51 protein-coding genes (2 of these 51 running past the window's edge) are annotated in these 57365 nt (G+C 68.4%); 28 read left to right on the plus strand and 23 right to left on the minus strand.

What is annotated here, in order from left to right:
- Together NNI01S_RS06885 and NNI01S_RS06890 are read left to right on the plus strand one after the other, a co-directional pair.
- A protein-coding gene (locus NNI01S_RS06885) for a hypothetical protein (protein WP_063018538.1) crosses the window boundary here: on the plus strand, positions 1-164 show its final stretch. 361 nt of this gene lie to the left of the window's left edge; only the last 164 of its 525 coding nucleotides appear in the window; its start codon lies off the left edge, out of view; its stop codon occupies positions 162-164.
- 511 nt (positions 165-675) lie between these two features.
- Entirely contained in the window at positions 676-2235 is a 1560-nt protein-coding gene (locus NNI01S_RS06890; RefSeq protein WP_063917331.1) for a flavin-containing monooxygenase, read from the plus strand.
- A 32-nt stretch (positions 2236-2267) separates the two neighbouring features.
- Here NNI01S_RS06890 and NNI01S_RS06895 read toward each other — a convergent pair whose 3' ends face one another.
- The 4 genes from NNI01S_RS06895 to NNI01S_RS06910 are packed head-to-tail and all read right to left on the minus strand — an operon-like array spanning position 2268 to position 5531.
- Positions 2268-2621, minus strand: a complete 354-nt coding sequence (locus tag NNI01S_RS06895) for a VOC family protein (RefSeq protein ID WP_063917333.1) — start codon at positions 2619-2621, stop codon at positions 2268-2270.
- A gap of 25 nt (positions 2622-2646) precedes the next feature.
- On the minus strand, positions 2647-3594 hold the full coding sequence (lipP1, locus tag NNI01S_RS06900; protein ID WP_063018540.1) for a LipP1 family hormone-sensitive lipase: 948 nt from the start codon (positions 3592-3594) through the stop codon (positions 2647-2649).
- A 17-nt stretch (positions 3595-3611) separates the two neighbouring features.
- Positions 3612-4370, minus strand: coding sequence for an SDR family NAD(P)-dependent oxidoreductase (locus tag NNI01S_RS06905; RefSeq protein ID WP_063018542.1), 759 nt, complete (start codon positions 4368-4370; stop codon positions 3612-3614).
- Positions 4371-4403: 33 nt separating this feature from the next.
- Complete coding sequence (locus NNI01S_RS06910) at positions 4404-5531, minus strand: LLM class flavin-dependent oxidoreductase (RefSeq protein WP_063018544.1); 1128 nt, start codon at positions 5529-5531, stop codon at positions 4404-4406.
- Positions 5532-5696: 165 nt separating this feature from the next.
- Here NNI01S_RS06910 and NNI01S_RS06915 point away from each other — a divergent pair, with 165 nt between their 5' ends.
- From NNI01S_RS06915 to NNI01S_RS06930, 4 genes are read left to right on the plus strand one after another with little or no spacing between them, the layout of a single operon-like run.
- Positions 5697-6503, plus strand: a complete 807-nt coding sequence (locus NNI01S_RS06915; protein ID WP_218019164.1) for a glucose 1-dehydrogenase — start codon at positions 5697-5699, stop codon at positions 6501-6503.
- Positions 6504-6516: 13 nt separating this feature from the next.
- On the plus strand, positions 6517-8208 hold the full coding sequence (gene kstD / locus NNI01S_RS06920) for a 3-oxosteroid 1-dehydrogenase (RefSeq protein ID WP_063018548.1): 1692 nt from the start codon (positions 6517-6519) through the stop codon (positions 8206-8208).
- Entirely contained in the window at positions 8208-8939 is a 732-nt protein-coding gene (locus NNI01S_RS06925) for a glucose 1-dehydrogenase (RefSeq protein ID WP_063018549.1), read from the plus strand. The genes kstD and NNI01S_RS06925 overlap by 1 nt, the downstream gene beginning before the upstream one ends.
- Before the next feature lie 58 nt (positions 8940-8997).
- Entirely contained in the window at positions 8998-9816 is an 819-nt protein-coding gene (locus tag NNI01S_RS06930; RefSeq protein WP_063018550.1) for an SDR family NAD(P)-dependent oxidoreductase, read from the plus strand.
- Between the two features lie 163 nt (positions 9817-9979).
- Here NNI01S_RS06930 and NNI01S_RS35240 read toward each other — a convergent pair whose 3' ends face one another.
- Complete coding sequence (locus tag NNI01S_RS35240) at positions 9980-10132, minus strand: hypothetical protein (RefSeq protein WP_169812930.1); 153 nt, start codon at positions 10130-10132, stop codon at positions 9980-9982.
- A gap of 147 nt (positions 10133-10279) precedes the next feature.
- Entirely contained in the window at positions 10280-11926 is a 1647-nt protein-coding gene (locus tag NNI01S_RS06935) for a FadD3 family acyl-CoA ligase (protein WP_063018822.1), read from the minus strand.
- Between the two features lie 434 nt (positions 11927-12360).
- On the opposite strand from NNI01S_RS06935, the gene NNI01S_RS06940 reads away from it, so the two are divergent.
- The 3 genes from NNI01S_RS06940 to NNI01S_RS06950 all read left to right on the plus strand — a co-directional run bounded on the left by NNI01S_RS06940 (position 12361) and on the right by NNI01S_RS06950 (position 17012).
- The gene (locus tag NNI01S_RS06940) at positions 12361-14517 is read left to right on the plus strand and encodes a pyruvate, phosphate dikinase (RefSeq protein WP_084488578.1); all 2157 of its coding nucleotides are present in this window, start codon (positions 12361-12363) and stop codon (positions 14515-14517) included.
- The gene (locus NNI01S_RS06945; RefSeq protein ID WP_169812931.1) at positions 14507-15292 is read left to right on the plus strand and encodes a tyrosine-protein phosphatase; all 786 of its coding nucleotides are present in this window, start codon (positions 14507-14509) and stop codon (positions 15290-15292) included. The genes NNI01S_RS06940 and NNI01S_RS06945 overlap by 11 nt, the downstream gene beginning before the upstream one ends.
- A gap of 652 nt (positions 15293-15944) precedes the next feature.
- Entirely contained in the window at positions 15945-17012 is a 1068-nt protein-coding gene (locus NNI01S_RS06950) for a hypothetical protein (protein ID WP_063018552.1), read from the plus strand.
- A 124-nt stretch (positions 17013-17136) separates the two neighbouring features.
- On the opposite strand, the gene NNI01S_RS06955 is transcribed toward NNI01S_RS06950, so the two are convergent.
- Together NNI01S_RS06955 and NNI01S_RS06960 are read right to left on the minus strand one after the other, a co-directional pair.
- The gene (locus NNI01S_RS06955) at positions 17137-18042 is read right to left on the minus strand and encodes a tyrosine-protein phosphatase (RefSeq protein ID WP_063917338.1); all 906 of its coding nucleotides are present in this window, start codon (positions 18040-18042) and stop codon (positions 17137-17139) included.
- 79 nt (positions 18043-18121) lie between these two features.
- Positions 18122-20524 (minus strand): PEP-utilizing enzyme, encoded by a 2403-nt coding sequence (locus tag NNI01S_RS06960; RefSeq protein WP_169812932.1) that lies wholly within the window; start codon positions 20522-20524, stop codon positions 18122-18124.
- Positions 20525-20686: 162 nt separating this feature from the next.
- Between NNI01S_RS06960 and NNI01S_RS06965 the strand changes: the two genes are divergently transcribed.
- From NNI01S_RS06965 to NNI01S_RS06975, 3 genes are all read left to right on the plus strand, one after another.
- Positions 20687-22168 carry an FAD-dependent oxidoreductase gene (locus NNI01S_RS06965; RefSeq protein ID WP_063018557.1) on the plus strand — a complete coding sequence of 494 codons (1482 nt, stop codon included), beginning with the start codon at positions 20687-20689 and terminating at the stop codon, positions 22166-22168.
- Between the two features lie 97 nt (positions 22169-22265).
- Positions 22266-23429 carry a 3-hydroxy-9,10-secoandrosta-1,3,5(10)-triene-9,17-dione monooxygenase oxygenase subunit gene (gene hsaA / locus NNI01S_RS06970; protein ID WP_063018559.1) on the plus strand — a complete coding sequence of 388 codons (1164 nt, stop codon included), beginning with the start codon at positions 22266-22268 and terminating at the stop codon, positions 23427-23429.
- Positions 23429-24283 carry an alpha/beta fold hydrolase gene (locus tag NNI01S_RS06975; RefSeq protein WP_063018561.1) on the plus strand — a complete coding sequence of 285 codons (855 nt, stop codon included), beginning with the start codon at positions 23429-23431 and terminating at the stop codon, positions 24281-24283. Before hsaA ends, NNI01S_RS06975 begins: the two co-directional genes overlap by 1 nt.
- 16 nt (positions 24284-24299) lie before the next feature.
- Here the strand turns inward: NNI01S_RS06975 and NNI01S_RS36315 are convergent, their stop codons facing one another.
- The 4 genes from NNI01S_RS36315 to NNI01S_RS06995 all read right to left on the minus strand — a co-directional run bounded on the left by NNI01S_RS36315 (position 24300) and on the right by NNI01S_RS06995 (position 29455).
- Positions 24300-26579, minus strand: a complete 2280-nt coding sequence (locus NNI01S_RS36315) for an ATP-binding protein (protein ID WP_063018563.1) — start codon at positions 26577-26579, stop codon at positions 24300-24302.
- A gap of 141 nt (positions 26580-26720) precedes the next feature.
- Positions 26721-27950, minus strand: a complete 1230-nt coding sequence (locus tag NNI01S_RS06985) for a bifunctional 3,4-dihydroxy-2-butanone-4-phosphate synthase/GTP cyclohydrolase II (RefSeq protein WP_063018565.1) — start codon at positions 27948-27950, stop codon at positions 26721-26723.
- A 61-nt stretch (positions 27951-28011) separates the two neighbouring features.
- Positions 28012-28587 carry a PadR family transcriptional regulator gene (locus NNI01S_RS06990; protein ID WP_063018567.1) on the minus strand — a complete coding sequence of 192 codons (576 nt, stop codon included), beginning with the start codon at positions 28585-28587 and terminating at the stop codon, positions 28012-28014.
- 37 nt (positions 28588-28624) lie between these two features.
- Positions 28625-29455 (minus strand): IclR family transcriptional regulator, encoded by an 831-nt coding sequence (locus tag NNI01S_RS06995; RefSeq protein WP_063018569.1) that lies wholly within the window; start codon positions 29453-29455, stop codon positions 28625-28627.
- 223 nt (positions 29456-29678) lie between these two features.
- On the opposite strand from NNI01S_RS06995, the gene NNI01S_RS07000 reads away from it, so the two are divergent.
- The 6 genes from NNI01S_RS07000 (at position 29679) to NNI01S_RS33040 (ending at position 33885) form a co-directional block, all read left to right on the plus strand.
- Positions 29679-30185, plus strand: coding sequence for a flavin reductase family protein (locus NNI01S_RS07000; protein WP_063018571.1), 507 nt, complete (start codon positions 29679-29681; stop codon positions 30183-30185).
- Between the two features lie 92 nt (positions 30186-30277).
- Positions 30278-31420, plus strand: a complete 1143-nt coding sequence (locus NNI01S_RS07005; protein ID WP_063018824.1) for a 3-ketosteroid-9-alpha-monooxygenase, oxygenase component — start codon at positions 30278-30280, stop codon at positions 31418-31420.
- A gap of 11 nt (positions 31421-31431) precedes the next feature.
- The gene (locus tag NNI01S_RS07010) at positions 31432-31659 is read left to right on the plus strand and encodes a hypothetical protein (RefSeq protein WP_063018574.1); all 228 of its coding nucleotides are present in this window, start codon (positions 31432-31434) and stop codon (positions 31657-31659) included.
- A 71-nt stretch (positions 31660-31730) separates the two neighbouring features.
- Positions 31731-32774: a ferredoxin--NADP reductase gene (locus NNI01S_RS07015; RefSeq protein ID WP_063018826.1), complete on the plus strand. Its 1044-nt coding sequence runs from the start codon at positions 31731-31733 to the stop codon at positions 32772-32774.
- Positions 32775-32790: 16 nt separating this feature from the next.
- The gene (locus tag NNI01S_RS07020) at positions 32791-33678 is read left to right on the plus strand and encodes a VOC family protein (RefSeq protein ID WP_063018576.1); all 888 of its coding nucleotides are present in this window, start codon (positions 32791-32793) and stop codon (positions 33676-33678) included.
- Between the two features lie 60 nt (positions 33679-33738).
- Entirely contained in the window at positions 33739-33885 is a 147-nt protein-coding gene (locus tag NNI01S_RS33040; RefSeq protein ID WP_063917340.1) for a DUF1059 domain-containing protein, read from the plus strand.
- A gap of 22 nt (positions 33886-33907) precedes the next feature.
- Here the strand turns inward: NNI01S_RS33040 and NNI01S_RS07025 are convergent, their stop codons facing one another.
- On the minus strand, positions 33908-34507 hold the full coding sequence (locus NNI01S_RS07025) for a TetR/AcrR family transcriptional regulator (protein WP_063018578.1): 600 nt from the start codon (positions 34505-34507) through the stop codon (positions 33908-33910).
- 65 nt (positions 34508-34572) lie between these two features.
- On the opposite strand from NNI01S_RS07025, the gene NNI01S_RS07030 reads away from it, so the two are divergent.
- The 4 genes from NNI01S_RS07030 to NNI01S_RS07045 all read left to right on the plus strand — a co-directional run bounded on the left by NNI01S_RS07030 (position 34573) and on the right by NNI01S_RS07045 (position 42095).
- A complete protein-coding gene (locus NNI01S_RS07030; RefSeq protein WP_063018580.1) occupies positions 34573-35871 on the plus strand; it encodes a YhgE/Pip domain-containing protein in 1299 nt (432 codons plus the stop codon).
- A 274-nt stretch (positions 35872-36145) separates the two neighbouring features.
- Positions 36146-36904 carry an AfsR/SARP family transcriptional regulator gene (locus NNI01S_RS07035; protein WP_063018582.1) on the plus strand — a complete coding sequence of 253 codons (759 nt, stop codon included), beginning with the start codon at positions 36146-36148 and terminating at the stop codon, positions 36902-36904.
- 112 nt (positions 36905-37016) lie between these two features.
- Positions 37017-39071: a trypsin-like peptidase domain-containing protein gene (locus NNI01S_RS07040; protein WP_063018585.1), complete on the plus strand. Its 2055-nt coding sequence runs from the start codon at positions 37017-37019 to the stop codon at positions 39069-39071.
- Between the two features lie 120 nt (positions 39072-39191).
- Positions 39192-42095, plus strand: coding sequence for a UPF0182 family protein (locus NNI01S_RS07045; protein WP_063018586.1), 2904 nt, complete (start codon positions 39192-39194; stop codon positions 42093-42095).
- A gap of 17 nt (positions 42096-42112) precedes the next feature.
- On the opposite strand, the gene NNI01S_RS07050 is transcribed toward NNI01S_RS07045, so the two are convergent.
- From NNI01S_RS07050 to NNI01S_RS07070, 5 genes are all read right to left on the minus strand, one after another.
- Positions 42113-42694 (minus strand): DUF2165 domain-containing protein, encoded by a 582-nt coding sequence (locus NNI01S_RS07050; protein WP_063018588.1) that lies wholly within the window; start codon positions 42692-42694, stop codon positions 42113-42115.
- Between the two features lie 338 nt (positions 42695-43032).
- The gene (gene msrA, locus NNI01S_RS07055) at positions 43033-43500 is read right to left on the minus strand and encodes a peptide-methionine (S)-S-oxide reductase MsrA (protein WP_439956118.1); all 468 of its coding nucleotides are present in this window, start codon (positions 43498-43500) and stop codon (positions 43033-43035) included.
- 44 nt (positions 43501-43544) lie between these two features.
- Complete coding sequence (gene msrB / locus NNI01S_RS07060; protein ID WP_063018592.1) at positions 43545-44000, minus strand: peptide-methionine (R)-S-oxide reductase MsrB; 456 nt, start codon at positions 43998-44000, stop codon at positions 43545-43547.
- A gap of 113 nt (positions 44001-44113) precedes the next feature.
- Entirely contained in the window at positions 44114-45274 is a 1161-nt protein-coding gene (locus NNI01S_RS07065; RefSeq protein ID WP_063018594.1) for a DUF7802 domain-containing protein, read from the minus strand.
- Between the two features lie 11 nt (positions 45275-45285).
- Entirely contained in the window at positions 45286-46212 is a 927-nt protein-coding gene (locus tag NNI01S_RS07070; RefSeq protein WP_063018596.1) for a metal-dependent hydrolase, read from the minus strand.
- Between the two features lie 233 nt (positions 46213-46445).
- Between NNI01S_RS07070 and NNI01S_RS07075 the strand changes: the two genes are divergently transcribed.
- A complete protein-coding gene (locus NNI01S_RS07075) occupies positions 46446-47066 on the plus strand; it encodes a TetR/AcrR family transcriptional regulator (protein WP_063018598.1) in 621 nt (206 codons plus the stop codon).
- A 49-nt stretch (positions 47067-47115) separates the two neighbouring features.
- Here NNI01S_RS07075 and NNI01S_RS34325 read toward each other — a convergent pair whose 3' ends face one another.
- Positions 47116-47274 (minus strand): hypothetical protein, encoded by a 159-nt coding sequence (locus NNI01S_RS34325; protein WP_157114623.1) that lies wholly within the window; start codon positions 47272-47274, stop codon positions 47116-47118.
- A gap of 86 nt (positions 47275-47360) precedes the next feature.
- The gene (locus NNI01S_RS07080; protein ID WP_084488603.1) at positions 47361-47717 is read right to left on the minus strand and encodes a PNPOx family protein; all 357 of its coding nucleotides are present in this window, start codon (positions 47715-47717) and stop codon (positions 47361-47363) included.
- Positions 47718-47940: 223 nt separating this feature from the next.
- Here NNI01S_RS07080 and NNI01S_RS07085 point away from each other — a divergent pair, with 223 nt between their 5' ends.
- The 5 genes from NNI01S_RS07085 to NNI01S_RS07105 all read left to right on the plus strand — a co-directional run bounded on the left by NNI01S_RS07085 (position 47941) and on the right by NNI01S_RS07105 (position 54444).
- Complete coding sequence (locus tag NNI01S_RS07085) at positions 47941-49164, plus strand: cytochrome P450 family protein (RefSeq protein WP_084488579.1); 1224 nt, start codon at positions 47941-47943, stop codon at positions 49162-49164.
- Positions 49165-49975: 811 nt separating this feature from the next.
- Entirely contained in the window at positions 49976-51787 is a 1812-nt protein-coding gene (locus NNI01S_RS07090) for a CocE/NonD family hydrolase (protein ID WP_063018602.1), read from the plus strand.
- A gap of 138 nt (positions 51788-51925) precedes the next feature.
- On the plus strand, positions 51926-52609 hold the full coding sequence (locus NNI01S_RS07095) for a TetR/AcrR family transcriptional regulator (protein WP_063018604.1): 684 nt from the start codon (positions 51926-51928) through the stop codon (positions 52607-52609).
- Positions 52610-52770: 161 nt separating this feature from the next.
- Positions 52771-54081 (plus strand): FAD-binding domain-containing protein, encoded by a 1311-nt coding sequence (locus tag NNI01S_RS07100; RefSeq protein ID WP_063018606.1) that lies wholly within the window; start codon positions 52771-52773, stop codon positions 54079-54081.
- Between the two features lie 96 nt (positions 54082-54177).
- A complete protein-coding gene (locus NNI01S_RS07105; RefSeq protein WP_063018608.1) occupies positions 54178-54444 on the plus strand; it encodes a hypothetical protein in 267 nt (88 codons plus the stop codon).
- A 104-nt stretch (positions 54445-54548) separates the two neighbouring features.
- Here the strand turns inward: NNI01S_RS07105 and NNI01S_RS07110 are convergent, their stop codons facing one another.
- From NNI01S_RS07110 to NNI01S_RS07120, 3 genes are all read right to left on the minus strand, one after another.
- Positions 54549-55439: a manganese catalase family protein gene (locus tag NNI01S_RS07110; protein WP_063018610.1), complete on the minus strand. Its 891-nt coding sequence runs from the start codon at positions 55437-55439 to the stop codon at positions 54549-54551.
- A 165-nt stretch (positions 55440-55604) separates the two neighbouring features.
- Positions 55605-56675, minus strand: coding sequence for an NAD-dependent epimerase/dehydratase family protein (locus NNI01S_RS07115; protein ID WP_063018612.1), 1071 nt, complete (start codon positions 56673-56675; stop codon positions 55605-55607).
- Between the two features lie 52 nt (positions 56676-56727).
- Positions 56728-57365, minus strand: the 3' portion of a protein-coding gene (locus tag NNI01S_RS07120; protein WP_063917342.1) for a glycoside hydrolase family 13 protein. It continues 1051 nt past the right edge of the window; only the last 638 of its 1689 coding nucleotides appear in the window; its start codon lies beyond the right edge, outside the window; its stop codon occupies positions 56728-56730.

The raw sequence follows: 57365 nt of genomic DNA on the forward strand, positions 1-57365 counted from the left end.
GCGTCTCCGCGACCGGCGAATGGCGGCGTCTCGGACACGAACCGGCCGAGCCCGTGGTCGACGGCGAACTCGTCGCTGTGACGATCCGGCTCACCCAGGTGGTGAAGCGGGAAGGGGAGGTCATGATCCTGCTCGACGACCTGACCGCCCGCACCACGGGCTGAGTGAACGATTGGGATCCGGCAGGCTGCTTCCCGGCGGTCCGCGCTCACTTGTGAAGATGGTGTCCTTCTTTTCCGCAGTGCACTAGCGGATTTCGGATCGGTGGGCCGTTGCCGAGCGCCCCGGCGAATCCGTCAGCACACGCACGCCCTCGTCGGCGGAACGCTTCGTGTGCCTGCGGCGCTCGGCATCTGGGAGCTTCCCGCCTGGAATTCGGCCGTGCGTACGGGTCGTCCGCGCAGGCAAGGCGCAGCCGGGTAACCGCTGAATAGCGAAAAGTGTGCTGTTCGCAGCGGCCTCGGCTGGACATGCCAGGTAGCCGGGTGCTCCGAACGGGTCGCCGGACAATGTCCCGCTGATCACGTCACGGACGTAGTTCCGTGTGGCAACTGACTTCTGGTGGCAGTGTGCCTCGAGCGGGCAGCTCGAAGATCTTGCCATCCGAAACGCTCCAGCTAACGAAGAGTTCAGGTAGCTGAACGTTGACTGTGTGCTGAGCGTGAAGGAGGAGGGGTGGCGAACGCGATGACCTGCAAGGTGGCTGTCGTCGGCGCGGGCTTCGGCGGTATCGGGATGGGAGTCCGACTGCGACGAGCGGGGATCACCGATTTCGTGATCTTCGAGCGCGGCGGCGACGTCGGCGGCGTCTGGCGGGACAACACCTATCCGGGGTGCTCCTGTGACGTGCCGTCGCATCTGTATTCGTTCTCGTTCGCGCCCTACCGCAGCCGGCGCGTCCGATTTCCGCGCCAGGCGGAGATTCTGGAATACCTGCGCGGAGTTGTCTCCGACCACGGGTTGGCCCCGCATCTGAGACTGGGTACCGCGATCAGCGAGGCCACCTACCGGGAAGGCGAGGCGATCTGGGAACTGGTCACCTCCGATGGGCAGTGCGTACACGCCGAGGTGGTGGTCTTCGCCGTGGGCCAATTGCACCGGCCCAACGTTCCCGACTTTCCCGGCAGGGAGGACTTCGCGGGACCGTCCTTCCACTCCGCGCGATGGGACCACGAACAAGACCTATGCGGACTGGAGGTGGCCGTGATCGGCACCGGTTCGAGCGCGGCCCAGATGCTGCCGGAACTGGCCGCGACCGCGCGCCGCGTCCGCGTCTTCCAGCGCACGCCGCACTGGGTCCTGCCCAAACCGCCCGCCGATTTCGGGCCGCTCGCCCGAGCGGCGCTGCGGCTGCCCGGCGCTCACCGTCTGTACCGCCGGGCCCTGTACTACGGCGCCGATGCCGTGCTCGCTCCGATCATGCACCGGGGCTGGTCGGCGCGCCCCGCCGAGTGGGCCGCCCGGCGATATCTGCACAGCCGGATCGCAGACCCGGGCCTGCGCGCGAAACTCACTCCCGACTATCCGATCGGGGGTAAGCGCATCATCTTCGACAGCCGCTTCTACGCGGCGTTGACCCGCGAGAACGTCGAGTTGATCACCGCTCCCATCACCCGGATCACCCGGGACGGACTGCTCACCGCCGACGGCGCACGCCATCGGGCCGACGTCATCGTCTACGCCACCGGCTTCCGCGCTCCGGAATTCCTGGTCCCGGTCACCGTGCGTGGGCGCGGGGGAGCGCTCCTGCACAACGAATGGCGCTCGGGCGCGGCAGCTCTGCTGGGCGTGGCGGTTCCGGGCTATCCGAACGCGTTCCTGATCGCCGGACCGAACAGTTTCAATCCCGCAGGCAGCAACCCGGGCATGAAGGAATGCCAGATCGACTACATCATCCGATGCCTGCGGTGGCGCGACCGGATCGGCGCTGCCGCCGTCGAAGTCCGGGCAGGCGCCATGCGCGCACACCAGCAGTGGATCGCGGCAGCCCTCGCGAAGACGGTGTGGCCCGGCGTGGGGCCGAGCTGGTACAAGCACGACAGTGGGCGTGTCACCAACCCGTGGCCCGCCTCGGCTCGCGCGTTCGACCGCGCGTTGCGGCGACCGCCTTCCGAATCGTTCCGCGCTGTCCCTGATCCGGCGACTTCGGACGGGAAACTCCCGAAGCGGAGGAAGAATCGAGCCGCGCCGCTGCCATCGACACCCGAGCCGGCCGCAGGGATCGGCACCGAATGAGCGGGCTCGATCCTTCCCTTCGCTAGGTCACGTCACGGCTTCGTCGCGACCGGTTCGTAGAGAGCGATGTGCCAGGCCGAGGCGGGCGCAGGCCGGATGACGGCCCGGCGTTCGTGCGGTCCGATGACCGGCTGTGCGACCTCGAATCCTTTGCCGCGCAGCCGGATCAGTAGGGCATCCAGGTCGTGGACCTTGATCGCGAGGAACGGTGTGTCGTCGTCGCGGTCGGTGCCCGCGAGCATGACGCGGACGCCGTTGCTGTCGAATTGGGCCCAGCGGTCGCCGTCCACGACGGTGGGTCCGGCGCCGAACACCGCGGTCAGCAGTGCGACGGTGGTGGGCAGATCGTCGGTGGGGTAGGCCGGTCCGATTCGCTGGATGGTCATGGAGTACTCCGTAACAGTGGCTCGTTCAGCAACGGCGCTCGGTGTGGGCGGCGCGAACGGCCGCGTAGGCGGCGGTGTTCGCGCGTATCGCCTCGGGCAGGTGGTCGGCCATGCTCATGAAGCCGTGGAACATGCCGTCGTAGCGGTGGATTTCGGCGGCGACACCGGCTTCCCGCAACCGCCGCCCGTAGTCCTCGCCCTCGTCGCGCAACGGATCGAATTCGGCGGTGACGATGTGGGCCGGCGGAAGTCCGGACAGCTCGGCGTTCAACGGGTTGACATACGGGTCGGTGCCGTCGCCCCGGCCCAGGTACTGACGCCAGAACCAGCGCAGGTGCGCGGCGGTGGTGAAGTAGCCGTCGGCGTTCTCCCGGTAGGACGCGGTGGCGCAGGCCGGGTCGAGCATGGGATACAGCAGCAGTTGCCCGGCGATCCCGGGCCCGCCCCGATCTCGTGCCAGCAACGCCGTCACGGCGGCGAGGTTGCCGCCCGCGCTGTCCCCGGCCACGACGAGGCGGGACGGGTCGCCGCCAAGCGCTGCGGCGTGGGCGGCGACCCAGCACAGCGCCGCGTACGCGTCCTCGGCCGCTGCGGGAAACCGGTGCTCGGGCGCTTGCCGGTAATCCACCGAGACCACGATCGCGTCCGCTCCGACGGCCATGGCCCGGCAGAACCGATCGTGGCTGTCGAGGCTGCAGATCACGAATCCGCCGCCATGGCAGAACAGCACGATCGGGGCCGCCTGCGTCGCGCTCGCGGGCCGGTAGATCCGGACCCGGACTTCGGGCGCGCCGGCCTGGCCTGGGATCCGCCGCTCCCACACCTGCGCGACGGGAATCGGCTCGACGGGCGGTGCGGCGCGTGCGGCGAGCAGCCGCCGCGCCTCGGTGGCGTCGAGGACCACGGTGCCCAACTCGGGGAACGCGGCGCCTGCGGCATCGACGATCGCCTGCGCCTCGGGGGTCAGCGGCATCCGGCTGGCTCCTTCGCCTAGTGCTGCGCGTCCGGCGGCAGGAACTTGCCCGCCGCCAAGCCGCCATCGATCGTCACCTCGGCGCCGGTGATGTAGGCCGAGGCATCGGAGGCCAGGAAGGCCACCAGTTCGGCGACCTCCTCCGGCGCACCGGTGCGTTGCAGCGGCAAGGAGGGGAAGCTGCCCGGTCCGGTGGTCAGATACGGGACCATCGGCGTCGCGATCGGCCCCGGATGCACCGAGTTGACCCGGATTCCGGTGGGGCCCAGCTCGAGTGCGGCGGTTTTGGTCAGACCACGCAGGCCCCATTTCGACGAGCCGTAGGCGGAGTGGCCCATCAACCCCTCGAGACCGGCCTGCGAGGAGATGTTGACGATCGAGCCGCCGCCCGCCCGGGTCATCGGCCCGGCCACCGCCTGGATGCCACGGAACGCGCCGATCAGATTGACCTGCAGAATGCGCTCGAATTCCGCCGGCGTGGTCTCGGTGAGCGGTTTCGCGGTGTAGATGGCGGCGTTGTTCACCAGGACGTCCAGCTTGCCGAACGCCGAAACCGCCTCGGACACGGCGGCTTCCCAGTCCGCCTCGCTGCCGACGTCGTGCCGGACGAAACGGGCCGCCGCGCCGAGCGCCTCGGCCAACTGCGTTCCTTCGGCTTCCAGAACGTCGGTGATCACCACGCGGGCGCCGCGCTCCACGAACAACCGCGCTTCGGCGGCGCCCTGTCCCCGGGCGGCGCCGGTGATCACAGCGACCTTTCCCTTCAGGTCGACCATGTCGAACTCCTCTTGTTCTCGGCGATCGCCGGGTCAGCTGTTGCGGAAGTGGGGGATGACCTTCTCGCCCCAGTGCCGGATGGTCTCCAGGCATGCCTCCTGCGGCACGGTCCCCATCTGGATGAGGCACAGGATCTCGTCGGCGCCCGCGGCCTGCAGGCGCTCGACGTAGGCGATGGCGTCCTCGGGGCTGCCGTAGGCGTGCTCGACATTGAAGACCGAGGTGGCGCCGGTCTTCACCGGGATCTTCGCCTCGTGCAGGTAGGCCACGTGCTCGTCGGCGGCCTGCTTGATCGCGGCGACCTCGTCGGCATTCGGGTCGACGGCCTCGTCGGGGGCCGGGCCCGCGCCGTAGTAGTGCTTGATGGACTGCGCGAAGAACCGCTGGCCGCGGGCGCCGATCTGCTGGGCCTTCTCCCGGTCGTCGAGGACGATGGTGGGGCACAGCGCCGCGAAATGATCGTTGACGACGGTCGAGACGAAACGCTCACCCGTGCGTGCGGCGATCGCCTCGTCGTAGGTGCGCCGCAGTTCCGCGATCTCCTCCACACCCGCGAAACCCAGGACCAGCGCGCCGATTCCGTAGTCGGCGGCCATCTTCAGCGTGTCCTTCTTGGTGCAGGCCATGAACAGCGGAGGATGCGGCAACTGCTCCGGCCGCGGCAGCAGCGAATGCGGCGAGACCTGCAGAAGTTCACCGTTGTACTCGAACTCGGCTTCCGGATCCTGCCACGCCTTGCCGATCATCCGCAGCGACTCCTCCACCTCCTGATAGGTGCGCTCGGGATCGACACCGCACATGGAGGTCTCCACCGGGGTCGCGCCGCGGCCCGCGCCGAGATTGAGCCGTCCGCCGGACAGCACGTCGAGCATCGCGGCGCGTTCGGCGGCCCGTACGGGGTGGTTGAAGTTGAACGGCATGCACACCACGCCGTGCCCGATCCGGATCCGTTCGGTCTTGGCGGCCACCCAGGTCAGGAAGACCTCCGGGGCGCTCATGTGCGCGTACCACTTCAGTCCGTGGTGTTCGACCGCCCATACGGTGTCGAATCCCATCTGATCGGCGAGCACCGCCTGTTCGACGCAGTCGCGCAGCACCTGGTGCTCGTGCTCGCGCGACGGGTCGGCCATCTGGGCCTCGAAGATCATCGAGAACTTCATCCGGTCTCCTTCTCGATCGCCCGCTCGGGCGTTCGCGGTTTCGTCGGGGGTGGCTCGTCCCGGTCGGGACGGCCGGAGCTGTATGCCTAATCGAAATATGACCGGTGGAATTTCTCAGGTCAGGCGCAAGTCCCGCTGGCCGGGACGATCCGGTGCCGCGGCCGGATGGGCGTCCTAGCGTCGGTGCGAAGCGACGGTCAGAGAGGACGGGAATCGGTGGGACAACTCGACGGCAAGGTGGCGCTGGTCACCGGCGGGGCGCGGGGGATGGGCGCCGAGCACGTGCGGCAGTTCGTGGCCGAAGGCGCGCGGGTGGTGTTCGGTGACGTACTCGACCACGAGGGCGCGGCGCTGGCCGCCGAACTGGGCGATGCCGCGCGATACGTGCACCACGACGTGACGAGCGAAACCGACTGGACCGCCGCGGTGTCCGAGGCGGTCACCCACTACGGGCGGTTGGACGCGGTGGTGAACAACGCGGGCATTCTGCGGTTCGACCCGATCGCCGAGATGGCCCTGGCGGACTTCACCACGATCATGACGGTCAATGTGACCGGTACCTGGCTGGGCATCAAGGCCGCCGCGCCCGCGCTCGCGGAGACCGGAGGCGGCTCGGTCGTGAACGTCTCCTCGGTGGAAGGCTTCGTCGGCGCGGCAGGTCTGTCCGCCTACAGTGCGAGCAAGTTCGCCATCCGCGGCATCACCAAGTCGGCCGCTCGCGAGCTGGGTCATCTGGGCATCCGGGTCAACTCGCTGCATCCGGGCGGGATCGCCACACCCATGACGGCGGCGGTGTCCGGGGCGTCCGGTGTCGACGGCGAGGGCTTCTTCGCGAGTCTGCCGATCCCGCGCTGGGGACAGCCCGTCGAGGTCTCCCACGTGGCGGTGTTCCTGGCTTCGGACGCGGCGAGTTATTGCACCGGAGGCGAATTCGTCGTCGACGGCGGCATGCTGACCGGTTGCGGCTACTGACGGAAGCGATGCGATGACTCAGGAATTCGAATTCGACGTAGTGGTCGTCGGCTCCGGCGCCGCGGGCATGACCGCCGCCCTGACGGCCGCCTACCGCGGGCTGTCGGTGACGGTGATCGAGAAGAGCCGCTCCTTCGGCGGCTCCACCGCGCGGTCCGGCGGTGGCATCTGGATCCCCAACAACCCGGTGCTCCAGCGCGAAGGCGTGCCCGACAGCCCGGAACTGGCCCGCACCTATCTGAAGGCGGTGGTCGGCGATCGGGTGCCGGAGGCCAAGCAGCGGGCCTTCCTCGATCGCGGACCCGAGATGATGCGCTACCTCGGCGCGCGCAGCGAATACTGGGAATTCGTCTACGACCGCGGTTATTCCGACTACCACCCGGAATTCCCCGGTGGCCTGGCCCAAGGGCGCAGCATCGAGCCCGCGCCGCTGGACGGGCGGCTGCTCGGCGGTGATCTGCACAAGATCAATCAGCCGACCATGTCCGGGCCCAAGGGAATAGCGTTCACCGTCAGCGATTTTCACGATCTGAACATGATCGCCCGCACGTGGGCAGGCAAGCGCACCGCGATCAAGGTGGGCATGCAGGCGGTCGGGAACAAGCTGCGGGGGCGGCTGCCGCTGAGCCTGGGCAAGGCGCTCGCGGCCCGGCTGTGGCTGTCGCTGCGCGACGCCGGGGTCCCGGTGTGGCTGAACACGCCGCTGACCGAACTGATCACGGAGGCCGACGCGGTGGTCGGCGTGCGCGCCGAGCACGACGGCACGCCGGTGGTGATCAAGGCGCGCCGCGGCGTAGTGCTGGCGGCGGGCGGCTTCGAGCACAACTTGCCGATGCGCGAGCAGTACATGAGCGGTCCCCAGTCCACCGAGTGGACGGTGGGCGCCACCGAGAACGTCGGAGAAGGCATCGTCGCGGGCCAGAAGGCCGGCGGCGCCGTGGATCTCATGGGCGACGCCTGGTGGGGTCCGTCCGTGCGCAACCCCGACGGGCCACCGTTCTTCTGTCTGGCCGAGCGCTCCCAGCCCGGCGGCATCATGGTGAACCACGCGGGCGAGCGATTCGTCAACGAATCCGCCCCGTACGTGAACGTGGTGCACAAGATGTACGAGCAGGAAGCGGCGGGCGTCGGGCACATTCCGGCGTACTTCATCATGGACCAGCGTTTCCGGGACCGGTACCTGTTCCTGGGGAACTTCCCCAAGCGTCCCCTTCCGCAGAAGTACCTGGATGCCGGGATCATCAAGCAGGCCGAGACGTTGGCCGACCTCGCCGGGCAGATCGGTGTGCCGCCCGCGGCGCTCTCCGCGACGGTCGAGCGATTCAACCGCTTCGCACTCGCCGGTCGCGACGAGGACTTCCGGCGCGGCGATTCCGCGTACGACCGCTACTACGGCGACCCGACCGTGCGGCCGAATCCGTGCCTGGCCCCGCTCGAGCAGGGCCCGTTCTACGCCGTCGAGATGGTGCCGGGAGATCTGGGCACCAAGGGCGGTTTGGTCACCGACGAACACGCTCGCGTCCTCGACAGCGACGACCGGCCGATCCCGGGCCTGTACGCGGCGGGCAACAACTCGGCCTCGGTGATGGGCAACGACTACGCGGGCGCGGGCGCGACCATCGGACCCGCGATGGTGTTCGGCTACATCGCGGCCGGTCACATCGCCGACAGCAGGCCCGGCACGGCAGTGGAAGGAGAGCGTTGATGGGACGAGTGGACGGCAAGAACGTCATCGTGACCGGCGGAGCCAGGGGGATGGGCGCGGCGTTCGCGCGGCGGCTGGTCGCCGAGGGCGCCACGGTGGCGATCACCGACGTTCTGGTGGACGAAGGTGTGGCGCTGGCTGCCGAGCTCGGCGCCGCCGCGACCTTTCTTCCGCTCGACGTCACCGACGAGTCGGCGTGGAACGACGTGGTCGCGTACACCGAGAAGGTGTTCGGGCCGGTCTCGGGTCTGGTCAACAACGCGGGCATCGTGCACGTCGATCCGATCGAAAAGCTGTCGGAAGCCGACTTCCGCAAGGTGATCGACGTCAACCAGGTCGGGGTGTTCCTCGGCATGAAGGCGGTGCTGGGGTCGATGCGCCGGGCCGGTGGCGGCTCCATCGTCAACATCTCCTCGATCGGCGGCATCATCGCCTTCTCCGCCATCCTCGGCTACACCGCGTCCAAATGGGCGGTGCGCGGCATGACCAAGACCGCTGCGCAGGAGTTCGGCGCCGACGACATCCGGGTCAACTCGGTGCATCCCGGTGTGGTGGCCACGGAGATGACGGCGGACTCCGCGCGCTCGCAGGGCATGTCGGGCAACCAGCCGATCCGCAGGCCCGGCCGCCCGGAGGAACTGGCGAACCTGGTGCTGTTCCTGATCAGCGACGAGTCGAGCTTCAGCACCGGCTCGGAATTCGTCGCCGACGGCGGCTACACGTCCCTGTGACGACATCCGGCAGGGCAACCCGGCGGATCGACCGCCGAGCGAGACAAGGAAATCAACCGTGAAGAACTTCGAGGGCAGAACCGCCGTGATCACCGGCGCGGGAGCGGGCATCGGCCGGGCGGTGGCGATCGAACTCGCCCGCCGCGGCGCCCGGCTGGCACTGTCGGGCCGCAACGTGGACAACGTCGCCGAGACCGCGGCGCTGTGTGGCAAGGAGGGCGCCCAAGCCCGCGCCTACAAGCTGGACGTGACCGACCGGGACGCGGTCTATCGGCACGCCGACGAGGTGGCCGAGGACTTCGGCCGGATCAACCTGGTCGTCAACAACGCCGGTGTCTCGCTGACCGCGAACGTGGAAGAACTCAGCTGGGCCGACTTCGAATGGATCGTCGGCATCAACTTCTGGGGCGTCGCGTACGGCACGAAGGCGTTCCTGCCGCACGTCATCGCCTCCGGCGACGGGCACATCGCGAACGTGTCGAGCATGTTCGGCCTGGCGGCGTGCCCCAGCCAGGGCGCCTACAGTGCGACGAAATTCGCCATCCGGGCTTTCACCGACGCGCTGCGCCAGGAGATGACCATCGCCGGCCACGCGGTCGGCGTCAGCAGCGTGCACCCGGGCATGATCAAGACTGACATCGCCTGGAAGGCGCGCGCGGGCGGCGACCGCGACCGCGACGCCTTGGCCGCCAACTTCGACCGCCTGGCCAAGACCACTCCCGAGCACGCCGCCCGGGTCATCGTCCACGGCATCCGCAAGAACAAGGCGAAGATTCTGATCGGCACGGATGCTCGCGTAATCGATTGGCTTCCTCGACTTTTCGGAGCCGGTTACCAGAAGATCCTCACCGCGCAGATGAAGAACGAGGTCGCCTGAGGGGGTCGTCCGGGCGGTCGCGGAAATCGAACCCTTCCCACCGAGCAAGGTGGTCCTACCCGAACCGGGTCTTTCGGCATTCGGGACGATAGGACCACCGTTCACACTCGGAAGGTCTTCGCTGGTGCCGCGCTGCGCGCCAGTCTGATGTGCGACAGTGCACTCAATTGTCGTCTTCCATCAGCATCAGCCATGCCGCCCCCAGGTGGACGATGCACTCGTCCGGTCGGTGCTTGCGGTGGATGCGCCGAAGCTCGCGAGCGCGTTCCGAAGTCAGCTCCAGTAAGTGCACCTGACACATGGACTCCGCGAGCATGCCGTCCGCCTGGACAAATGTTCTGTGCTGCGGTTGATTGCGGCGGAAATCCCGCTGGCCGGCGGGTAGGAGCTATGGCTCAGCCGGCCAGAGACCACGTCAACGCCGCAATGATCAGGAGCACTGCGAATTTCATATGCCTCATGGTTACACCCAACGGTCACCCTCGAAGGTTTGGGCGGGTGTGGCGAAGTGCTCGGGATTGGGCACGAGCGAGCGCAGGACGCGTTTGAGTACCTTGCCGCTGGCGTTTCGGGGTAGTGCCGCTACGACCTCGAAGCGACGCGGGGTCTTGTATCCGGCCATACGAGTCCGAGCCCAGGCAATCAACCCTGCGGGGTCGAGTTCGGCGATGCCGTCAGGGACGACGAAGGCGTGGCCGACTTCGCCGAGACGGGCGTCGGGGACGCCGATTACCGCGGCTTCTGTGATGTCGGGGTGGGTACGGAGGATGCGCTCGATTTCGGCGGGGTAGACGTTGAATCCGCCGACGATGAACATGTCCGTGCGGCGGTCGGTGATGCGCAGATAGCCGTCGGCGTCCAAGGTGCCGATGTCGCCGGTATGCAGCCAGCCGCCCCCATCGATGGCGGTCGTAGTCGCTGTGGGGTCGTCGAGGTAGCCCTGCATCACATTCGGGCCGCGAACCGCTATCTCGCCGGGCTGACCGACCGGGACCGGCTGCCCGCAATTGTCCACGACGCGAATCTCTACGCCTGGCAGTGCTTTTCCTACGGTGCTCGCCAGGAGACGCGCAGGGGCATCTGGTGGGCAGACCGTGGCGACGCCGGCTGACTCGGTCAGTCCGTAGCCGGTGAAGACTTTCTCGGCCCCCAGTTCACAGCGGATTCGCTCCACCAACTCGGGCGGCACGCTGGAACCACCGGTGCCGGCCAGGCGTAGTGAGTTCAGGTCACAGGCGCGCCGGTCGTGGGCGAGCAGGTCGTGGAAGAGCGTCGGCGGACCGGTCAGTACGGTGATCCGCTCGCGCTCGATGACGCTGAACACCCGCTCGGGATGGAAGTGGTCCACCGGCACCATGGTGGCGCCGCGCAGCAGGCTGGCGATGATCCCGGCCTTGAAGCCGAAGGTGTGGGAGAACGGGTTGACCAGCAGGTATCTGTCGTCGCCGGAGAGCGTGACCGCGTCGGCCCAGTGGGTGAATGCCTCGATCGTCTGCCGGTGGGTGATCGGCACGCCTTTCGGTTCGCCCGTGGTGCCGGAGGTGAACAGGATGTCGGAGATCGACTCCGGGGCCACGGACGCACCGCGCGCGTCGGCTTCCGCGACGGTTATCACCTCGCCGAGGGCGAGAAAGCGAGCCCACGGGAGATCCTCGGACCTGTGCTCGCGGGACTCGTCGAGGGATACGACGGTCCGCAGCTCCGGCAGCGCGCACTCGGATTCCCGCAGCATCCCCGGGTAGTCGTTGCCGAGGAAGTCGCCCACGGTGAGCAACATCCGGCACCGGCTGCGAACGAGGATGTCCGCTGCCTCCGGGCCGCGCAGTCGAGTGCCGAGGGGAACCAGCGTCGCGCCCGCACCGAGCACGCCGAGGGCGGCGATCACCCAACGCGCGGTGTTGGGCGCCCAGAGCGCCACTCGCTCGCCGGGCCGCACCGATCGTGCCATCACCGCCCGTGTGACACACCGTGCTGCCGCAGCGAGTTCGGCGTAGGTGAGCTGCCCCTCCGGTGATACCACCGCGATCCGCGCGCCGTCCCGCCGTGCCCGGTCGGCCAGCACCGCTGGAATCGTCGCGAGCTCACCGGTCGCTGCACCGCATCGATCCATGTCGCGATCGTGCCGCATCGACTGGTCGACGCGGTGGGATCGCGGCCGAACATCCCGATGACCGGGAATTCTTTCCCGGTCATGCGTTCGTAGGTGCCGTGCGCCGCCGCACGCGGGTACAGGCGCGGCAAACCGATCGAGCGACGGTGGCGACGACGAGCGCCATCGTCGCCGGGTCCGCTCCCGGCCTTTGCGAGGGGTTCGCTCTGTCAGCGGTAGAGGACGTCGACCAGCACAGTCGGGCGGCACGCCCCTCGGCTCATCGGAGCCGTCCTGCTCAGCGGGACCGCAGGTACGGCAGGTGACCGAGGGCACGGCAGGCTCGAAACGAGCGACAGGTGTGTGCGCCGCGGTTCGAGCCCGGGCATGGCCCGGTACACGAGGATCCGAACCGCCCTGGGGCGCGGAATGTTCAGTGAGTGCTAAGGAGTGACATGACGGCCGGAGCAGAGCTAGTGGAGCGAAACGACGAGGCGCCGGGCGCGGGGCCGGTCGTCGAACTCGACGGCGCCTGTTCGCTGTCCCGGGAACGTATCGGCGGGAAGGCGTGGAGCGTCAACCGCATGCGCGCACTCGGCCTCTCGGTGCCGCCCGCGTTCGTCATCACCATCGAGGGCTGGGCGGACTTCTCGACGCGCGGCGAGATCGGCGAGGACGTCTGGCACGGGGTTCGGGCGGGCATCGCCGCCCTGGAACGCGGTACCGGGAGGAGCTTCGGAGCCGGCGCCCGTCCGCTGCTGGTGTCGGTTCGCTCGGGCGCCGCGGTGAGCATGCCGGGAATGATGGACACGGTGCTCAACCTGGGCATGAACGAGGCGGTCGCGCGGGCGCTGGCGGCGGAGACCGGAAATCCGCGCTACGCGGCCGATACCCGGGAGCGATTCCGGACCCAATATCGTGAAACCGTCTTGGGTGATCCCGCCGGCGCGGTGCCGGAAGACCCGTGGGAGCAGTTGCGGGCGGCGATCAGCGCGGTGTTCCGGTCCTGGGATTCGCCTCGGGCGCAGACGTATCGGCGCAATCGCGGCGTCTCCGGAACCCTCGGCACGGCCGTGACGGTACAAGCCATGGTCTTCGGCAATCTCGACGAGACATCCGGCACCGGAGTGCTGTTCAGCCGCAACCCGAACACCGGAGAGCGCTCGATATTCGGCGAATGGTTGGTGGGCGGCCAAGGAGAGGACGTGGTGTCCGGCCGGGCCACCCCGCGCCCGCTCGACGAACTCGCGACCCTGCTGCCGCAGGTGCACGGCGAACTCGTCGCGGCGGCCGACCTGCTGGAACGCGATGGCCGCGATATCCAGGACATCGAATTCACCGTCGAAGCCGGCGCCCTGTGGCTGTTGCAGTCCCGCCCTGCCAAGCGCTCGGCGCGAGCGGCGGTGCGCGCCGCGGTGGCGATGGCGGAGGAGGGACTCATCGGCGCCGAGGAAGCGCTGAGCCGGGTCACCGCCGAGCAGGTGCGAGCCGTGCTGCGTCCGTCCACCGGCGAGTATTCGGGGACGCCGCTGGCCCGCGGCGAAGCCGCGTGTCCCGGACTGGCGTCCGGCGTCGTGGTCAGCGATCCGCACGAAGCGGAGCGCCGCGCGGAAGCCGGTGCGGACGTGATCCTGGTGCGCCCGACCACCAGCCCCGACGACCTGCACGGCATGATCGCCGCCCGGGCCGTCGTCACCGGCCTGGGCGGCGCCACCTCACACGCCGCGCTGGTCAGCCGCGAGATCGGCAGGCCGTGTGTGGTCGGTTGCGGTCCCGGCGTCGTCGCGGCACTGGCCGGTCGGGTGGTGACCGTGGACGGCGGCGCGGGCACGGTCTGGCCGGGGCGGATCGAAGGCAAACCCGTCGACGTGGACACCCTGGCGGACGTGGGTCGATTGGCCGGGTGGGCGGGCACCGACCCGGACGGGCTGGCGGCGTTGCTGGACGCGCGGGCGACTCACGCCGAGACGGAGGTGGACGCGGCGGCCACGGTGACGGAAGTCGCCGACCTCGACTTGCTGCGGCTGATCGGAATCAAAGGCCGGGCCGCGCACGACGCGCTGGCCGCCGGTGTAGGCGCCCCGGCCGAAATCGTCGCTGCTCGCTGCGAGCAGCTGGTGGCCGAAGGCTGGTGCGCCGCGACTGCGATCGGTGTGCGGCTCACGCCGGAGGGCAGACAGCACTTGGATGGTCTGCTGGCCACGGAACGACGAAGTGTCGACCGCGCCGCGATCGCTTCGATCTATGCCGAATTCTGTGATTTCAACGGACTTTTCAAGGAAATCGTCACCTCGTGGCAGATGAAGGATCCGGCCACCGTCAACGATCATGCCGATGCCGACTACGACGGTGCGGTACTCGCCCGGTTGACCGACCTGCACCGCGCCGCGCAGCCGCTGCTGCGGCGGATCGGCGAGGTGGCGCCGCGGCTGGCACGGTACACCGACCGGTTCGCGAAAGCGGTCGAGCGGATCGCGGCCGGTGATCACGCCTGGGTCGCCCGGCCCGTGCTGGACAGCTATCACACCGTGTGGTTCGAGTTGCACGAGGATCTGATCGGACTGTGCGGTCTGAGCCGTGCCGACGAGGCGGCGGCCGGCCGTGCCCACTGACATCACGGGGGAGTCGACGGCGCCCGGTGACCGCTGGGTCGAGTTCGCCCAGATCGATAATGTGCGCGATCTGGGTGGACTACCGGTACAGGGCGGGGGCACAACCCGATTCGGCGTGGTCTACCGTTCCAGCACGCCGCAGAATCTCACCCGGTCCGACATGGCGAAACTGCTCGGACCGATCCGTCTGCGCACCCTGATCGACCTGCGGCTGCCCGACGAAGTGGAGCGCGAAGGATACGGCCTGCTGGCCGCCGCCGACGTGCGGCGGATCTGTCTCCCGGTGCGGAAGTCGCCGCAATCCTCGCTGGCGGCACGCGATCTGGTGCCGGACTCCAGCCGGGTCGATCTGGTCGACCTGTACGAGAAGCTGCTGGCGGGCAGCGCCGACTCCATCGTCGCGGCGGTCCGGCTCGTTGTCGACGCGGACCGTCACTCGGTGCTGTTCCACTGCGCCGCGGGCAAGGACCGCACCGGCGTGCTGGCAGCGGTGCTGCTGGACGCGGTGGGCGTACCGCCGGAGGCGATCGCGGCCGACTACGCGCTGACCGGCGAACGCATGCACCGAGTTCGCGACCGTCTCGACGCGCTCCCGTCCTACTCGGGACTGCCCCCGGTCAGCACCGGCATTCTGGGCGTCGAGGCCGAGGTGATGAAGCGTTTCCTCGCGACCCTGTGGGCCGAACACGGCGGCGCCGCCGACTGGTTGCTGACCAGCGGATTGACCACTGCGGAGCTGGCGCAACTGCGTGAAGTGCTGATCGCACCGGCATAACCGCTCCCGCCGCCTCTGCCGGAGGCCGGCCTCCCACAACATCGCCGCGTCGCGCCTGACCCACTACTGCGTGGGTTCGCCGGTATCACGATGATCACTTGATTCGACTGATCTGTCGTCGAGAGCTGGAGATCCTTCAAGGCCCCGTAGCCACGGCCGGTTCGAGGGACGTGGAACTGGGCAGGGCACCCGCAGGTTGCTGCAGCCGATCCTGCAGCTTCTTCCGTGTCGCTCTCGGTCCGGGTCGGGGCAGCATCCACGGCGTGGAGCGTTCAGATGTCATCGACCGGTGTACGCGCCGCCATGAGCCGATCAGCCGGAATTGTCCGAACAGCCCCCGCAGAGCAGGGCGCCACCGCGATTGGTGAGGAGAGATTGATGATTGGCGCTACCGCGGATACCGGGCCTGAACTGGTGGTGTGGTCCGGCGGCCGGGATGTCCCCGAGAAGAACTCGAGCGGCGGCGGCCACAGAAGCGAGAAGAACCGAACATGAGGAAAGCCGGCAACGGCCCGCGCACGTTTCGAGGAGACCGGCGCGACCGACGAGGTGTCGGTGGTGGGTGCCCCGAAGACAACCTGGCGAGGTTTCCGTGAACACGTTAGGACCCGCGGAATTGTTCTGTCGAGCGACCTCACGACTGGCATCGGACATGTTGGATACCGGGCGAACATATGGCGATCTCATCCGTGAAGTCGCGAACGCATACCGCGACCGGGCCCGCCGTATCGTCGAAGCGGACGGTCTCGGCAGCGAAGCGGTCAGACAGGCTGCCTCGCTCTCTGCAGCGAACGCCGTTTGGCTCCAGGGTCGAGTCTGGGTTCCCAAATCCGAACGCGACGCACGCATGGCCCGCGGCGAGACCCAGGTGCCGCTCACAGTCCTGAGATTTCGCACGGACTCCGTTCGCTACAGCCTGCTGCACGACGCCGGGGGTAACCCGATCGGGCTGTCGCTGGACTCGAAGTCCGACGACGCCGGCAAGCGGACGGCGTGGGCCAGGGCAGCAGACCGCAGAGGCGAGCGCGAATACGAGATCGCCTCCGATGCCGATCAACGAAGCTGGGTAGGCGACCGGGGGTGGATCGACCGCTCGAACGTCGCGCGAGTACCCGCGCCGTGGTATCACCCGGACCGGCATGGCGAACCCATTTTTCTTGGCGGACATTCCGGCCCGCACAGGTTCGTCATGCGGGCCGACGAGACCTACACCATGTCCGGCGAACCGATGGGCAGTCAGATCATTTCCGTCAACGGGCAGACACTGGGGATCCATCTGGTCACGAACCCGGACTTCTGGCTGATCTCCGAATCGCGTGGTGGCGATATCACCTTCCACTCCGCCTGCAATCCGGGAGGATACGGCGATCACGTGTCCAGTAGTACCCGTCATGACGGCGAATTCGGTAGCGATTTCGGGCCGCGTGACCGCAGTGGCACAACGCTCCGGCTCGCGGCGAGCGTTCTGCATGAGCACGGTGTGGACGTCCCAGTCCACGGTGCTACCAGCACCACCTGGACATACGCGAATCATCCCGACGGCATGCCACAGGGAGAACCAACGCCGGGATCGACCAGGGATGTCGACTGGGACCCGGAACCCACCCTTTCCTCGATCGTTGTCATGCCGGGAAAGGACGCGGACGGGGACTCCGCTCCGGGCACATTCGTCACGATCCCCCCTCCCTCGGCAGGCGGCACAATCCAACACGAACGGTAGCGTTCGGCCTGCGGGATAGCCGGTCGAGGCAAGTGGCATCGGACGGCCACGCATACCCGGTGGGCTCAGACGAGTGAGCGGGCCGGTGGTTTACGATCCGCTCCGACCCGCTCTTCGCCGTCGATTATCGAGAAAGCAGTTTCGATTTCAGCGCCTCGAGCGTCGCACTGTCCACGCCCAGCCCCTCGGTGACGAACCGGTCGAACGACCCGAAGGACGCGCCGGCCTGGTCGAACGCGGCGTCGAGGAAGTCGCGCTGCACGCCGAGGATCGGATCGAACAGCGCCGGGTCGGTGACCAGCCCCTTGGCGACCAGCCCGTCCATCAGCGCTTTGTTGCCCGCGGCGAGATTGTCGTTCGATTCCAGATAGTCCTTGTACACCTGGCCCTTCGGCACGCCGAGCGCCGTCATCAGGATCGCGGTCATCCAGCCGGTGCGGTCTTTGCCCGCGGTGCAGTGGAACAACACCGGTCCGGTCGCGGAAGCGACATCCCGGATGGCGGCGGCGAACTGAGCGCGCGCCGTGGCGTCGGTGACCATCCAGCGATAGTAGTCGCGCATGATGCCCGCGGCCTTGCCGTCGCCGAACATCTGTTGTTGCACGGCCGGACCGCCCTGTACCGCCTTGCCCACCATCAGGTAGAAGTCGTTGGCCGGGTCGTACACCGGACGCGCCAGCGAGGGAATCGACGCCGGAAGCTTGTCGGGGTTGGCTCCCGACTCGTTCGGGCTGCGGAAATCGATCACCGCGGTGATGCCCGCCGCGACCAGCTTCTGCTGGTCGGTGGTGGTGAGCTTGTCCAGGGCATCGGTGCGGAAGACCACGCCCGTCCGCAGTTTGCCGTTGCCTTGGGTGGGATAGTCGCCGATATCCCTGGCATTGGGCGCCGTCGACAGCTGCATGGAACGCTCGTGCACCGTATGCACGAGCGCCGGACCCGCGAAAGCGGTGGTCGTGGACGGGAATACGGCGATCAATGCGGCGGCGACACCGGTCATCGCCCCGCGAAGAGCACGCGAAATCGTCACTGAATCATTCCTTCCATTCGATCGCGGCCCGGCGACGCCGAACCGGAAAGGGGCCGGGGTGCGTGACCCCGTCCCCGGCTCAGGCGTCGACGAGCAGGGTGATCGTGCCGGCCGACCCGTCGACGCGCACCCGCTGCCCGTCGGCCAGCCGACTGCTGGCGGTCTTGGTGTCGACGACGCAGGGAATGCCGAACTCCCGCGCCACGATGGCGGCGTGTGAGGCGGAACCGCCGATGTCGGTGACCACTGCCGCGGCGTAGGCGAACATCGCGGTGTGCCCCGTGTCGGTCACCGAAGCCACCAGGATGTCGCCCGGTTCGATGTCGTCGTCGAGGGACAGGACACGCTTCACCGTGCCCTCCACGACGCCGGGGCAAACTCCGATGCCGGTGAGGCTGTCGCCGGGCGTCAACGCGTCCGCGTCCGGCAGCGGTTCCCAGTCACCCGCGATGACGTCCGGCATGCGGACGCCCTGCAACCGGGTCAGTTCCGCTCGTCGGCGCGCTACCCGTTCGGTCAGGTCCGCGGGGGCCCACAAGATCTCGTCGAGCGTGAGGAAACAGGCGTCCTCGGCCTGGTGCAGCAACCCTTGCCGGATCAGCCGTTCCGCCCGCTCTCGCACGACGAGGCGCAGGCAGTGGGTGTACCGGACGACGGCGTCGCGGACGCGTTCGCGCGCCATGGTCGCTCCCGCCGCCATCCGCGCGGTGCGGCTCGGTGACGGATCGACCGGTTCCCGTTCGGGCGCGGGCATCTGGGCGGCGCGGGCCGCGGCGGTCACCAGCAGCTCGGGCCGGTCACCGAAGGTCGGGTTGATCAACTCGCACTCGCCCGGTCCGCGATGCCCGATCCTGCGCAGTTCCTCGTCCAGCGCGGCGGAGAACGTCGCGGAGACAGCTCGCGCCGCGGCGACGTCACCCGAGTGAGCCGCGTCGTGCAACGCGGCATCGGCCCGGCACAACGCGGCGAGGCGTTCGACGGCGAGCATCGTCCTGGCCGACTCCAACCGCTCCAGGTCGATGGGCACGACGGCGGATCCCTTGCCGCGGGAGTGGATGGCGGTGGCCGCGCCGGTCATCATCACGCCGATGGACGCCGCCGCCCAGGACTGGTTCAGCCGGTCGCGCCACAGCAGGGCCCGCGCGTGCAGTTGCTCGTCGGTGAGGTCGCGAATCGCGGTGGCGCCCAGAGATTCCTGATGCGCGGCGGCGTTGATGTCGTCGGTGGTCTCGCGATAACGCAGCGCGGTGCGCAGGACCCGTCCGGCCGCACGCCAGGTGGCGCGGGTGCTGGCGAAACCCGTCGGGGTGGGCGGCTTGCCGTGCGGAGTCAGCGAGATCTCGGCAGGAATGTTGCCGTAGACGTCGCGGCGGATGCTCTGCTCGTCCCAGCCCGGCATGTTCTCCGCGGCCAGCACTCCGATGGAGGCGTTGATATAGATGTGGTGCCCGAGCACGGTGGTGACCCGGCTGGTCCAGTGCTCCAGCGCGATCCCGTCCAGCGCGATCATCCTGCCCATCGCGGCGTTGGCCAGCCGGATCGCGCCCGCCTGCAGATCCACGGTCAGCGGTGTGAGCGGTCCGGGCAGCGCCTCGGACGTATTCGTCGCGGTGTGCACCGGGTAGGCCGGGTCGACACGATCGTCGAATTCGCCCTCGAGACCTTCCGGCGCCACCGACACCAGGGCGTGGCCGTCGGAGGTGGCCGCGCGGGTGGGAATCACAGAGCCGGGCAGCGGAATCGCGCCGGTGCGTGCGACGAGTTCGTCACCGTCGGCCTTGCGGCCGGCCAGTCCGCGGACGACGTCCGCCGCCACTTCGGACGCGGTCCACCCACAGCGGAACCCCCATTCCTGCTCGGCCGCGTTCGTATCCATCTCCGCCGCAGTCCGATCACGTGCCATCCGCCGGACCGATCGCGTTCCCGTCGCCGCGCGGATGCGGCGCACGTCCTCGCCGGAGACCACGCCGGGCGCGGCCAGTTCGACCACGCCGACGCGCGCGGACGCCGCGGCCAGGACCAGGAAGCGTTCGAAGTCGTCGGTGTGCAGCAACTGGAATCCGCCCGCTCGACGGGAACCGATGAGTCGCCGCAGGATTCGCCAGCTCTCGCGGTCGACGCGTCTGCCCGCGACCGGGGCGGTGCGCACGATCAGAGCCCGCGCCCCGCTGGAGCGCACGACATCCTCGACGGCCGAATCCGTCCCCGCGACCGTGGGAACCACGAGTCGCGCCCCGGCTGCCCGGGCTGCCGTCGCGATCGCGGCGAGCGAACCGCCCAGATGCACCACCGCCGCGCACTCGGCGACGGCCCGCGCGCAGCTCGCCGCCTCGTCCGGGTCACCGGTGATCACTTGGACCCGGGGATCGACGTACCGGTGCCGCGTACGGTCCGACCCGACCACGTCGTGGCCCGCGGCCAGCAGCATGCGCGCCACCGCGCGGCCGGTCGGATCGGACACTCCGGTGACCAGGACCCGCATGAATTCTTCCTCCTCGCTGGCGCCCACGCAGACGTGACGCCGTTCACACACCATCGCCACCCGGCGTCCCCGCGACGGCCCGCAGTCCCGCTGAACGGGACCGGAAGGTCGCTCACCAAGATGGGCGTCCGGCCACCGAGCGCGGAGCGGGAAGGTCGACTCATGAGTGATCGGAATTCGGTCGTGCCCAGGGCGGCGGCCGAGGTGCGCGCCTACGACATCGAGACCGATGTGCTGGTGGTCGGTTATGGATGTGCGGGGGCGGCCGCGGCGTTCGAGGCTGCAGCGGGCGGCGCGCAGGTGTTGATCCTCGATCGGATGAGCGGTCCGGGCGGCGCCTCGGCGCTGTCGGGCGGCGAGATCTATCTCGGCGGCGGCACACCGATCCAAAAGGCGTGCGGGTTCGACGACGACCCGGCGGCGATGGCCGCGTTCCTGTCCGCCGCGCTCGGCCCGGGCGCCGACCCGGCCAAGATCGCGCGCTACAGCGAGGACAGCGTCGCGCATTTCCACTGGCTCGCCGACCGCGGTGTGCCGTTCGAACCCACCCTGTGGGATGCGCCCGCCTGGGTGCCGCCGACGGATGACGGTCTGATGTGGCTTGGGGAGAACAGCAGGCCGTTCACCGACCTCGCCGCGCCCGCGCCCCGTGGCCATCGCCCGGCCGCCGCCGACTTCGGCGGCAAGCTGCTCATGGACCGCCTCACCGAGGCCGGCCGATCCGCCGGCGCGACAGCGCTTTTCGACACCAGGGCCGCGTGCCTGATCGTGGCCGGTGACGGCACGGTCGTCGGCGTGGTGGCGCGGCGGTACGGCACCGAGCTGACCATCCGCGCTCGCCGCGGCGTCGTACTGACCACCGGCGGATTCGTCGACAACGACGCCATGCTCGCCGCCCACGCACCGCGACTGCTGGGACACACCAAGGTCAGCGCGGGCACCGACGACGGCAGCGGAATCCGGATGGCGCAGGCCCTCGGCGCGGCGGTGCGGCATATGGCCACGGGCCAGGTCGGCATCTCACTCGTTCCCGGCCTTGCCGCGCGCGGCATGGTGGTGAACGAGCACGGGCAGCGGTTCATCAACGAGGACACCTATCCCGGCCGGATCGGCCAGGCCGCGCTGTTCCGGCAGGGTATGCGGACCTGGGTCGTGCTCGATGAACAAGCTTTCGACGAAGTGCCGGAACCACAGCGCTGGGGTGCGCGGCCCACCCATGTGGCGGAGACACCCGAAGAACTCGCCGGGCTGATGGGCGTGCCCGCTGCGGCGCTGGCCGACACCGTCCGCCGCTACAACAGCTTCGCCGCCGACGGCGCGGATCCCGAATTCGGGAAAGCGCCACGCTGGGTGCGGCCGCTCACGCCACCGCTCGCCGCCATCGATGTGCGGGCGGGGGTGCGGCCGCCGGCGGAGGCCGGTGATCGCCGGGGGACCGGCGCGTCCGTCTTCACCCTCGGCGGTCTGCACACCGCGCTCGACGGCGCTGTGCTCGATATCGACGGCGCGCCGATCCCCGGACTGTTCGCCGCGGGCCGTGCCGCGAGCAACCTGCACGGCGAGGGCTACATCAGCGGCACGTCGCTCGGGGACGGCACCTTCTTCGGCCGCCGTGCCGGCGCCGCCGCGGCCCGCCCCAGCTGATCCGGGCGGCGGGTTCCGGTCATCGGGATGGATCGGATCCGACCGCGCCGCACCGGCCTAGCGTCGAAAGACGGCACTACGAGGAGGACTACCGCATATGACCAACAAGGTGCTCGATCGGGTACGGGATCTGCTGCCCGCGATCCGAGAGCGAGCGGCCGACGCCGAGCTGCAGCGCAGAGTGCCCGAGCAGAGCATCCGGGAGCTGACCGAGGCGGGGGTGTTCCGCATGCTGCAGCCGTCCGGTTTCGGCGGCGACGAATCCTCACCGGTCGCGTTCTACGAGGTTATCCGCGCCATCGCCACCGCATGCCCGTCCACGGCATGGGTGTCCTCGGTGCTGGGCGCGCACCCGTGGCAGCTGGCCCTGTTCCCGCTGCGAGCGCAGCAGGACGTATGGGACCCCGATCCGGACACGCTGGTCTCGTCGTCGTACGCGCCGACCGGCAAGCTGATCCCCGTCGAAGGCGGCTTCGAGATCAGTGGTCGCTGGAGCTTCTCCTCCGGCTGTGATCACGCCCGCTGGGCGTTCCTCGGTGCGGTCGTGCCGAACGACGAAGGGGGAGCGGAATACCTGACCGTTCTGGTGCCGCGCACCGACTACCGCATCGAGGACGTCTGGCACGTCTCGGGGTTGTCCGGCACCGGCAGCAACGACATCGTCATCGAGCACGCGTTCGTGCCCGCCCACCGCACCTATAGCGCGAGTGAGCAGGCCGAGCTGCGCGGCCCCGGACAGGCCGTCAATACCGCTCCGCTGTACCGGATCTCGTTCGGCGCGGTGTTCTCCAACACCATCACCGCACCTATCATCGGCGCCGCTCAGGGCGCATACGAAGCGCACATCGAGCGCATGCGCGAGCGGGTGCGGATCTCCTACGGCGGGCAGAAGGCTGCCGAGGATCCGTTCGCGCACGTGCGGGTCGCACGCGCCGCCTCCGAGATCGACGCGGCCGTGCTGCAGATGGAGCGCAACATCAGCGAACAGCTGCGCTACGCCGAGGCGGGGGAGGAAATCCCCTTCGAACTGCGGGTGCGCAGCCGCCGCGACCAGGTGCGCGGCACCGAACGCGCTATCGAAGCCATCGATCTGCTGTTCGACAACTCCGGTGGGCATTCCATCCGCAAACCCAATCCGATCGAACGGCACTGGCGCGACGCGCACGCGGGCAGCGTGCACGTCATCAACGACGTCGAGCGCGCGCTGGTTCTCTACGGCCGGGACGCGTTCGGGTTGCCGGTCACGGATCGGATGATCTGATGACGCTCACCGCCGAGAACACCACGCGCTGGAGTACGACCGGTGGGCTCCGGCTGCGTTATCACGAGGCGGGGTCGGGCGCGCCGCTGGTGCTGCTGCACGGCTCCGGACCGGGCGTCTCGGGCTGGGCCAACTTCGGCGCGAACCTGCCCACCCTGGCCGAGCGCTTCCGCTGCCTGATCGTGGATCAGCCGGGCTTCGGCGGCAGCCGCCGCCCGGCGGTGTACGACCGCAACTACCTGCGCATCTCCGCCGATGCGGTGCTCGAATTGCTCGACGACCTCGGCCTGGAACGTGTACACCTGCTGGGCAATTCGATGGGCGGCGCGGTAGCGACGCTGCTGGCGCTGGAACATCCCGAGCGGGTCGACCGGCTGGTGCTGATGGCGCCCGGCGGTGTCGGGGTGAACGTGCTGGGGCCGGAACCGTCCGAAGGCATCACTCGGTTGCTGGAGTTCAGCGCCGATCCCACCCGGGAGCGCCTCATCCCGTGGCTGCGGACCATGGTGTCGAATCCCGCTACCTTGACCGAAGAACTGGTCGATGCCCGGCTGGCCGCCGCCGCGGATCCGGACGCCATCGCCGCGCTGCGCGACGCCTACGCTACGTTCGCCGATCCCGCTCTCGCCGAACCGGTCCCGCTGTGGGCGCGGTTGCGCGGCCTGCGCCCGGAGACGCAGATCCTGTGGGGGCGCGACGATCGGGTGACACCGGTGGAGGCTGCGCTGTTGCCCACGCGCCAGATCCCGAATGCCGATCTGCGCGTTTTCGCCCGATGTGGTCACTGGGTGCAGATCGAGCGCAAGTCGGCGTTCGAACGCGCCGTCGTCGACTTCCTCACCGGCGGGCTGTAAGCGCCGCCCACGTCGATCACATCTCGTGATCGCGGACCCATCCCGCGATCTGGGTCCGCGAAGTGAAGCCGAGCTTGGTCAGGATGTGCTCGACGTGGGTCTCGGCGGTGCGCACCGAGATCACCAGGTCCGCGGCGATGCGTTTGTTGCTGTGACCCGCGGCCACCAGGCGGGCGACGTCCTTCTCCCGGCGAGTGAGGACGTCGGCCGCCTGCGGCTCGGCGGATGCGGTCTGCGGCGGTCGGGCCGCGGTAGGCGCGCGCCCCAGCGCGTAATCGATCGCCTCGCCCAGCGACAGCGTCGCCCCGCTGTCGAAGATCTCCTGGAACACTTCCTCGCCCAGTGCTTCTCGCACCCGCCCGCGCATCTTGTCGCCCAGGACGCCGGTGATGGCGTGCGCGAGGCGCACCGTGCTGCGTGCGAGGATCTCCGCGGCTCCGAGCAGACGTGCGGCGCGCTCGAAGTCGGCTCGCGCCACCGCCGTCCATGCCAGTCCCTCGAAACCGGAGGCGAGCCAGACGCACCGGTCGAACAGGCTGAACATCTCGACCGACCGGGCGAGATAACCGGTCGCGGCGTCTTGATCGCCGCGTCGCCAATGGTCCAGGCCCATCGACCACTGCGCCAGCCCACCGAGCAGAGACGGTCCCCGTTCGGTGGTGACCGTCAGGAGTCGCTCGGCGAAAACGGTGGAGCGCGCGTCGGAGAGCACCAGCGCGCACACGAAGGCGAAGGCGAGACTGTCCATTTCCATCGCGTAATGCCCGCATTCGGCGGCCAGATGGGTCGCCGTCTCCGCCAATTCGAGGGCGCGGGCGGTGTCGCCGTCGTTGAAGGCCAGCAACGCCGAGTCGAGCATCGCCTCCGCGAGAATGTCGGGCGCGTTGACTCTGCGTGCCAGGGCGACGCATTCGTCCACCAGCTGCCGCGCTGACCCGCGATCCGAGAGCAGCGCCGCGAGTGAGGCCGCCGCGGAGAGCCCGCGTGCGCGCAGCTCGGTCGGTTCGCTCGACTTCGCCAGCGCGTCGGTCAGCCAGCGGTAGCCCTCGGTGAGGAAACGGTTGTGCTCCCAGAACGGCCGCAGCACCGCGGCCATCTCGAGCGCCGACTCCGGTGCGCCGGTGAGGCCGAACTGCAACGCCGCGCGCAGATTCGCGTGCTCGCGGTTCAGCTCACGGAACCAGACGACGTCGTCGGAACTCCAGTACGCGGTCCGGCCGCGCAGCGCCAGCCGCCGGTAGTGGTCGCGGTGGCGCGCTCGGATCGCGGGCTCGTCCCCGCGTTCGGTCAGCCGGTCGTGGGCGAATTGCCGGATCGGCTCCAGCATCGAGTACCGGCCGACGTCACCGTCGTAGCGCAGACTGAGCACCGATTTGTCGACCAGGCCGGTGAGCGCGTCGAACAGGGTCTGCGCCCTGGAAGCCGGTAGGCAGACGGCTTCGGCGGCGTCGATGTCGAAGCCACCGGAGAACACCGACAGCTGCTCCCACAGCCGCTGTTCGGCCGGGGTGCACAGGTCGTAACTCCAGCGGATCGCCCCCTCGATGGTCTGCTGCCGTTCGGGCGCCAAGCGCGGTCCCGCGCTGAGCAGACCCATGGTGTCGTCGAGCCGGGCGAGAATCTGTTCCGGAGTGAACATCCGGAAACGCAAGGCGGCCAGTTCCAGCGCGAGCGGAATTCCGTCCAGCCTGCGGCAGATCGCCGCCAGCGCGCCCCGGTTCGCGGGCGTGGCCGCGAAGTCCGGGTTGGCCGCGCCCGCCCGCTCGGCGAGCAGCCGCATCGCATCGCTGTCCACCGTCTTCTCGTCCGGTAGCGGCAGAGGCGCGACGGGCATGACCTGTTCACCCTGCACACCCAGCACCTCCCGGCTGGTCGCCAGCACCCGCACCTCGGGGGTCGTGGCGACGATCCGGCCGACCAGCTGCGCGCACGCGTCGATCAGGTGCTCGCAGTTGTCCAGGATCAATAGCAACCGTTTGTCCGCGAGGAACTCGGTCAGCCGCCGCAGGGGCGTCGCCGTGTCGTCGCGCAGCGCCAGCGCCTCGGCGACGGTCACCGTCACCAGGTCGGGGTCGTGCACGTCGGCCAGCTCGACCAGCCATACCCCGTCCGGGAACGCGCGCGCGACCGCGACGCCGACCTGGCGGGACAGCCGGGTCTTGCCGACGCCGCCCGGACCGAGCAGCGTCAGCACCCGCGTCGTGGGCAGCAGCCGCTTCGCCGCGGCGAGTTCCTCCCGGCGCCCGACGAAGCTGGTGACCTCGGCAGGGAGGTTGCCGATGGGACGCCGCGCCATGGGTGTCAACCCTAGGTACCGCGCGTGGCGCGCAAGAGCATTCTGGACAAATTCAACTCCGGTGGGCATCCCCGCGTGGTCCGCCGGCGCGGGGCCTGCGAAGACGTCGCCGGGACAGCGGATGGATCGAACAGTTTCCGCTCATCGGACGGCGACGGCGGGGTCGACCTCGGTCAACTGGTGGCGCATGCGGTCGCGCTTGGCGCGCAGATAGCGCACGTTGTGCTCGGTCGGGCTGGTCTGCAGGGGGATTCGCCGTTCGACGGCGATACCGTATTCGGTCAGACCCGCCTGTTTGGCGGGATTGTTGCTGAGCAACCGGACCGACCGCACACCCAGGTCGGCCAGGATCTGGGCGGCGGCGCCGTAGTGGCGGGCGTCGACGGGCAGCCCGAGCAGCAGGTTCGCGTCGACGGTGTCGGCGCCCCCGTCCTGGAGCTCGTATGCGCGCAGTTTGTTCAGCAGCCCGACGCCGCGTCCCTCTTGTCCGCGCAGATAGATCACGACCCCGCGGCCTTCGGCGGCCACGGCCCGCAGGGCGGCGTCGAGCTGCTCGCCGCAGTCGCAGCGCAGCGAACCGAACGCGTCTCCGGTGAGGCATTCCGAGTGCACCCGGGTCAAGACGTCGTGTTCGCCCGGCGCACCGAACACCAGCGCGAGATGCTCGGCGTGGTTCGTCGCGTCCCGATAGCCGATCAGCCGGAACTCGCCGGACGGGGTGGGCAGCCGGGTCTCCACGATCCGGGCGACGCCCGCCTCGCGCCGCAGGCGGTAGTCCACCAGATCGGCGATGGAGATGATCGGGATCCCGTGCACGCGGGCCATGGTCAGCAGTTCCGGCAGGCGGGCCATCGACCCGTCGTCGCGGACCACCTCGGCGATGACGCCGGCGGGGCGCAAGCCCGCCAGCCGCGCCAAATCGACAGCGGCCTCGGTATGCCCTCGCCGGCCGAGTACGCCACGCGGGTGCGCTCGGAGGGGAAACACGTGCCCCGGGCGGGTGAGGTCCCGGGGTGTGGCGGCGGGATCGGCGAGCAGGCGCATGGTGTGCGCCCGGTCGGCGGCCGAGATGCCGGTGCCCACGCCCGCCGCCGCGTCCACCGAGACCGTGTAGGCGGTGCCCTTCGGGTCCTGGTTGACCGCCGTCATCGGCGGCAGTTCCAGGCGGTCGAGATCCTCGCCCGCCATGGGCACGCACAACACGCCACTGGTGTGCCGCACCAGGAATCCGATATTGCGCGGGGTCGCCATCTCCGCGGCGAGTACCAGGTCGCCTTCGTTCTCGCGGTCCTCGTCGTCCACCACGAGCGCCACGCCGCCGCTCGCGATCGCCGCCACCGCGGCAGGCACCGTGTCCAGTTCACCGGTCATCGTCCGCCACCTCCATATGCCTAATCGAAATATGGCGGGCCCGGAACGGCCAGGTGGCGTCTCACTGAGTGAGGCGGTCGATGTCCGCGAGCAGTTCGCGGGCGAAATCGCGCTCCGCCTCGTAGTGCCGGACACACCAGCGCAGCACCAGTTCCGGATAGACCCAGTCCGGATTCGCCTCGGCGCCTTCCGCGTCGGCCTCGGCGCGTTTGCGCATCTTCTCGGCGTACGCGATGTGCTCGGTGAGGATGTCACGCATCCGCTCGGGCTCGGCGAGATTGCCCAGCCATGCCCGCAGCATCACGCTGTGCTTGAGCACCGGCGCCTCGACCGGCGCGTGATTGACCCAGTTCGCGGCCGCCGCACGGCCTTCCGGCGTGATGGAGTACATCCGCTTGCCGCGCACGCCGTCGTCCTGCACGACCGTGCGGGAGCTGGCGTAGCCGTGCTTCTCCAGACGCTTGAGTTCGGCGTAGATCTGGCTGAACGACGGGCTCCAATAGAAGAACTGCAGACTCCAGTCGGCCCATTTCTTCAGGTCGTAGCCGGAGAGTTCGTCGGCGTGCGAGAGCATGCCGAGCACGGCCCACGCGGTGGTCGGCAGGTCGGGCACCGCGGGTGTGCCGCCATCGGTCATGGTCGGACTGTACCGCTCAGGCATATGCGGATTCGATCTATCGCCAGCGCGCCCGGCGCGGGAACAGCGTCCGCCCCGCCTCGTGGGAGATCTCCAGCAGCACCCGCGCCAGCTTGTCGAAACTCATCGCCTCGGCCCGCCCGGACAGCGACAGCGCCGCGGGAGCCGTGCCACGGCCGCGCAATGGTGCTGCGACACAAGCGATTCCGTCCATGGATTCCTCGCGGTCCACCGCAACGCCCTGGCGCAGGCGGATCTGGGCCAGCGCGCGGTGCAACGCGTCGGGCTCGGTGATGGTGTGCGCGGTCATGCGCGGCAGCCGGGAATGGAACGCGGCTTCGGCGATGCTCGGCTCCAAGGCGGCCAGCATCGCCTTGCCCAGTGCCGTGGAATGCGCGGGCATGCGGCCGCCGAGGCGGGTCGGCAGAATCGCGGCCAGTCGCCCACCGGCCTTGTCCAGGTAGACGACCTCGCGACCGTCGAGCACCGCCAGATGGCCGACCATGCCGGTGCGCTGACACAACTCGTGCAGTAGCGGACTGACGGCGTCGCGGATCTCGTTGTGGTCGGCGGTGAGCCCGCCGAGTTCCAGGGTGCGCATGCCGAGCCGGTATCCGCCGGACGTGTGGGCCAGCCAGCGCAGCCGGATCATCTGGTCGAGGATCCGATGGACGGTCGAGCGCGGCAGGCCGGTGCGCTCCACCAGGCCGAGCAGCGTCAGCGTCGGCGTGGCGGCGTCGAACGCGTCCAGGATGAGGGTCATCCGTTCGATCATCGAGACGGGTACGTCGGCGGGGCCGGATTCAGCGTTTACAGGGCGAGCGCGGTGGGGCGCCCGGGCGGCTTCGGGCCGCAGCGTGACGGTCATCTGAACCTCCGTCGGTCACATTCGGGCTGGTCGACCGGGCATTTCGGGCCCGGTCTGCTGTGTCTCCCATCACACTGGCGAATCCTCGACCGGGATGAATCGGGAGAACTACGTAGCTTCTACGGATCTCGATCTCGGTGACCGGACTCCGGTCTTGACCTCCCTCGGGCGGCGACTGCTGTCATAGCTGTCAGGTATATGCCTGATCGAAATAGGAGGTCCGATGGAACCGGTGCTCGAGATGGACGGATCGCCACTGGACGTGCGCGACTTCAAAGCCGTGCTGGGTCGCTTCTGCACCGGCGTCACGGTGATCACCGCACACTCCGGTGACGGGCCGGTCGGATTCACCTGCCAGTCCTTCTCCGCGCTGTCGCTGGAGCCGCCCGCGGTCTGCTTCTGCCCGGCGCGCACGTCCACCTCGTGGCCGCGCATCCGCGCGGTGGGCCGGCTCTGCGTCAACATCCTGGCCCACGACCAGCAGGACATCTGCCGCCGGCTCGCGCGCAGCGGCACCGACAAGTTCGCGGGGGTCGACTGGGAGCCGTCGCCGAACGGCTCGCCACGGCTGGCCGGGAGCATGGCCTGGCTCGATTGCGAGGTCGAGCAGGAGGTCGACGGCGGTGACCACACCATCGTCATCGCGCGCGTCACCGCCCTGTCAGAGCACCGTGAAGCCGCGCCGCTGCTGTTCTACCGCTCCGCGTTCGGGCGGCTCGATCCGGCCTGAGCGCCTCCCGGCCAGTGGGACTGCGCATTTCCGCCCCGCATGTCGAACCGAAATATCGAGGTGACAAACGTGCGCGAATTGTGGAGGAACCGATGACTACCGACACCGAGGTCCGAGTGATCGACGCGGGCGCTCCGCCCGCCCGGTACGCGCGCGGCTGGCACTGCCTGGGCCTCGCGCGGGACTTCCGGGACGGTGAACCGCACACCGTCGAGATCTTCGGCACCGAACTGGTCGTGTTCGCCGGGGCGGGCGGGGAACTCCACGTTTTGGATGCCTACTGCAGGCACATGGGCGGGAACCTGGGCGACGGCCGGATCAAGGGGGACTCGATCGCCTGCCCGTTCCACGACTGGCGCTGGGGCGGCAACGGCCGCTGCACCGGCATCCCCTACGGCCGCCGCGTTCCACCCCGGGCGCGGACCCGCTCATGGCCGACCCTGGAGCAGAACAAGCAGCTGTTCGTATGGAACGACCCCGAGGGCAATCCACCCCCGGAACAGGTCACGATCCCGCGCATCGAGGGCGCGTTCAGCGACGAGTGGACCGAGTGGACCTGGAACACCATGACGATCGACGGCGCGAACTGCCGCGAGGTCATCGACAACGTGGTGGACATGGCGCACTTCTTCTACGTGCACTTCGGGTTCCCCACCTACTTCAAGAACGTCTTCGAGGGTCACATCGCCAGTCAGTACATGACGTCGGTGTCGCGCGAGGACATGATGGGGGAGACCGCTAAGGCGTTGGGCGGCAAGAACGTCCTGCACTCCGACGCCTCGTACTACGGCCCGTCCTACATGATCGATCACCTGCGCAGCGAGAGCGCGGGACTGACGGTCGAGGGCGTGCTCATCAACTGCCACTACCCGGTGTCACCGACGAAGTTCGTGCTGCAATACGGCGCGATCGTGAAGAAACCGCACGGTGTGTCGCCGGAGCAGGCCGAGGACATCGCGGCGAAGTTCGCGGGCGGTCTGGGCCGCGGCTTCGAACAGGACGCCGCGATCTGGCAGCGCAAGACCCGCATCGACAATCCACTGCTGTGCGAGGAGGACGGGCCCGTCTACCAGCTGCGCCGCTGGTACGAGCAGTTCTACACCGATGCGGCCGAGGTCGACCCGAAGATGACCGACCGCTTCGAGTTCGAGGTCGACACCACCCGCGCGGTCACGGCCTGGGAAGCGGAGGTCGCCGAGAATCTCGCTGGGCAGCGCGCCGCCGCCGGATCCTGAGCGGGATCGTGATGGAACGGGTTACCTGCCGTACCTGCGAAACCTGCGTGCTGGTCGAGAAGTACAGCCCGCAGCACACCAGCGTGCAGTGGACCGCAGACGCCGTGGCGGCGTGCGCCGAGTTCGCCGGAGCGGACAGCACGCGCGTGCGCACCTGCGTCGCGCTGCGCGACAGCATCGATGCCGCCGTCGCCTGCGGTCGCATCGACATCGGCACGCGGGACGGAGATGCGCCGTGAGTGCGGCGCACGCCGTGGACGGCCGGAGAGGAGACACAACAGTGGATCGGGCGGCCGTGCTGCCGACGCGGATTCCCGGCGACACCGACAGCAACCAGGGCGCTGTCCTGCCGCTGCGGGTGGTGCGGGTGATCGAGGAGACCGACGACGCGGTCTCGCTGGAACTGGATCCGGCCACCGGGCGGTCGAATTCGATCGCCTACCGGGCTGGTCAGTTCCTGACCCTGCGGATACCGAGTGAGCTGACGGGCTCGGTGAGCCGGTGTTACTCCCTGTCCAGTGCGCCACACGAGGAAGGGCCGCTGAAGGTCACCGTCAAGCGAACGCCAGACGGCTACGGATCCAACTGGCTGTGCGACAACGCCGTCGCGGGAACGGTTCTCGACGCGCTGCCGCCCGCCGGTGTGTTCACCCCCGCGTCGCTCGACGACGACGTGCTGTTGTTCGCGGCAGGCAGTGGGATCACCCCGGTGCTGTCGATCCTGAAATCGATACTGGCAGCCGGGGCCGGGCACTGCACGCTGATCTACGCCAACCGCGACGAACGATCGGTGATCTTCGCCGCCGAACTCGCCGACCTCGCGGCCCGGTATCCCGGCCGCCTGGTCGTGGTGCACTGGCTGGAGAGCCTGCAAGGGCTGCCCACCCGCGCGCAGCTCGCGGCGCTGGCCGGACCGTGGTCCGAGCGCGAAGCGTTCGTCTGCGGCCCCGGTCCCTTCATGGACGCGGTCTCCGCAGCGCTGATCGGGCTGGGCGCCGGGCGCGTGCACGTCGAGAAATTCGTGTCGCTCACCGGCAACCCGTTCGAGAGCGCCGTCCCGGAACCGGCCGACTCCGGCGACAGCGCCGCGGTCGAAGTCGAACTCGACGGCGAGACGCGCGAACTTCCGTGGCCACGCGAGCAGGTCCTGCTCGACGTCCTGCTGGCCCATGGGCTGGCGGCGCCCTACTCCTGCCGTGAGGGCGCCTGCAGCGCCTGCACCTGCCGAGTCGTCTCGGGGCAGGTGGAGATGCGGCACAACGAAGTTCTCGACGAGGCCGATCTGGCCGACGGATACGTGCTGGCCTGCCAGGCGGTCCCGGTCACCGACACGGTGCAAGTCACCTATTCCTGAGGAGTACGACGAATCAATGGCTGACATCGCCTCGCTCGGTTACGTCCGAGTCGCCATCGCCGATGCGGCGGCCTGGCGCGCCTTCGCCTTCGACGTGATGGGCTTCGCCCAGGCCACCGGACCGAATCCGGACAGTCTGTATCTGCGGATGGACGAGCACGCCTACCGCTTCGAACTCGTTCCCGCCGAACAGGACCGGGTGCTGGCCGTGGGCTGGGAGGTGCGCGACTACCGCGCGCTCGCCCGGGTGCGGCGAACACTGGAGCGGGCGGGTGTGGCTGTCACGCCACTGACCCAGGATCAGGTCGACGCACTGCGCGTGGAAGAGGCCTTCACCTTCACCGATCCCGCGGGCTTCACCGTCGAGGTCTTCCACGGTCCGGTCCTCGACCACAGCCCGGTCGTCACCGTGCACGGCAACCGTTTCGTCACCGGGGGATTGGGCCTGGGTCATGTCGTGCTCCCGGTGCCCGACCTGGAGGAGGCGAACCGCTTCTATTGTGAGGTGCTCGGATTCCTGCCGCGTGGCTCGTTCCGGGTGCCCACCCCACCCGAGGCAGGGCCGGTTCGGGTGCGCTTCCTCGGGGTCAACCAGCGCCATCACAGCCTCGCGCTGATCCCCGGGACGCGCCCCGAGGGGCCCGGCCTGGTACACATCATGGTCGAGGTCGACCAGCTCGACTCCGTCGGCCGGGCCCTCGACCGCGTCATGCGGGCCGGCTACCCGCTGTCGTCGACCCTCGGCAGGCACACCAACGACAAGATGATCTCCTTCTACGTCCGCACCCCCGGCGGCTGGGATCTCGAATACGGCACCGAGGGCGTTCTGGTCGACGAAGCCACCTACAGCGCCGAGGAGATCACCGCCGACAGCTACTGGGGCCACGAATGGTCACGTGGCTGACTCGGCGGTTCGGCCGCGCGGCGGGGTCCTAGACTGTCGACTCGAGGAGGAAGGACGCTGATGAAGCGAAATCTGAACTGCCCCTGCGGGGAATCGATCGTCGGAACCGACGAGGACGATCTGGTGGCGAAGACGCAAGCCCACCTGGCGGAGAAACACCCCGGTCACGACTACTCGCGCGACGAGATCTTGTTCATCGCGTACTGATCGAGGAGGGTCGCGCCCGGCCTCACGGTCTCGGGCGCAAACCTTCGATCATGTGGGTGGTGGTCTCGTCCACCAGTTCGTCGGCGGTCTCCACGGCGATCACGCCCGAGCCGACGAAGGTGGCCAGACCTTGCAGCGCGGCGACCGCGGACAGCGCGATGCGCCGCGGATCGCCCGCGATCACTTCACCCCGCTTCTGCGCTTCGGCGATGAGCGCAACCGGCGTCGCGAATGCCGCGTCCACGGCCCGCGACATCGCATCGCCCGCGGCGGGACTGTGCCTGCGCGCGAACATCAACGCGACGAGTTCCGAATTCTCGGTCGCGAAATGGAGATACGTGCGGGCGAGATCCCGGATGTGCCCGTCGGCCGAACTGGCGGCCGCCGTCTGCTCCAAAGCGGCGGCGAGACGTTGGAATCCGGACACCGCGATGGCGTCCAGGAGCGCTTGCTTGTCCTTGAAATGCCGGGTCGGAGCGGCGTGGCTGACTCCGACGTCACGGGCCAGTCCGCGCAGTGACAGGCCGTCGACGCCGGACTCGCGCAGCGTCGCCTCAGCGCGCTGGAGCAACTCGGCGCGCAGGTCGCCGTGGTGGTAGGACCGGCTTCGCGTGATCGGCATGGTGTATGCAGGATAACAAAATGTAGCCGTTGCCTACTTTGTAGGCAGTGACTACATTGACTCGCATGACGGTTCGGACCTTCACCGCCCCGATCGCAGTGCTGACGGTCTTCGCGGCGCTGCTGGGCACGATGTACCTCGGCTACGCGAGCAATACCGAGAAGAACCTGCACGACTTCCCCATCGCCCTGGTCAATCAAGACGTCGGCGACACGCTCGACGGCAAACCCGCCAATGTCGGCGCCCAGATCACCGACGCGCTGGTCGCGGGTATGCCGGCGGAGAAGATCGACCTGCGCGTCGTCGGCATCGCCGAGGCGCGCACACAGTTGCAGCACGGTGCGGTCTACGGCGCCATCGTCATCCCGTCCGATTTCACCAAGCGGCTGGCGATTCTGGGCGCGGGCGCCGTGGTGCCCGGAGCGATCGAGCGCCCGGTGATCACGATCAACACCAACCCGCGCATCGGTCCCTACACCACCGGAATCATGCAGCGGATCGCCGCTCGTGCGCTGACCCAGGTGGACGAGACCGTCGGCAAGAATCTGACCGACCAGGTGAACTCCGCCTTGGCCGCGGGGCCGGGCGCGCCGGTCGAGGTCAGTGGCGCCGCGCGCCTGATGCTCGCCGACCCGGTGCAGATCGTCACCGCGCCGTATCGTCCGATGGACGATGGGGCAGGTCAAGGGCTGGTCGCCTTCTTCTACACCTTGATCCTGCTGTTGGCGGGCTTCACCGGAGCCATGATCATCCACACCCTCGTCGACTCGGTCCTCGGTTTCACTCCCACCGAATACGGCCCGTGGTTCGTCCACCCGCCGGCCACCGGGATCTCCCGTTTCCGCACCTTGCTGGTGAAGTGGGCGGTCATCGTCACAGCGGCGCCGATTCTGTCCGGAATATTCCTCGCCGTCGCCGCGGCATTGCGGGTTCCACTGGGCAGCCCACTGCTGCTGTGGCTCTACGGCACACTCGCCATCGTCGCCGTCGGCGTGACCGCGCTGGCCGTCCTGGCCACCTTCGGGACCGCCGGCCTGCTGGTCAACCTGATCCTGTTCGTCGTTCTCGGCCTGCCGTCCTCGGCCGCCACGGTCCCGCTGGAAGCGACGCCCGTCTATATCGCGAAGTTGGCCGCGTTCGAACCGATGCACCAGATCTACCTGGCTGTGCGCGCCATCCTCTTCTTCGACGCCCACGCCGAAGCCGGTTTCGGTCTCGGACTGTGGATGACGCTGCTCGGTCTCGGAATCGGTGTGGTGCTCGGTGTCACGGCCACTTACGCCTACGACCGTCGCGGACTGCACCGCGCGACAGCGCCCGGCGGCAGTACCCCGGTCGTAGGTGCGCCCGCCGTCGCCGGATGAGTGGGAATCGGGTGGTCGGTCGCCGCTTTCGGATCGGCCGAGGCCTCGGCCGAGCACGTGGCGTACCTGTGGGAGCTGATCGAGCGTTCCGGGAAGTCCGAGCACTGACGTTCGCCGGCCTGCGCAAGGCGGGTCGGGCGCAGTCGGAGATCGCGTAGTCGACTACTCGCGCCGACACTCCCGAAGCTGAGCAGACTGTTCGGTATGACGCAGGGGACATCCAGCGCACCCGCCACCTGTGCGAGGACGATCGGCGCCACGATCGAGAACTGACATGGTGCTCATCGGCCACAACGCAGACACAACGTGTTTCCAGCTCACGTTGGTCGAGGAATTCGCCCTGCGAAACGGCGGCAGGCAGCTCGACCTTCCACACATGGCGGAACGGGTGCTGACCTACCTCGCGTTGCTGGACCGGCCGGTCGCGCGCAGCCGCCTCGCCGGCGCACTGTGGCCCGGATGCACCGACAGCTGCGCGTCGAAGAGCCTGCGCACCGCGCTGTGGCGGCTCCGGCGCGTCCAGGAGGCGCTGGTGCAGATCGAGGGTGATCGACTCCACCTCGGGCACGGCGTATCCGTCGACCTGGCCGACCTGACCGATCTGACACACCGGCTCATCCACGACCCCGGGAGCGAGGATCTCGCGCGAGTGCCGCTGCTGCTCCAGCGTAGGGAGCTGCTACCGGACTGGGATGAGGACTGGGTGGTCGCCGACCGGGAGCGTTATCGATTGAGCCGGGTCACGGCACTCGAATCGGCTGCCCAGGCCCTGCTGGAACATCGGCAGACCGGCGCGGCGCTCATCGCGGCCTCGGCGGTCGTGCAGCAGGAGCCGTTACGGGAAAGCTCCCGCCGGATCGTCATCCAGATTCATCTCGCGCAAGGCAACGAGGCCGACGCGATCCGTGAGTACCGGCGCTATCGCGACTTGCTCGGAGCCGAGTTCGGTGCTGTGCCATCGTCTCGCATGGACGACCTGCTGCTGCGCATCCGCCGACGGAGATCCCGCCATGATCGACTCGCCTCCGTCTGAGCCGGGGCGGGCCGGGAGACGCCGCGGTGACGCCGGGGAGACGCGGGCGCTCGATACTCCGCTGATAACAGCGGTGATCGCACCGAATCCGAGACGGCCAGGCGGGTGGGCGATGAATCTACACGAGCAGAGCCGGGCAGCGTGGGTGGAGCAGATCCAGGCCGCGGGCCGGCGTTACCTCCAAACCGAGACCAAGCGTGAGGACATCGAGCACCTTCGCAAAGTCAAGGACAGCAGCGTTGTCGACTCGGCGGAACAGATCAGCGCTCGAGCACAGCGGCTGGCCGCCGGTGGCGACGTACCGATCGAAGCCATCATCGCGGTCGGCCGCACGGAGCCCGCGGACCGGATCAGCACCCTGGAGCGGATGATCGGGGCCAGCAACGAGCTGCAACCGGCCAACTTCCTCGCCCGTGGCGCTCGCACCGCCGGTGCGGTCGCGCGCATCTCCCAGGTACGCAACGGACGTGAGATCCCGATGGGCACCGGATTCCTGGTCTCGCCCAGGCTGCTGCTGACCAACAACCACGTCCTGCCCGACGAGGACTCCGTCCGGCAGGTCGTCGTGGAATTCGGCGCCGAGACGACGATCGACAACACTCCCGGTCGCCCGCGGCAATTCCGTCTCGACCCCGGCTTCTTCGTCACCGACGAGCACCTGGACTTCACCCTCGTGCTCGTGCGGCCCGATGCCGACGGCAAGCCGGCCGGGGACGTCGTCGGCTGGTGGAATCACCTGATCGCCGACCAAGGCAAGATCGTCATCGGCGAGGCGATGAACATCATCGGCCACCCCATGGGCCGGCTCAAGGAAATCGGAATCCGCAAGAACCAGCTCGATCTGCAGCTGGATCACTTCCTGCATTACTCGACCGACACCGAGCCGGGAAACTCCGGGTCTCCGGTCTTCAACGACCAGTGGGAGGTCGTCGCGCTGCACCATTCCGGCGTCCCGCGCGCCGACGGGCAAGGACGGACGCTGCGGCGCGACGGCACCGTGTGGCACCGCGACGACGGCGACGACGCGATCGCCTGGATCGCCAACGAGGGTGTGCGCATCAGCGTGATTCTCGCGCATCTGGCCGCACTGCCGCTCCCGGCTCGCCACCGCGAACTGCTCGCCGAACTCGGCCCCGCCTCCGGGCTCACCGGCGTTTCGGCCGCTCCGGTGACTCCCTCCGAGCCTCGCGTCGAGCAGGCGGGCGCCACGATGCCGCGCGAGAGCACGGGATTCCTCCGCGGAGTAGTCGCGCGACCGGGCGCGTTCGGCGGTACGAGTCACCTGCTCTTCCTGCACGGCCGAAGCCAGCAGGGCCACGACCCGGAGGTGCTGCGGCGGGAGTGGACCGCGGGGCTCAACAAGGGTCTGACCCTAGCCGGGATCAACCCGATCGACCCCGCCGACGCCTACTTCCCCTTCTACGGTGACCGGCTGGCAACGTTGCTGCAAACCCGGGAGGCAGCTGTCGTCGACCCCGAGACCATGGCCGTCGACCGCGCCGAGGCCATGGCGCCGGCGACAGCGCAGGGCCGTCGCGTGTACGAGGAACTCCTGCAGGGAGCGGCCGAGGACGCCGGAATGCCGGTGAACCAGGAGCCCGTGGCAGAAGAAGGACTCGGGTCGTTCGGCAGCGCGCTCGTAGGCAAACTGCAGCGGCAGCTCAGCTGGATCGCCGCTCGCTGCGACGTGGACGACATCATCATCGCGCAGGTCTTCCGGGACGTCGCCACCTACCTCACCGACGAGCGGATCCGGCAGGACGTGCTCGCCTGTGTGCTCGAGACCGTGCCTCCCGCGGGGCGGCTGGTACTGGTCAGCCACAGCCTGGGGACCGTCGTCGCGATGGATCTGCTCACCCGGCTCGCCCCTGAACTCGACGTCGCCGTGCTGGTCACCGCCGGAAGCCCACTGGGTCTGGACGCGGTCCACGACAAACTCCTGGTGCGTGGCCCGCACCGGCCCGAACGCGTCCGCAACTGGACCAATACGTGGGCCGCCGTCGACCCGATCGCGATCGGATGCCCGTTGCGTGACACCTGGCAGGGACAGCTCCAGGAGTTCCCCGTGGACAACCCCAAAGACCGTCCGCACAGCATCGCCGAATACCTGGGCCACCCCGCTGTCGCCAAGGTCGTGCACGAGGGCCTCGCGTCCGCGCCGATCTGACCGTCCGCGACCGCTGACCCCGCATGATCGGGCGCGACGGGGCCACCCACGCCGGTAGTATCGGGCTTGGTGGTTCCCCTCGGCCGTCGTTCGGCCGGGCAGCGGCCACGGGAGTGGGATATGAGCGCGCGCGACGGCCCCAGCCTGCGGCGGTTGCATCGCAGCACCAGGGTGCTGGTGATCGCCGCCACGGTATTCGTTGCGTCTTTGCTGATCGTCCCCAGGCTGATCAGAGCCTATGTCGGCTGGCTGTGGTTCGGAGAAGTCGGATTCCGCGGTGTCTGGCTGACTGTGCTGCTCACCCGGCTGTCGCTGTTCCTCGTCATCGCACTCGTCGTCGGTGGCGTTCTCTTCGCCGCGATGTGGCTCGCCTTCCGGTTCCGCCCGCTGTTCGTGCCGGAGTCCGAGGAAGAAGACAGCCTCCGGCCGTATCGGGCCTTGGTGGTCCGGTGGCCGCTGCGGTTCGGTCTCGGCATCGCCGCCGCGGTGGGGCTCATCTGCGGCCTCGCCGCGCAGTCGAGCTGGATGACAGTCCAGCTGTTTCTCCACGGCGGGTCCTTCGGTGTGCCGGATCCGCAGTTCGGGCACGATGTCGGGTTCTATGTCTTCGACCTGCCGTTCTACCGCTTCGTCGTCAACTGGCTGTTCATCGCCGTCGTCCTCGCCTTCGTCGCCGGACTGGTGACCCACTACCTGCTCGGCGGGCTGCGACTGTCCAGGAAAGCGGGCGGGCTCACCCACGCGGCCCGCGTCCAGCTCGCGGTCTTCGCCGGCGCGTTCATCCTCTTGAAGGCGATCGCCTACTGGCTCGACCGGTATTCGCTGCTTTCCAGCCGCAGCAAGGAACCGACCTTCGCGGGCCCCGGCTACACCGACATCAACGCGGTGCTTCCCGCTCGCCTGATCCTCTTCGCGATCGCCCTCATCTGCGCTGCGGCGGTCTTCGCCGCCGTCGTCGTACGCGACCTGCGGATACCGGCGATGGCCGCCGCCCTTCTGCTGCTGTCGTCGATCCTGGTCGGCGCCGTCTGGCCGTTGGCCGTCGAGCAGTTCTCCGTCCGGCCGAACGCCGCCGACATGGAGCGCGTGTACATCGAACGCAACATCGCGGCCACCCGGCAGGCGTACGGGATCGGCGGAGATCGGGTCGAGTACCAGCCCTATTCCGGCGTCGGCAGCAAGCCGCCGTCGGAGGTTCCCGCGGATGTCACCACGCTCGCCGACGTCCGCCTGCTGGACCCGAACGTGCTCTCCCGGACCTTCACCCAGCAGCAACAGCTGAAGAATTTCTACAGCTTCCCCCCGCATCTGGATCTGGATCGCTACCGCATCGGCGGGCAACTCCGCGACTACGTGGTCGCGGCCCGCGAGCTGACCCCGAGCGCACTGAGCGGCAACCAGCGCCACTGGGTCAATCGGCACACCGTCTACACGCACGGCAACGGATTCGTCGCGGCACCGGCCAACCGGGTGAACGCGGCGGTCCGCGAGGCCGCGGGAGATGCCGCCAGCAGCAACAGCGGGTACCCGATCTACGCGGTCGGCGACATCGCCTCGCAAGCGTCCGGGCATCAAGTGATCCGAGTGGATCAGCCGCGGGTCTATTTCGGCGAAGTGATCGCCCACGCCAGCCCGGACTACGCCATCGTGGGCGGTGGCACCGAGCCCCGGGAGTACGACACCGACACCACCAAGTACACCTACACCGGCGCGGGCGGTGTCCCGATCGGGAATTGGCTCGACCGCCTGGCCTTCGCCGTGACCTACACCGAACGCAACATCATCTTCTCGAAGGCTATCGGTCCCGAGTCGAAGATCATCTTCAATCGCGATCCGCGTCATCGGGTGGAACTCGTCGCCCCGTGGTTGACGACCGACAACAACCCTTACCCTGCGGTCGTGAACGGCCGCATCGTCTGGATCGTCGACGCGTACACCGCGATCGACGGCTACCCTTACGCCAAGCGCAGTTCGCTGGAAGCCCTGGAGCCGGGCGACGACAGCCACCGCGGCTCCCCGGGACAGATTTCCTACGTGCGCAACTCCATCAAGGCCACCGTCGACGCATACGACGGCACGGTGACTCTCTACCAGGTCGATCGGCACGATCCCGTCCTGGCGGCATGGATGAAGGTCTTCCCCGGCACGGTCGAACCCGAGGAATCGATCACCCCGGAGTTGCGCGCTCACTTCCGGTATCCGGAGGACTTGTTCACGATCCAGCGCGAGATGCTCGCCAAATATCACGTCGACGAACCGCGAGAGTTCTTCACCACCAACGCTTTCTGGTCGGTCCCCAGCGACCCCACCGTGGAAACCAACCCGCACCAACCCCCGTTCTACGTCCTTGTCGGCGATCAGGGCAGCGCCGAGCCCTCGTTCCGGCTGGCCAGCGCGATGGTCGGATACAACAGGGAATTCCTCTCCGCCTACGTCTCGGTCCGCTCCGATCCCGAGAACTACGGCAAGATCAGCGTGTTGCAGCTGCCCACCGACACGCTCACCCAAGGGCCGCAGCAGATCCAGAACTCGATGATCTCCGACACCAGAGTGGCGTCCGAGCGGACGCTGCTGGAGCGCTCGAACCGGATCCAGTACGGCAACCTGCTCACTCTGCCGATCGCCGACGGTGGCGTTCTCTACGCCGAGCCGCTTTTCACCGAGCGCATCTCGACCGCACCGAACGCGTCGACGTTCCCGCAGCTGGCGCGGGTGCTGGTCAGCTACCGCGAGCCCGGCACCGGCGGCGTCCTCGTTGGCTACGCGCCCACCCTCGCCGAGGCGCTGGACCAGGTCTTCGGTCCGGGCACCGGCCGGTTCGCCACACCGCCCGGCGGCGGTCCCGGCGCGCCACTGCCTCCGGGTCAACAGCCCGCCGCGCCGCCCGCAGCGCAACCGCCCGCGCAGGCGGCGCCGCCCGATCGCGCGAAGATCGCCGAACTCAACGCGCAGATCGACGAAATCCGGGCCGCCCTGGAACGTCTGCAGAAGCAGTTGAACGAACTCGAGCGCAACGGTCGCTGACGCTCGCGTTTCCCGACCTACTCCGATTCGGTTGCGGCCGAAGAACCTTCGATTGCCGGGGCGGGCTGCGCGTCCGGCAGGTGAACGAGGACCAGGCCGACGCCGGCGATCAGGAAGTTCTGCAGCGCGGCCGACGACGCGTTCACATCGTCGTTGGCCCACATGCGGAACCATTCGCCGCCGATGGTCAGGAACCCGCCCGCGAACAGCAGCACCGCCATCGTCCAGCCCAGGCTCGACAGTTTCGCGGCTACGTCCAGACCGGCTCGGATCCGGCGCGGCCGTCCGCTCAGCTCCCGCACCCACGCGGCCCCCGCGGCCAGCAGCACGAAGGCGATCAGGAACTCCCAGATCACCACCAGGATGTAGGCGACGAGCGCGACATTGCCGTTGGTGATCGCGCGCCAGTCCGTGCCCGGGTTGTGGATCGTGGCCTTCATCGACAGCACGGCCGCCACCCCGTTGCGGTTGGTGTCGGTGTCCACGCAGTTGGTGAACGCGACCAACAGGTAGTAGAAGCCGGTGATGGTGGCCAGCGTCGCCACCGCCATGCGCCGGCTGCCCACCACATCGAGAACCTCTGCGCCGCTGCGCGTCATCTGGCCTACCTCGGGTCGACTGGCATGAATGTCCGGACTTGACGGCGTCGACGATCATATCGGCGCGAGGCGCGCGGCCCTCCCCACGGCGGGGGAGCCGGACGCGGTGGCGATGCGTCGAGAACCGCTCTGTCCCAAGCCGTTCCGCTCTCCATGCGGCTGGTCGGCCCTCGATGTCCAGGCACCGTCCTGCGGTGAAGATGCGCCCGGATCGACTACGAGCTATCGGCCGGGAAACGCGGCGACTGCGCCACCCGGAACGGTGACGCAGTCGCATGCTGTGGGGTCGAAAGCCTCAGCGGGGGTACCGGAGGTTCGATCCCACCGAGCGGTTTGCTCTACTGCGCGGTGGTCTGCCGTTTCGGCAGCTTCCACCCCGGCCGCGGGAAGTGGCAGGTGTAGCCGTCCGGGTAGCGCAGCAGGTAGTCCTGATGCTCCGGCTCGGCCTCCCAGAACTCGCTCGCGGGGGTCACCTCGGTGACCACCTTGCCGGGCCACAGGCCCGAGGCGTCCACATCGGCGATGGTGTCCGAAGCGATCCGCTTCTGGTCGTCATCGAGATAGAAGATCGCCGAACGGTAACTGGTCCCGAGGTCGTTGCCTTGGCGGTCCTTCGTCGTCGGATCGTGGATCTGGAAGAAGAACTCCAGCAGCTCCCGGTAGTCCGTCCCCGCCGGGTCGTAGACGATCTCCACGGCCTCGGCATGGCCCGGGTGGTTGCGGTAGGTGGGATGGTCGTTGCGTCCACCGGTGTAGCCGACGCGCGTCGACACCACTCCTGGCTGCTTGCGGATCAAGTCCTGCATGCCCCAGAAGCATCCACCGGCCAGAATCGCCTTCCGCGTGTCGGTCACGCCTCCTCCTTCGCGAAGAGAGTCCTGTACTGTCCGTAGCCTTCCGCCTCGAGGTCGTCGAGGTGGATGAACCGCAGCGCTGTCGAATTGATGCAGTACCGCAAGCCGCCCGCCGCGCGGGGGCCGTCGGTGAACACATGCCCGAGATGGCTGTCACCGTAGGCCGAACGCACCTCGGTCCGGACCATCAGATGACTGAAGTCCCGTTTCTCCACCACGTGCCCGGCATCGATCGGCTTGGTGAAGCTCGGCCATCCGGATCCGCTGTCGAACTTGTCGACCGAAGCGAACAACGGCTCACCGGAGACCACATCCACATAGATGCCCGGCTCGTGGTTGTCCCAGTACTCGCCGGTGAACGGCCGCTCGGTCCCGTTCTCCTGAGTGACGTGGTACTGCTCAGGGGACAAGGCGGCGACCACCGCGGGATTCCGGTTGTACTCCCGTGCCACATGACCTCCTCGTATCAGCCCCAGGTACAACCCGCGCGCCCGGCCGGAAAATCCCGGCGAGCCGGGCGTCACACTCCGTTCCGCCCGACCGCCCCACCGTTCCCGGATTCCCGCTACGCCGTGGGGCTCGCGGCTGCTGCCGCAGCGGCAGGAACCGTGCTTTCCGCCGCCTTTCTGCGCGGCACCGTGAACACGGCGAGCACGCAGAAGATCGCGACAACGAAGCAGGCGAGGGTGTACCAGAGATTGCCGATCGGGTCTCCTTCGCTGGTCACCCCATCGACGGCGCCGAAGAACTCGGGCAACGCGGTCACCCAGAGCAAAGCCATCACGCACAGGTACACCACGCTGTAGATACGGATGAAGTCGTTTCTATAGGGCACTGCGTCCGCCGCGTCGCGCCGTAGCCGCAGCCATTGACGGCAGAGGACGAAGACGGCGACGACGGTGACGACGACCAGTTCGGCGGCGTAGAGGCTGCCGCGCACCGCCGTGCTTCCCATGCCGAACACCGTCGCGGGAAGGGGCAGCACGGCGGTCCCCAGCGACGCGAGTACGCCGATGACGATCGTGCGCCCGATCAACTCCCGTCCGGAGAAGGCTCGCCCTCGCTCGACATGACGGCCGACGAACAATTGCACGCAGAACGCGAGGGACATCGGCCACAGGGCGGCGAAGACGACCACGCTCGGGAGCGGCACCGAATCGAACATCGGCTGATTCATCGGGTTGTCGGTCGACCATTCCCACCAGCGCAGCTGCGGGCCGAGATGGTCGAAGATCTCATAGAAGGCATGGTGGACGAAGCCCACGCAAGCGGAACCGACGAGAACTCCGTACTGTCGGAAGACCCCGAGCATCCGGACGATCTCGAATGCCAGTGTCGCCATGAACGGATAGATCGCGACGATGTAGAGCGGTAATCGGCCCCAGAGGAATTCCACGGTGAACAAGTTGTGCGCGAACATCGTGTCGACGTGCGCATCGATACCGAACGCCGCGGGAAAGTACAGCGGCGGCTCGATGATGAACAGGTACGCGGTCGCGCCGAACCAGAGCACCAGATTGGTGGGATCGCCGTGGCGGCGCAATCGCAAGATCGCGTAGACGAGCGCGAGTATCGCGCCCAGGACGATGGTGAACTCGAGGACGGGCAGCGTCCAGTTCTCCAACGCGAACGGGTTCCGTATCCCGACCGGTCCGCCTGCCTCCTCGCACGAGAAGCCGAGTGCCGTCGCGAGCCGGTCGAAGGTGGGTGCGCAATGATCAGCCATCGGTCCGGCTCCTAGGGTGCGACCGCGTCGGCGGTGTACCAGTGCGAGACGTCGTAGCCTGCCTCGTAGCGCTCGAACCAGACGTCGGCGAGCGCGGGCAGCTTCTCGTGGTCCGGGTTGTGTTTCGGCAACTGGCTGCGGATGATGCCCGCCAGCGCGACGAGTTGCTCGCCGAGCGGGAGATGGTCGAACGCACGCGGCATCGGGCCATTGTCCTCCGCGTGCAGGAACGGCAGCCACTTGCGCAGCTTCTGTCCGCGCCGGTAATTCGCGAACATCGATAGCGCGTCGACTTTCCGCTCCTCCAGCGGCACATGCTTGTTGAATCCCACGCAGGCCAACCGGATGACCTTCAACACGTGACGGAAGATCGACGGCGCCATGCGCATGCGGTACACGTCGCTGCCGACGACGGAGTCGAAGATGATCAGCGCGGAACTGCGGTGTTCGACCTCTTCGACGAAGTGCCAGATGAACAGCGAGGCCACCCGGTCGTCTCCCGGCCGGAACAGGGTCGCGTCGTTGTCCAGCATCAGTTTGAACACCGGGGTGAAGGTCGCCTCCAGATCGGCGGTATAGGCGAGCCGGTATTCGACCGAGGTGTTCACGGTGAGGCGGTCGAATTCCGCGATCACTTCGTTGAGCGTCTCTTGTAGCCCCGGATAGCGCCTGATCAGGGCGTTGGCGTGCTGGCGGTGGGCGGTGGAGTGCTGACCCTCCTGGCGCACGAAGGCGTCGGCTTCTTCGGCGACCTCCGGATCGGTGATCAGGGGCATGGCCTCGCGGATCATGTTGACGATCATCTTCTCGAAGCCGATCGCCAGGAGGGACACCGCGTTGGCCATGGACGAGAAGGCCGGATTCTCTTCGTTCCACAAGAAGGGCACGTCGTAATCCGCGAATGCGAAGCGCATCTTCCGGACTTGCAGATCGGTCACGTGGCTATACCTCGACTTTCGGAAATGAACCGGTCCGGCGGCACCGCGCGGATGCGCCGAGCTTCGGTGGAGCTGATCATACACACAATGGTTCGAGTGTATGATCAAAATCGACGCGCCGACCCCGAGCCGCGAACGCCCTGTGATACGGTCGAGCCCTTGATCCGGATGGTCGGCGGGCTTGCCATCCAGGCAGTTCGCAGACGACGGGCGTCGAGTCGAGGAAGCGGGCAGTGGCAGGAAGGCGCGGGTGGGGCGGGAGTCCACCGAAGGACGACGAGGAAGCTTCTCGCCGGATCGTCGCCGCCGCCGTCGAGCTGATCGGGCAGACGGGTTCGGAGATCAGCATCGCCGATGTCGCGGAGTCGCTGGGGGTCATCCGTCAGACGGTCTATCGATACTTTCCCAGTGCGGACGCGCTGATGACGGCCGCGGCGATGGCGTCGGTCGACGGTTTTCTCGATCGGCTCACCCGGCATGTCAGCGGGATCGAGGAGGCGGTGGAAGCGATGACCGAGGGCGTGGTGTACACCCTGGCCGAGGTGCGCCGCACACCTCATCTCGGCATCTTGCTGTCGAGCACCTACTCGAACGTGCATCCGGAGAGCCTGACCTCCGAGGAGGCGCAGGCCTTCGGGATGACGATGATCAAACGCTTCGACGTCGATTGGGCCCGCTACGGGTACGACGACGAGTCGCTGCACGAGCTCGTCGAATACGTGCTGCGTACGATGCAGTCGTTCTTCATCTCCCCGGGCAATCCGCCGCGCGGCGAGAACGATTTGCGGCGCTATCTACGACGGTGGATGGGCGCCGCGATCGTCGCTCAGGTGAAGCCGTCGGCGAGCGTCTAGTCCCGCGGGATCATCGCGGTGGCCCGGCTCGGCGAGCGGAGCGCCGCCGTCACGTCAGGAGCCGGTCGCCGTTGCCGTCGAAGCACACCAAGCAGTGCGCCTCGGCGCGCTCGGCGGCGTAGGCCGCCACCCCGGCCGCCGCATGCTCGGACGCCGCCGAGTCGTCGACCGGTGGATCGCCCTCCCAAGCGGCGAAATCGCAACTCACGCGGCGTCCTTCAGCTCGATCGGCACCGCGCGCTACAGCCTGTCTCCTGACGGCGTCGTCCGCCGATGACGAGAGAGGAGCGTGATTCAGCCCTGGTCGTCGAGGCGTACGTTCACGAAGACGCGGCCGCGTTCATCGCGGTGCGCTACCGCATGCCCGCGTCGATCCGCGCCGGGCAAATGCAGCGTGATGGGGCCGCCCTCGCCCAGGAAGTTGCGCCACCACGTCTTCTTGTCCGGCATGGCGACGCCGATGACGAGCTGGTCCCCCTTGCGCCGGTAGTTCACCGGTGTGCTGAACGTCTTGCCTGACCGGCGCCCCACATAGGTGATCTCCACGAAACCCTTGCCCAGCAGCTTCCCGAGCACCGGCGCGCCGAGAAGGGCCACCACACCGGCGTTCACCGCTCCTACGGCGCGTCCTGCCACCGACTTCGATCCCACGACTTCCTCCCGAACATCTCCGAACACCGCCACCCTAGCCGCTGACCGGCGCGGAGTTCGCTCCAGTTCAGCGAACGCGCAACGGAATTCCGTTTTGTGACACTCGCCTTCCGGTTGGAGGCAGGAATCGCGGATTGGTCCGCACGCCCGGTGAACCCGGCTCGATACTCGTGCACGACCGTCGTCATGACGGCCGCAGGCGCACGCACAGAAGGGAACACCGATGACAACCAGCTTGCCCGCATTCCCCGCGGCGAACGAGGATCTGCTGGACACCTGTATCCGGCTCCGGGAGATCGCGCCGGTGGTCGAGGTGGAGTTCCCCGGCGGCGTGCCCGCCTACCTCGCACTGACGCACGACGCGGTCCGCGACATCCTCGCCGGGGACAACAAGACCTTCGCCCGGGATCCGAAGCATTGGCCCGCCCTGCACGACGGTTCGATTCCGGAGGACTGGCCGCTGCGCGCCATCGTGCAGGGCGATCATCTGTCCACCAAGGACGGCGACGACCATCGGCGGCTGCGCGGCCTGATCAGCAAGGCGTTCACCCCGGGCCGGGTGCAGGCGCTGGAGCCGCGCGTGCAACAGATCATCGACAAGTTGCTGGACGAGGTGGTGGCCGCCGGTGACGGCGTCGATCTGGTACCCACCTTCACCGAGGCGCTTCCGATGGCGGTGATCTGTGAGCTTTTCGGCGTCCCGGAGCCGGAGCGCGACCGGCTGCGGCGCTGGACCGCGACCCTGCTGGCGCACACCACTCCGCCGGAAGAGGCTTTCGCGACGCAGAACTCGCTGATGACCTACCTGTACGAACTGGCCGACCGGAAGCAGGCGGAGCCCGGCGACGACCTCACCACCGGCCTGGTGCAAGCGCGCGACCAGGACGACAAGCTCACGGCCGACGAACTGGTCGCCGTCTTGTGGATCATGCTGGTGGCCGGCCATGAGACCACGGTGCACATGCTCGGACACGCCATCCTGGCGCTGGCGCGACACCCGGAGCAGCTCGCTCTGGCGAAGGCCGAGAACCGCTGGGCCGACGTGGTGGAAGAGACTGTGCGCTACCGCCATTCGGTCATGATGACCAGCTGGCGGTTCACCCTGACGGAGGTCACCGTGGGCGGTGTGACCATCCCCAAGGGCAAGGCTGTCGGTGTCGCCTACCAAGCCTGTGGGATCGACCCGACGGAGTACGGCGAAACCGCGAACGAGTTCGACATCACCCGGCCGCAGCGGGGCGGACATCTCGGGTTCGGCCACGGGCCCCGCTACTGCATCGGCGCGGGCCTGGCCCGTCTCGAGGGCCGGCTCGCGCTCGCCTCGCTCTATCGACGACTGCCGGACCTGGAGCTCGCCATCGACCCCGCCGAGATCCCGTACTCGCCGTCCTTCTTCACCGTCGGCCCACTCTCCGTGCCGATCAAACTGGGTGCCGACAAGGGCTGAGTCCCGCTCGGCGGCGCGGCAACCGGGTCCCGGGGCGCACGACTTCGGAGGTCCGGTTGCCGCGCCGGCTGCTCACCGTTCTGCAGCGCGGTGTTCGCGGGCGATTCGTTTTCACCCGCACCGGCGAAGTTGTCGACCGTGCTGCGGTCACCACAGATGTGCTGTGCGTTCGCCGTAGGCACATGAGGTTTCGCGGAGAGATACGTCCCGTTCGTGCGCGGCCTCGGCGCCGGTTCTACCGCGGTGGCCGTGCCGGGCTGGGACGCGGTCGCCGACGCTGCGGCGCTCCAGGCCGAGGGTTTGGCCCTCGTCTGCGTCGGCGGCCTCTTCGTCGGCGTGCGGCCGGGGATGGCGCCCGCCGGGCAGCGCGATATCACCGTCCGTGCGGTGGAGACGAGATTCGAAGCCGACCGGCTCACGCAGCTCCTCGATGCCACCGTGAGCGGCCGCCTCCCGGCGCCGTGCACGCCATGGTGCCGCTCGACCGAGCCGCGGCGGTGCACCGCGCGGTCGCGAAGGGCGGTGTGCGCGGCAAGTACGTGCTCCGGCCCTGAGGTTCGACGCACATCATCGCCTCGTCCGGGAGCTGGGGGACGGTCCGGCAGTCGGTGCACGTTCGCCTCGTCCACAGCACGCGCGGAGGGGACAGCACCTCGCCAAGCAGGCGGCCGGTAGTCCAATATTGCAACGTTTCCGCTGGTCAACGGCCTGTTGCGAACCGAAAACGCCTCGCCGATTCAACGGACAATCCATTACTTGTCATGTCACGCTGCTGCGGTCCGCAGTTCCGCAGCAACTGGCAGGAGAGTCGATGACGCGTATGTCGCAAGGAGTGCCGATCGTCGGGACCACGTCCGAGCAGCTCGCACGCATCGCCGTCGAGGGTGCTTGGGATGCCCAGGGGCAGGTCCGCCCGGAAGCAGTGCAGTTCGCATCGAACCTGGTGACCGCGGTGCGGGAGCGCAGTGGCGAGGGGCTGGTGCCCGGCGAGGTGGCGGACCTGGTGGGCCGGGCGCTGAACGTGGCCGTGCCGACATTCCCGCGCATCGAAGTGTCCGGTGGGATCAAGCTGTCGGCGCACATGCTGCGGCAGACCACCACCCAGCCGTGCCCGCTTGTGGTCTTCCCGGCGGGATGGACACCGTTCGGGTGGCCGCTGTTCGAGTACGCCTACCTCACGCTCGTGACGAAGGGCTACCACGTGCTGGCCTACACGCCGCGCGGAATCGGGTTGTCCGCCCTTCCGGGATCGAACCTGCCGTGGTTCGGCACGTCCGAAGGCACCGTCGATGTCGCCGGTCCGAAGGACCGCGCGGACGGCTCCGCGGTGCTCGGCTACGCGATAGACGCGCTCTCGCCCAGCCGCGTCGCCTTCATGGGCGAGTCCTACGGCTCGGGGATCAGCCAGCTCGTGGCCGCCGAGGACGACCGAGTCGACGTCGTCGTCGCCATGAGCACCTGGGGCAATCTCGCGACCAGCATGTACGACAACGGCACTCGACACCTGCGGGCCGTCCAGGCCCTGATCGGCCTGACCGGCGGCGCGCAGGAGGAGAAGTTCGACGAAGAGGCGCTGGAGATCCTGGCGAAGTTCGCCGTCGGTGACGACATGGACCCGGTGGTCGAGTGGGGGACCGTCCGTGCCCCGGAACGCTACGTCGGGTCGCGGGAGATTCCTACGTTCTTCTCGAACACCTGGCACGAAGGTCTTTTCCCGGTGAACCAGATGCTGGAGACCTTCGAGAAGCTCCCGCGTCCGAAACGCTTGAACATGTGGATCGGCGATCACGCGGCGCCGGAAGGCCCCGGCCTGATCGCGCCGCCCGCGGCCGGGGCCGGACCGAACGAGCCGTTGCGGGAGGCCTATGCCTGGCTCGATCACTATCTCAAGGGCGAGGAGAACGGTGTCGACCAATGGCCGGAGATCAGCAACCAGGTCATGTTCACGTACGTGACCACTCCGGCGTCGCGAAACGGACAGAACGTCATCATCGAACCGGCGCGGCGCGAGGAGAAGGCGTCGTGGGCCGACGTCACCACCGACACCGAATCGCTGTCGCTGACCGATGTGCGCGAGGGTGGTGACGGAGCGCTGAGCCCCGACATCGCCTCCGGCTGGCAGCGCAGCTTCGTCGTGGGCGCCGAACCGGAGGTCGTCGCCATGGACAAGCTCATGACGACCGGCCAGGAAGAGTGGGCAGGCAATCCCAAGATCTATCGGACCGGCGAGATCGACCGGGAGCATGCCCTGGTCTGGTCGACGGGACCGCTGCTGGCGGTGCGGGGTGGTGTCGCCCGCCAGATTCGCGGCATCCCCCGGCTGGAATTGACCGTCGACAGCTCCGACGAGTCGGCGACGGTCGTGGCCTACCTGCTCGACGTGGACGAGGACGGCTCGGCGAGAATCATTACGCACGAGCCGAAGACGATCCAGACGGATCTGCCCGCCACCGTCGCGTGGGAGTTGCAGGGCGCCGCCTACGACCTGCCGGACGGTCACCGGGTGATGCTGGTCATCGATGGCATGGACCCGTTCTATTCCAGCGTCAACCGGGTCGGCTCGACGATCACCATCAGTGCACCGGAGGGCGCGCCCTCCTGCCTGGAGTTGCCGCTCGGCTGACCATCGGATGTGGCCGGGGTTCCGGCATCGGACCCGGCCACACCCCGAGAGACGCACGACCCGGGCCGTCGCATCGCGGCCACTGGGGCGCGACCGCTCGTCTCGGCGTGGGCGCGACCGGCTCGGTAGTCTGCAGGAGTGTCCGCCGCGCCCGCCGACGCCGACGCACCGATCGTTCCGGTGCGAGACGGAGTGTTCTTCACACTTCCCGCCGCGTTGCCGCGCGGCCGCCACAATCTGGGGCGGGAGCAGGTGATGGCGGCGCAGCGGGAACGGCTGCTGGTGGCGGTGACCGAACTGCTGGCCGCGCGCGGTTACGCCGGTTTCGGACCCACCGACGTCGCGAAGCGCGCCGGCGTCTCGCTGGCGGCTTTCTACGACGCGTTCGCCAACAAGGACGAGTGTGTCTTCGCGGGCTACGACCGTTTCATCCAAGTGCTGCTGACCCAGCTCACCGGCGCCGAGCTGATCGGCCGGGACCGGCGGTCCATCGTGGCCGAGGCGCTCGGCCAGTACCTGGGTTCACTGCAGAACGATCTGGTGGTCGCTCGGGCTTACCAGGTGGAGATCGACGCGCTCGGACCTGCCGCGAGGCGGCGCAGGCGGAAGTCGATCCGGCTGTTCGCTGAGTACATCCGCGGCTTGGTGCGAAGCGCGACGGGGAATCGGCAGCCGCTTCTGTCCGTCACCGCTTACATGGCCGTCGTCTACGCCGTGCGCCAGCTCACCGCCGACGCGCTCGACGAATCGGACGAGCCGGATCTGACCACGCTGAGCGCCGACCTGGAGCCCTGGCTCACCGATCTCTTCCGCGAACGCTGATCCGGCGCGCGCGGCGCCGCTTGACATGACAGCCGCTGTCCCGCAGCATTGGCGTAAAGCTCCTTACTCCGATACCGCCCGCATCGGCGTGGCACGCCGCCGAATGTCCGATACCGCCGTCGTCGATCCTCGCGACGGATGCCTGTCGTCGAGAACCTCGAATGGCCGTAACAATCGCACTCTTCACTCGTGACCTGCGCGTCCACGACAATCCGGTCCTGTTGGCCGCCGTACGCGAGGGCGCGGCGGTGATTCCGCTCTACGTCGTCGACGACCGTATCGTCGGCAGCGCCCGCCCGGCCGGCAACAAACTCCGCTTCCTCTCCGCGGCACTGGCCGAACTCGATGCCGAACTCCGCTGCGCCGGAGGACAACTCGTGGTCCGGCACGGAGACTATGTCGATGCGGTGGATCGGGTGGCGGCTCAGGTGCACGCCGACAGCGTGCACATCGCCGAGGACGCCACCTGGTACAACCGCTGCCGGATTCGAGCACTGCGCGAACGGCTGGAGCGGCGCAGCTGCCTGCTGCACACTCATCCCGCCACCCTCACCGCCGTGGATCCCTCCGACTGCGTTCAGCTCCGGCCGGACGACGAGGTTCCGGACTTCGCGACCTACTTCCGCCGATGGCTGGCGGCGCCGAAGCGACGACCGCTGGCCAAGCCCACCGAATTGGTCGTGCCCCGCATCGACAGCGATCCCGTGCCGAGATTCGACGAACTCGGCGACGCGGTCATCTCACCGCAGCTCGCGGTGGGCGGCGAGATCACCGGTCGTGCGCTGTGGCGGGGCTGCACGGCCGACCGGCGACAACCACGCGGCAGGTCGAGCGGCGACCTCACCCGCGAAGGATGCGCGCGCCTGTCGCCGTACCTGCACTTCGGTTGCCTGTCCGCCGCCGAAATGGCGTATCACACCGACATGGCGACGACGGATGGACGCGCGTTCGTCCGCCAGCTCGCCCGGCGCGACTTCCAGCTCCAGTTCCTCGTCGCTCAGGCCGAGCTGGCCAGGGCCGACATCGCGCGGTCCGGCGATCATCCGGGCGAGCGGCGGGCGCACGACCCGGTCGTGGTCGGCGCCTGGCGTGACGGCCGCACCGGATACCCGATCGTCGACGCGGGGATGCGGCAACTGGCCGCGCAAGGATGGATGCCGGAGCGCGCCCGGGTGATCGCCGCCGGTTTCCTCACCACCACGCTGCGAGTGGACTGGCGGGTCGGCGCGGAACATTTCCGCCGGTGGCTGCTCGACGACGCCGCGAGCGACCGCTTGACCTGGCAGCAGGCGGGGCGTTTCGATCCCGGCGCCCTCGGTGCCGCCGAACGCTACGACCCGGACGGGAACTACGTGCGGCGCTGGATACCGGAACTGGCTGGTCTGCCGGGTTCGGAGATCCATCGCCCGTGGCGCCACAGCGTGCCGGCCTCGGTGTATCCCGCTCCCATCGCGGGCAGCGTCCACGCGTAACCGGCTGTCGGCGGCGCCATCGTCGATGCGCGGCTGGAGGAGGAGAACAGGGCCGAGAAGCAACTCGCCGGGCTGGAGTCGCTCGCCATCAGCTCGATGGAATTCCAGGTTGAGCCGGCCAAGCTGCGCGAAGCGGTGCTCGCGCATGCCGACCACGAGGAACGAGAGGAATTCATTCGGCTGCGCGAGCAACTCGATGACGAGACTCTCCAGCGGTTGCGCCGGACAGTCGAACGCGCCGAGGCGATGGCGCCCACGAGGCCCCATCCGGGCGTGGAATCGGCCACCGCGAACGTCCTGGTCGGGCCGTTCGCCGCGATGATGGATCGCGCCAAAGACCTGATCAGCGAGCCGAAGCACTGATTCGACCGTGTCCTGGACGCGGGCGGCGCGCGGCTTCGAGGAGCCGCGCGCCGCGCTGTCGGTGCCCGAGCTGCCGTCGCGATCCGGCGTCAGGCCTGTCGCAGTCAGTCCGGAATGTGTGATTCGTGCGTGAACGGCTTGGTGCCGCGGACCGCGGGTTCGCCTTCCGGGTTGGTCTCGGCACCGTGATTCACACGGTCGTCGGAGCGGAGCCAGTCGGTGACCGGGTTGTCGATGTAGCGCCATTCGGTGCCCGACGGCCACGGTCCCTGGCCTTCATTCCATGGGCCGCGGGCGCTCGCGGCGCCGTTGGACATGTTGAACGCGACGTTCTGGAACCGATCGTCGCCGGGCAGCGCACCGGGCGGGAAATTGACCGGCAATTCGTTCAGTGCCGCGGTGAACTGCTGGAAGTGCGCGATCTCGCGGGTCATCAAGAATGACAGCGTGTCCTGCACACCGGGATCGTCGGTGAATTGTTTGAGATATTCGTAGACGATCTTGGCGCGCGACTCCGCCGCCAGATTGCTGCGCAGGTCGACCGAGGGCTCCCCGTTGGCGTCGACGTACGCACCCGTCCACGGCACGCCTGCGGAGTCCTTCACCACGGGGCCGCCGCCGCTCAGCGCGAAGTACATCGGATTCACCGCGACCTGATGGATCACCTGGTCGCGTCCGCCGGGCGTCGCCACCACCGGCATCCAGTCGCACCGCTGGTTGGCCTGCTTCAGATCGTCGTTGAGCCCGTCGAGCAGCATGGTGATCATGCTGCCGACGATCTCGAGGTGACTGAGCTCCTCGGTGGCGATGTCCATGAACAGGTCGTAGGTTTTCGGATGCTTGCCGCGCAGCATGAACGCCTGATTAAAATACTGCATGGCGGCTTTCAATTCGCCGTTGGCGCCGCCGAATTGTTCTTGCAGCAGAGTCGCGAAGCGCGGATCGGGACGATCCACGCGAACTTCGAATTGGAGATCCTTGTTATGTGTGAACATCGCTCTCCTTACCAGTACGGTCGGCTGTTCGAGATGACTTCCGGTGCCTAACCCAGCGCAGGACGAGCAAGAGATCTTTTGCGTGTTTCGCTGGCGACGATACGGGTTTCGCCGACCGAGCGTTCGCAGCGACACGAGGCGCAGGGCGGGGGAGAGCATCGCCGCTCAACGGCCCTGTCCGCCGTCCGGGTACTGACTCTGGTGCGAAGGACGTCCGAAGCGTGTTTCGCGAACGGGCGCGAGGGGCGGGCTGTGACCGGTCTGCCCCGCACGGATGGCGGACACGAGTTCCGTGCAGATATCGTGCGCGCCGAAACAGGGCGTCCAGCCGAGTTCCCGGCGCGCCTTGGTCGAGTCGATCAGGCAGGTGCGGTCGGCGAGGGTCAGCCAGGCGGGGTGCAGGGGCAACAGTCCGGTGCGCCAGCCGGTCCAGGCGGCGGCCTCGAGGGCGCGCCGGGGCGCAGGCAGGCGGAAACCCCCGAACATCGCCGCGAGCGCGTCCGCGCCCAGGCACGGTTCGGCGGCGATATTGAACGCTCCGGCCGCACGCTGGTGCATGATTCGCCGGATCGCCGAAGCCACATCGGAACTGTGCACCAGTTGCAGCCGGAAGTCGCGCCACAGGGGAATGGGGATCAGGCGCGTGCCGACCAGCCGTCGCGGCAACCAGGGCGGCAGGATCCAATCCGCCAGTTCCGCGGCGGCCTCGGACTGCGCGATGCCGCACGGACGGATACGTGCGACGCGGACCTCGGGGTGGCTCGCCTCGAAGCGGTCCAGCCGCGTCTCCAGTTCCGCCTTGGACATGCTGTACGCGCTGCCGGGCACGCCGGACAGTGGCAGGCCTTCCGATACCCGCCGCCACCGCTCGGCCGGGGCGTAGGCGGCGCACGACGAAGCGGCGACGACCTGGGGCACCGCCGTCTCCGCGGCGGCGCGCAGCACATTCTCGGTGCCGATCGAATTGGTTCTGCGCATCGGAGGGTCGCCGCGCCGCGGATGGATCGCCCATGCCAGATGGACGAGGACGTCGGCGCCCGTGCAAGCGGACCGCAGCATCCCGGCCGAGCCGGTGGCGCCGATATCGCAGGCCACCCACCGGACGGCCGCGTACGGTTCGTATGCGCGATCGGGCACGCGCCGGGTGATTCCGACGATCTCGCAATCGTCGTCGCGCAACGCGCGCAACAGCGCCGTTCCCACGTTGCCGCTGGCGCCGGTGACAACGACTTTCATCGGCCGCTCCGTTCGGTACGGCCCCGGGAGATCGCCGGCATGCGCCACCTCCTCACCACCGCCAGGGAACCCTGTCGGTGGGCAAGGATGTCGGCACGGCTCGCTCCGGGGCCTGATGACTCCCGACCTCGAGCCATGCGGCGCAGTCGGTTGGCAGTACTCCGTCCGGCAACGGTTCGCTGGACAGCAGCACCCGCTCGTGGCCGGGCAACGCCGTCGGAGCGCTCGAGACATTCACGACGCACACCAGGCCGGGCGGACGATGGAGCGCCAAGATCCCCGGAGCGCTGGGCAGCCAGGACCAAGCGCCCTCCCCGAGCGCCGGGTGGTCCCGGCGCAGACGCAGCGCGCTGCGATAGAGCTCGAGCATCGAGTCCGGCTCGCGCTTCTGCAGTTCCGCTGTCGACGACACCCAGCGCTGAGGCTGCGGCAGCCAGGGCGGTGTGTCGCCGGGGCTGAAACCGAACGGCGGCCGGAATCCGCTCCACGGCAGCGGGACGCGGCAGCCGTCGCGTCCGCGCGCGGTATGACCCGAGCGCTCCCAGGTCGGGTCCTGCAGCACCTCCACCGGGAGATCCTCGAGCTCCTCCAGACCGAGTTCCTCGCCCTGATAGAGGTAGGCGCTGCCGGGAAGGGCGAGCATCAGGAGCAATGCCGCTCTGGCGCGCCGGCGCCCGAGTGCCACGTCGA

The sequence above is a fragment of the Nocardia niwae NBRC 108934 = DSM 45340 genome, from assembly GCF_001613465.1.
In the GTDB taxonomy this organism is placed as follows: domain Bacteria; phylum Actinomycetota; class Actinomycetes; order Mycobacteriales; family Mycobacteriaceae; genus Nocardia; species Nocardia niwae.

Coding starts and splice junctions, on each gene's coding strand:
- NNI01S_RS07000 (WP_063018571.1), top strand. CDS start 29,679: ATGGAACCGGTGCTCGAGATGGACGGATCGCCACTGGACGTGCGCGAC.
- NNI01S_RS06895 (WP_063917333.1), bottom strand. CDS start 2,621: ATGACCATCCAGCGAATCGGACCGGCCTACCCCACCGACGATCTGCCC.
- NNI01S_RS06995 (WP_063018569.1), bottom strand. CDS start 29,455: ATGACCGTCACGCTGCGGCCCGAAGCCGCCCGGGCGCCCCACCGCGCT.
- NNI01S_RS07045 (WP_063018586.1), top strand. CDS start 39,192: ATGAGCGCGCGCGACGGCCCCAGCCTGCGGCGGTTGCATCGCAGCACC.
- NNI01S_RS07050 (WP_063018588.1), bottom strand. CDS start 42,694: ATGACGCGCAGCGGCGCAGAGGTTCTCGATGTGGTGGGCAGCCGGCGC.
- NNI01S_RS06940 (WP_084488578.1), top strand. CDS start 12,361: ATGACGGCCGGAGCAGAGCTAGTGGAGCGAAACGACGAGGCGCCGGGC.
- NNI01S_RS07005 (WP_063018824.1), top strand. CDS start 30,278: ATGACTACCGACACCGAGGTCCGAGTGATCGACGCGGGCGCTCCGCCC.
- NNI01S_RS07100 (WP_063018606.1), top strand. CDS start 52,771: ATGGCCGTAACAATCGCACTCTTCACTCGTGACCTGCGCGTCCACGAC.
- NNI01S_RS07025 (WP_063018578.1), bottom strand. CDS start 34,507: ATGCCGATCACGCGAAGCCGGTCCTACCACCACGGCGACCTGCGCGCC.
- NNI01S_RS06935 (WP_063018822.1), bottom strand. CDS start 11,926: ATGGATCGATGCGGTGCAGCGACCGGTGAGCTCGCGACGATTCCAGCG.
- NNI01S_RS07115 (WP_063018612.1), bottom strand. CDS start 56,675: ATGAAAGTCGTTGTCACCGGCGCCAGCGGCAACGTGGGAACGGCGCTG.
- hsaA (WP_063018559.1), top strand. CDS start 22,266: ATGACCAACAAGGTGCTCGATCGGGTACGGGATCTGCTGCCCGCGATC.
- msrA (WP_439956118.1), bottom strand. CDS start 43,500: ATGCAGGACTTGATCCGCAAGCAGCCAGGAGTGGTGTCGACGCGCGTC.
- NNI01S_RS07020 (WP_063018576.1), top strand. CDS start 32,791: ATGGCTGACATCGCCTCGCTCGGTTACGTCCGAGTCGCCATCGCCGAT.
- NNI01S_RS06915 (WP_218019164.1), top strand. CDS start 5,697: ATGGGCGTCCTAGCGTCGGTGCGAAGCGACGGTCAGAGAGGACGGGAA.
- NNI01S_RS06965 (WP_063018557.1), top strand. CDS start 20,687: ATGAGTGATCGGAATTCGGTCGTGCCCAGGGCGGCGGCCGAGGTGCGC.
- NNI01S_RS06905 (WP_063018542.1), bottom strand. CDS start 4,370: ATGGTCGACCTGAAGGGAAAGGTCGCTGTGATCACCGGCGCCGCCCGG.
- NNI01S_RS07065 (WP_063018594.1), bottom strand. CDS start 45,274: ATGGCTGATCATTGCGCACCCACCTTCGACCGGCTCGCGACGGCACTC.
- NNI01S_RS07105 (WP_063018608.1), top strand. CDS start 54,178: ATGGAATTCCAGGTTGAGCCGGCCAAGCTGCGCGAAGCGGTGCTCGCG.
- NNI01S_RS06985 (WP_063018565.1), bottom strand. CDS start 27,950: ATGACCGGTGAACTGGACACGGTGCCTGCCGCGGTGGCGGCGATCGCG.
- NNI01S_RS06925 (WP_063018549.1), top strand. CDS start 8,208: ATGGGACGAGTGGACGGCAAGAACGTCATCGTGACCGGCGGAGCCAGG.
- kstD (WP_063018548.1), top strand. CDS start 6,517: ATGACTCAGGAATTCGAATTCGACGTAGTGGTCGTCGGCTCCGGCGCC.
- NNI01S_RS07030 (WP_063018580.1), top strand. CDS start 34,573: ATGACGGTTCGGACCTTCACCGCCCCGATCGCAGTGCTGACGGTCTTC.
- NNI01S_RS07085 (WP_084488579.1), top strand. CDS start 47,941: ATGACAACCAGCTTGCCCGCATTCCCCGCGGCGAACGAGGATCTGCTG.
- NNI01S_RS06910 (WP_063018544.1), bottom strand. CDS start 5,531: ATGAAGTTCTCGATGATCTTCGAGGCCCAGATGGCCGACCCGTCGCGC.
- NNI01S_RS36315 (WP_063018563.1), bottom strand. CDS start 26,579: ATGGCGCGGCGTCCCATCGGCAACCTCCCTGCCGAGGTCACCAGCTTC.
- NNI01S_RS06950 (WP_063018552.1), top strand. CDS start 15,945: ATGTTGGATACCGGGCGAACATATGGCGATCTCATCCGTGAAGTCGCG.
- NNI01S_RS06960 (WP_169812932.1), bottom strand. CDS start 20,524: ATGCGGGTCCTGGTCACCGGAGTGTCCGATCCGACCGGCCGCGCGGTG.
- lipP1 (WP_063018540.1), bottom strand. CDS start 3,594: ATGCCGCTGACCCCCGAGGCGCAGGCGATCGTCGATGCCGCAGGCGCC.
- NNI01S_RS06975 (WP_063018561.1), top strand. CDS start 23,429: ATGACGCTCACCGCCGAGAACACCACGCGCTGGAGTACGACCGGTGGG.
- NNI01S_RS07035 (WP_063018582.1), top strand. CDS start 36,146: ATGGTGCTCATCGGCCACAACGCAGACACAACGTGTTTCCAGCTCACG.
- NNI01S_RS06990 (WP_063018567.1), bottom strand. CDS start 28,587: ATGACCGATGGCGGCACACCCGCGGTGCCCGACCTGCCGACCACCGCG.
- NNI01S_RS07010 (WP_063018574.1), top strand. CDS start 31,432: ATGGAACGGGTTACCTGCCGTACCTGCGAAACCTGCGTGCTGGTCGAG.
- NNI01S_RS35240 (WP_169812930.1), bottom strand. CDS start 10,132: ATGCTCGCGGAGTCCATGTGTCAGGTGCACTTACTGGAGCTGACTTCG.
- NNI01S_RS07040 (WP_063018585.1), top strand. CDS start 37,017: ATGAATCTACACGAGCAGAGCCGGGCAGCGTGGGTGGAGCAGATCCAG.
- NNI01S_RS33040 (WP_063917340.1), top strand. CDS start 33,739: ATGAAGCGAAATCTGAACTGCCCCTGCGGGGAATCGATCGTCGGAACC.
- NNI01S_RS07090 (WP_063018602.1), top strand. CDS start 49,976: ATGACGCGTATGTCGCAAGGAGTGCCGATCGTCGGGACCACGTCCGAG.
- NNI01S_RS07110 (WP_063018610.1), bottom strand. CDS start 55,439: ATGTTCACACATAACAAGGATCTCCAATTCGAAGTTCGCGTGGATCGT.